The sequence below is a fragment of the Winogradskya consettensis genome (genome assembly GCF_018332715.1).
GTDB classification, from domain to species: domain Bacteria; phylum Actinomycetota; class Actinomycetes; order Mycobacteriales; family Micromonosporaceae; genus Actinoplanes; species Actinoplanes consettensis.
The window spans coordinates 1-54,077 of the sequence record NZ_BOQP01000060.1; the positions used below are offsets into that span (position 1 = coordinate 1).

Consider the following 54,077-nt stretch of genomic DNA (forward strand, 5'->3'; position numbering starts at 1 on the left):
ACCGCACCCCACCCAGACCGCCCGGCGATGACACCCGACGAGATCGGTTGGCGCCGTCATGGCAGCGAGTTCGGTGGCCAGTCGCCGGTCCGAGCCATCCGAAGACGTGAACCATCCGCACCCCCGCACCGCCCCCGACCGAGCCACCTTGCGACCAAGTCCAACCCCATCCGGCCGGCTATATCCCCCAGAGCCCCACAGCGCCAGGCCACCGCCCGCTCCAGGGCCAACGCCCGCCAGGGCCAACGCCCGTCCGAGCAACCGTCCCAGCCGCCACTCACCCCGCCAGCCCCTTCCCCGGGCACAGCAAAGCGGGGCAGAGCCTCACCGGCCCCACCCCGCCAAATCCTGCTGCGCTACCCGCCCCACCGCGCTCAGCGCGGTACGGGTGGACGTTACTTCTTGGCCGCCTTCGGGTCCGGGGAGTCCGAGGTCGACAGTGCGGCGATGAAGGCTTCCTGGGGGACCTCGACGCGGCCCACCATCTTCATGCGCTTCTTGCCTTCCTTCTGCTTCTCCAGGAGTTTGCGCTTGCGGCTGATGTCGCCGCCGTAGCACTTGGCGAGGACGTCCTTGCGGATGGCGCGGATTGTTTCGCGGGCGATGATGCGGCTGCCGATCGCGGCCTGGATGGGGACCTCGTACTGCTGGCGGGGGATCAGCTTTTGCAGCTTGCCGGCCATGGAGACGCCGTAGTTGTAGGCCTTGTCCTTGTGAACGATCGCGCTGAAGGCGTCGACCGGTTCGCCGTGGAGGAGGATGTCGACCTTGACGAGGTCGGCGGCCTGCTCGCCGGAGGGTTCGTAGTCGAGGGAGGCGTACCCCTTGGTTTTGCTCTTCAGCTGGTCGAAGAAGTCGTAGATGATCTCGCCGAGGGGGAGCGTGTAGCGCAGTTCGACCCGCTCGGAGGAGAGGTACTCCATGCCGAGCATGGTGCCGCGGCGGCTTTGGCACAGTTCCATGACGGCGCCCACGAATTCGTTGGGGACCAGCACGGTGGCTCGTACGGTGGGTTCCCGGATCTCGGCGATCTTGCCTTCGGGGAATTCGCTGGGGTTGGTGACCGTGGACTCTTTCATGTCCTCGGTGATCACCTGGTAGATCACGTTGGGCGCGGTGGAGATCAGGTCGAGGTTGAACTCGCGTTCGAGGCGCTCGGAGATGATCTCCAGGTGGAGCAGGCCGAGGAAGCCGCAGCGGAAGCCGAAGCCGAGCGCGGTGGAGGTCTCGGGCTCGTAGACCAGGGCGGCGTCGTTGAGCTTGAGCTTGTCGAGCGCGTCACGCAGCGCCGGGTAGTCCGAGCCGTCGATCGGGTAGAGGCCGGAGTAGACCATCGGCCGCGGGTCCTTGTAGCCGCCGAGGGCTTCCTTGGCCGGTCGGTTGTGACCGGTGACGGTGTCGCCGACCCGGGACTGGCGCACGTCCTTCACGCCGGTGATCATGTAGCCGACCTCGCCGACGCCCAGCGCGCCGGCTTTCTCCATCTCGGGCGAGACGACACCGATCTCGAGCAGCTCGTGCACGGCCCCGGTGGACATCATCTTGATCTTGTCGCGGGCCTCGATCCGGCCGTCGATCACCCGGACGTACGTGACGACGCCGCGATAGACGTCGTACACGGAGTCGAAGATCATCGCGCGGGCCGGGGCGTCGGCGTCGCCGACGGGCGCCACGAACTCCCGGACGATCTCGTCGAGCAGGTGCTCGACGCCCTCGCCGGTCTTGCCGGAGACCTTGAGAACGTCGCTCGGCTCGCACCCGATGAGCTTGGCGAGCTCCTCGGCGTACTTCTCGGGCTGCGCGGCCGGCAGGTCGATCTTGTTGAGGACCGGGATGATCCGCAGGTCGTTCTCCATGGCCAGGTACAGGTTGGCCAGGGTCTGCGCCTCGATGCCCTGCGCGGCGTCGACGAGCAGGACCGCGCCCTCACAGGCGGCGAGGCTGCGCGACACCTCGTAGGTGAAGTCGACGTGACCGGGGGTATCGATCATGTTGAGCACGGCGGTCTCGCCCTGCTTGTCGCCGTTACGGATCACCCAGGGCATCCGCACGGCCTGGCTCTTGATCGTGATCCCGCGCTCGCGCTCGATGTCCATACGGTCGAGGTACTGCGCGCGCATCTGCCGCGGATCGACCACGCCGGTGATCTGCAACATCCGGTCGGCCAGGGTCGACTTGCCGTGGTCGATGTGGGCAATGATGCAGAAGTTCCGGATGCGACGCGGATCGGTCGCTCCGATGATGTTCACGCCGGGGTCGAGCGGTCCAGGCACGTTCGTCCGTTCTGAAGCAGTGGTCAGGTCCGACATTCAAGGGGCCGGTCAAGGGAGACCGACCACTCCATGGTCCCACGTCGCGCCGCCCCGGCCCGATGAGACCCGATCAGCGACCCCGGCCCACCTCTCACACCTTCGTCAACGCCCGGTGCGGCCGGGCCGGAACCTCGGCGACAACGACATCTCCGGGCCTGATCTCCCCACCGCGGAGCACAACCGCCATGACACCCGCCTTCCGCACGACCCCACCCTGCTCATCGCGCCCGAGAACCTCCTTGAGCAGCCCTGGCCGGAACCGGTTGATCTGCGCACACGGATTCCGGAGCCCGGTGATGACCACCGCTGGCCGCGCGTCCCCGTCACTCCGCTCGAGCTCGGCAGTGATCGCCTCTCCCATCACCGCCACGGTGTCGGCAATCTCGTCATCCAGCACCGCACGCCGGGCCGCAGCAAGAACGTCCAGGGCACTGCCGGGCTCCACGGTCTGGCGCACGGGGGCATTCAAGCCGAACCGCAGCACCGTCCCGCACGGCAACCCGAGCAGGTCGAGCCCCACGGTCGTCACGTTCTCCCCGAGCCCGCCGTCCGGCACCTCATAACCCTTGGCGCCGACCTCCCCGAACAATTCGGACTGGATGAGGTGCACCTGCCGGAGATTGGGCTGCGAAGGATCGGCGGCGACCCGCGACCGGTGCCGGACGGTCACCCCCGCATGGATGTCACCCAGCACTCCCAGCCCCGGCACCAGCACGATCCGCTCCCGGTTCGGTTTGCTGAACGAATACACGTCGTTGCAGCTCACAGCCGCGACACCGCCCTGCAGCACAGCACTCATAGCCCGATCCTCCCGAGGCCCGGGCCCGCCGGCAACGGAGATACCAGCAACGGAGATCCCGGCCACCGAGATCCCGGCCACGGAGATGTCAGTCCGGCGGCTCCAGGAAGAGGGAGGAGAGCCTCGGCAACCGCTTCTGCATCTCCTCCTCATCGTCGAAGTCCCAGAGCATCGCGGCATCGGGCCGCCCCGGTGGCGCGTCGCTCGGCGGCATCTCCTGGTCGGTGGCCTGTCGATATGCCTCTCCCGCGATGCCGAGCACCTCTTCGGCCTCGAACACCGCGCCCGTCGTGGCGGCGGCACGGACCGACGGAAGATCGGCCAGGGAGTCGGGCTCGCGGACGGCACGGGCCAGAACCTCGCGGCCGTTGGCGACGAGCCAGCCGCGGAAGTGGTCGAATCCGTCTTCGGAACAGCCGCCGTTGATCAGGTAGGCGGCGGCCCAGAGGTCCTCCTTGCCGGAGGCGCCCATGACTTTGTCGAGATGGCGGCCCCAGGCCACGATCTCGTCGGGTTCGCGGGTGGCAAGCTCCGCGATGGCGCGGCTGGCCACCTCACCGGGCGAACCCGGCCGGTCGGCAGTCGCCCGGTCGATGACCGCCCAGAAGTCGTCCGTTCTCATGCGCACAGCCTGCCAGCCGGGTACGACAAAATCGGGGATCCCGAGAGCAGGATGGACGCATGCGTCCCGTGTCACTTCCCGAGATCGCGTACGGCGCTACGAGCGTACGGCCGCATTGGTCTGATCTGCCCTTGCCCCTTCGGGCCGCGATCGATGATCGGCTGGGGTCTCCCGTCGCTGCCGCAACCACCGCGGGCGGGGGTTTCACCAGGGCTTTCGCGAGCGTCGTCGAGACCGCGACGGGCGAGCGGGCCTTCCTGAAGGCAGCCCCACTTCACGATCCGAATTCCGACGCGTACGCCCGTGAGGCGACCATCACATCCGCACTGCCGATCGAGGTACGCGCCCCACGTCCCCGCTGGACGCTCGTGACCGAGGGCTACTTCGTTCTCTGCCTGGACGCGATCGACGGCCGGATCCCCGCCCTGCCCTGGAAACCCGAGGACCTCCGAGCAACCCTCAACGCCTGGCACCGGTCCGCCACGGCACTGCAGAACCCACCGCGAGACCTGCGACTTCCCCCTCTGGATCATCTCGTACGCACGGAGCTCTCCCACTGGTCCGAGATCTTCGCGGGGCGGACACCACTCCCACCGTCACCGCCCTGGGTCCCGGCCCGGCTCGAAACCCTCGCAGCACTCGAACAACGCCTCCCCGACCTGGTCAAAGGCCCGGGAATGCTCCACGGCGACCTGCGAATAGACAACACCCTCATCGATGGGTACGGGCAGGCGTGGCTGTGCGACTGGACCTGGCCGGCCACGGGACAGCCGTGGTTCGACACGGTGACACTGCTCATCACGGCGTACGCCAGCGGCCTCGACACGGACCGCCTCCTGGAGCCGTGGAACGCCCCGCCGGAGGGGATCGACGGCGCCCTCGCCGCGATGGGCGGCTACTGGCTCACCCGCGCGGCAGGCGGCCCGAGCAGCGCCTCACCGCACAGCCGGCAGCACCAGAGATTCAGCGGCCGGCAGGCCCTGGCCTGGCTGGCCGATCGCCGAGGGTGGTCCTGAGCTGCCGTTTCGCGCGTGCTGCGGGCGCTCGATTTGGGCGGCGTGAGAGGAGCCTGATACATTGGTACGTCGCGTGTGGTGACGCGTTCATGCGTGCTGCCACTCGCCCAGTTACTCGGTTTGTCAGTTACACCGCAAGATCAGTTACTCGGTTTGTCAGTTACACGGCAAGATCAGCTACACAGCAAGATCAGTTACTTCGTAAGACCAGTTGTTCAGTAGTAGCCAGTACATGATTCTTCGAATCATCCGAACTAGTCAGGACAAGGCTGTCGCGTGGCGAACATCAAGTCCCAGATCAAGCGCAACCGCCAGAACGAGAAGGCCCGGCTGCGCAACAAGTCGGTCAAGTCGTCTCTGAAGACCGTGATCCGCAAGCTGCACGAGGCGGGCGACGCGGGCAACACCGAGTCGGCCACCGCGCTCCTGCGTGACGCCTCGCGCCAGCTCGACAAGGCCGTCAGCAAGGGTGTCATCCACAAGAACCAGGCGGCCAACCGCAAGTCGGCCATCGCCAAGAAGATCGCCGCCCTGTCGGCCTGATCATCGCAGGGCTCGCTCGCGGCGCCGACGCGCCCAAGCGTCCCGAGCCGCCGCGAGGAGCCGTCTGAGCAAGGCGGCCGCACTCGTGCGTCTCTGCGTGCTGATCACTCGGCAGCAGGATCAACGCACTCCAGGCATCGCCGGACCCAGGTCCAGCGATGCCTGAGTCGTTTCCACCCCGCAGTCCGGCATCAACCGGTCCCGGGACCAGGCGGACCATCACGAGTCGCTGACAGGCCACCCTGATGCCCCGCCCGGCACCAGCCGTCCGTGCCGCCGGCCTGTGGGCCATCCAGGCTCACACCCCCGCCCCACCGAAGAGCCGCTTGCCTTCCCGGCTATTTGAGCCCCCTTGGGCGCCCGATCCGCACTATGCGATGGGTTCCGTAGATCGAAGCCGGACGTTGCGGCGGGAGCGACACGCCCGAATTAGGCCGTCCATGCGATTCGACCCCGGACGATCGGTCGTGATGTGCGTCGGATCACTCCGGGTCCTCAATTCAGACATCCAGCCTGATCGAGCGGTTTTGCCACCGAGCCGACATACCAGTCGGCCGATATGTCTGGTTTCGCATTCCATGATCAGAGAGCTGCGCGTAGGAGTGAGCCTTCGGGAAGTGTCGGACCCACGTGCAAAGATTTTGACCGTGAACAGCGCCCCGCCCGCCCCGTTGGTCCTCGTCCAAGGTGACGAGGAATTGCTCGCCGCCCGGGCCGTCACCACGACGGTTGACGCCGCGCGTGCGGCCGACCCCGGGGCCGACGTGCGGGAGTATGAGGCCGGCCAGCTCTCCCCCGGCGAGGTCGCCGAGATGCTGAGCCCCTCGCTGTTCGGCGGTCAGCGGGTGCTCGTGATCCGCGCGGGGCAGGATGCGCGTAAGGATCTCGTCGCGGCGCTCCTGGCGTACGCGAAGAATCCCGATCCTGAAGTGACCTTGATCGTCACCCACCTGGGCGGGGCCAAGGGCAAGGCGTTCGCCGACGGCCTCAAGAGCGCCGGGGCGACCGTGGTGCCCGCCGCGAAGCTGAAGGGTGAGCGGGAGCGCATCGCGTTCGTCCGTGACGAGTTCCGGCGCAACGGCGGCAGATGCGACGAGGCCACGGCGTCCGCGCTGATCCAAGCCGTCGGCACCGATCTGCGCGAGATCGCCGCAGCCTGCTCCCAGCTGCTCGCCGACACCGACGGCAAGATGAGCGCCGAGGTGGTGGCTCGTTACTACAAGGGCCGCGCCGAGGTCAGCGGCTTCGCGGTGGCCGACGCGGCGATGATCGGTGACGTCCCCGCAGCCCTCGAGGCCCTGCGCTGGGCCCTGCACGTCGGTGTCGATCCGGTGCCGATCGCTGACGCACTCGCCGACGGCGTGCGCACGGTCGCCCGCGTCGCCTCCGCCGGCCGCGGCAACCCCTACCAGATGGCCAGCTCACTGGGCATGCCCGCGTGGAAGATCCAGAAGGCACAGGAACGCAGCCGAGGCTGGAGCCCCGAAGGCCTCGTCGACGCCATGCGCGCCGCAGCCGACTGCAACGCCGCGGTCAAGGGCGGCGCCGAGGACCGCGGCTACGCCCTGGAAGTCGCGGTCTTCGCCGTGGCCCGGGCCCGCCACGCGGGAGGATCCCGATGACCCGTTCCCGCCGCGCCGGCCTCTCCCGCGAAGAAGTCAGCCAGCAACCCCTCTACGCCCGCCTCCTCGGCCTGCAGTACCTGGCCCCCAGCGGCTTCCTCTGCTTCGTCTTCCTGGAAGGCGCGGTGGCCCTCGGCATCCTCCTGGCCCTCGCCGAGCTGGTCAGCTGGTGGGGCGTCGTGGTCCTACCCCTCACGGTCGCCGCCATGGTCAAGCTCAACGACATCGTCGCCGGCGCCCTCACCACCCGCCCCACCATCCCCACCCCTGCCACCGCCGCGCTGACCTCCTCCCCCCACCGCGCCCCCACCCCCGCAACGTCCCGCAACCCCCACGCCCGCGAGTCCCACTCCCGCGAGCCGAAAATCAGCACCCCGGAAATCAGCAAACCCGAAATCAGCACCCCCGAATTCAGCGCGCCCGGAGCCCGCAGCACCAACGCGGGCCCCGCCGGATTCCGCGACCCCGCCCCCCGCACCGCCACCGCCTACCCCTCTGCCGCCGTCACCTCGGTGATCGACCTGTCCGCAACCTCGGTAACCGACACCACACCAGCGGAAGAAACAGTCCGTCTATCCGCCACGGCGCTGTCCCGAATGGCCACCCCACCCACCCCGGAAGACGGCCCCACCGTCCGCCTCCACCCACGCTCGGACCAGCCCCCCGCAGCCATCGAGTCCACCACGAGCTACGGCTCAACCCCGAGCGGCGAGCCAACTCCCAGCTCCGGATCGAGCTCGGGCGTCGAGCTGGCTGTCGGCTACGGGTCGAGCTCAGGCACCGAACGCGCCGCGGGCTACGGGTCGAGCTCGGCCACCGAGCCTGCTGCGGGCTACGGGTCGAGCTCCGCCACCGAACGCGCCGCGGGCTACGGATCAAGCTCCGCCATCGAACGCGCCGCGGAACATCGCTCGGGGCCCGAGCGCGACCAGCGCAATCCAGGCGGGCCGACCAGCGACCCGGCATCGAAAACCGGTTCAGGCCCGATCACCGACTTCGGCGCGAACTACCGATCAGCGTCGGCCGGCACCACCGACACCGACGCCGACCAGGGACAATCCGAGGCGCCGACCGACGGCGAGACAACGCCTCCCCGAAGCTGGGGCTGGGGTTTACCCACCCGCGAAGCAAACCAGGACGCCCCCGCCCGAAGCTGGTCCAAGCAGGGCCGCTCAGCCCGCCGGGCGGCAAAACGAGGATCCTCCGCGACCAGATCCACCGAACCCACCCAACGCAAGGTCCCACCCCTCGGGCCCGAACCAACCCTGACCACCTTGCCCCGCCAACTGACAAGCGGCCGCACAACCCAGCCCGACGACAAAGAACAAGGGACACCCGGCCCCGCCTCCCCCTTCGGCCCCGGCTCCTCCCTAGACGCCGGCGGCCCCATCGCCACCGGTTGGCCCAGCGCCCCAAGCTCTTCCGACTCCCCCACCTCCGCCGAGTCGCCCGGCTCCTCCAAGTCCTCCAGCTCCCGGTCGTCCGGGTCCTCCAGCTCTTCTAGGTCATCCGGGTCATCCGGGTCATCCGGCGCGTCTGGGTCATCCGGCGGGAGCAACAGAGACGCGAACGCAGGATCGCAGGATCGCAAGCCGGGCGTAGATACCGATTCAAGCGGGCGTGGCGACTCCCCGGCCGAAGGCTCGGGCAAATCCAGCCCTGCCGCAGGTGGAGACCCAATCACCTGGAGCGCGGAAGCCGTAACCATCAACGGGACCACCCCAGCACGCCAATGGGCCGACCAGCTAGACGACCACCAGCGAGCTCGCCAGTCAGCAGCACGCCGCTACGAGTAAGCAACCCAGAACAGCTGATCACGCCGGCGCCAGCTCGCGAATATCCCCGCAGCGCAGCCGATCAGGTGCCGGCATACGTGCGCCTCCCTAAGCACAGCCGATCATGTTCCGGCACGCGAATTCCCCTGAGCGCAGCCGATCGTGTCGGCATACGAGCGCTTCCCTAACACAGCTGATCGCTTGCTGGCATGCGAGCGCTCCTCCAAGCACAGCTGATATGTCTGCCGGCATGGGAGCGCCCCTCTGAGCTCAGTTGATCCCGGATGTCCGCGATCCCGGCCCGCGTGCACCTCCGTTGCTCCGGGCTCGACGCCTTCGCGGCCCGCGGAAATGAGCTGGCTGGACATGGACCGGCTCAGTGCCTGGCTATCCTCATGACCCAGGTCACCCCCGGCGGTCCGTCACGTTCTTGGACGGCCGTTCGTCCCTCTCCCGTATCCATTGAGAGGAGCGGACGATGAAGATCGCGGTTGCGGGCGGCACGGGACTCACCGGGCGGCACGTAGTGCGGGCGCTGAGGGCGGCAGGGCATGAGCCGATCACGCTGGCTCGGGCGGAGGGCGTGGACCTGGTGACCGGGGCCGGGCTTGATGCGGCGCTGACCGGTGCCGACGCGGTGATCGACGTGAGCAATGTCAGCACGATGAAACGCGACGTGGCGGTTGCCTTCTTCGACAAGGCGGGTCGCAATCTGGCCGGCGCGGCCGACCGGGCCGGCATTCGGCACCTCGTCAGCCTGTCGATCGTGGGCGTCGAGGTGGTCAAGAACCCTTACTACGCCGGCAAGATCCGCCAAGAGGAGATCGTCCGCGAGGGCCGTGTCCCGTGGACCATCCTGCGCGCGACACAGTTCCACGAATTCGCGGGCCAGCTGCTCAGCGGCCTTCCCGGCCCGGTCGCCCTGGTGCCCACCATGAAAACCCAGCCCATCGCCGTACGCGAGGTGGCCCGAGCCCTCGTCGACCTGGCCGCCGAGCAGACGCCCCAGGGCATGGCCCCGGAACTGGCAGGCCCCCAGGTCGAATCCATGGTGACCATGACCCGCCGCCTCATCGCCGCGGGGGGCGCCCGCCGCCGCCCGGTCCTGCCCCTCTGGCTCCCCGGCCCCATGAGCACCGGAGGTCTACTACCCACCGCCCCGGGCCCCCGCGGCACAGCAACCTTCGACGAATGGCTGGCCGCCCCCTCCGACGCGACCAACTGACCCAACGCCACTCCCGCAGAACACGGCGCAACGCCTCAGACTCCCGCCATGCACCGCGCGACGCCTCAGACTCCCGTCACGAGCAACCAGCCCATCAAAGTCAGGCCTCCACCGAGCCGCGCAGGACTGGACACGACGGGACCAGCCCGAGCAGCGCGGGACAGAGTGAGACCGACCCGCACGAGACGGGACAGGACCGAGCCGTGCGGAACAAGACAGGATGAGGCCAGACAGCGCACGGCCGGAGCCCAGCTAGGCAGTCGAAGCCGAGCAAGTTCGAAGCCAACCCTGACAGGCGACCGACCCGAGCAGGCGAGCCGGACCGGGCCGGACCGGGCCGGGCCGGACCGGGCCCGGCAGGGCAGTGCAGCGCAAGCGGCCCGGGCCGGGCAAGCGGGCCGGGCCGGGCAAGCGGGCCGGGCCGGGCAAGCGGGCCGGGCAAGCGGGCCGGGCAAGCGGGCCGGGCGGGGCAAGCGGGCCGGGCGGGGCAAGCGGGCCGGGCCGGGCCGGGCAAGCGGGGAGGACAAGCGAGGAGGGCAAGCGAGGAGGGCAAGCGAGGAGGGCAGGCAATTAGGCGGAGCTGGGCCGAGTGTCTGTTCAGGGCCGCTCAGCTGACCTGGGTCAGGGTGGCGGTGGGTCGCCGCGGGTGACGACGGCGAGGCCGGTTGGGGTGCGGACCGCGGCCAGGTCGCCTTCCTTGTCCGTGCGCAGGACCCGCGCGCCCCCGCGACTGATCCGGTCGAGCAGAGCCCCGTTCGGATGCCCGTAATCGTTGTCCAGCCCGACCGACACCAGGGCGACAGCCGGGTCGACGGCATCGACGAAGGCGGGCAGTTGGTACGGCGAGCCGTGGTGGGAAACCTTGAGGACGTCCGCGTGGACGGCTTGGGGGCCGAGGTGGTTGAGGAGTTCCTGTTGTTCCTCGGTTTCAGCGTCGCCGGGTAGCAGAACGGTGTGCCCGCCGACCCGGGCGAGCAGGACGAGCGAGTTGTTGTTCGGGTCGGAGTTGGTGCCGTGCAGGGGTTCGAGGGGGCCGAGGACGGTGAGTTCGAGGTCGCCGATCGTGTATCGCCAGCCTGGGCCGACAGCTGCCATGGGGGCTCGTGACCTGGCGGCCTGGGCGGCGACGGAGGCGCGGCCCGCGGGTGGGTCCGGCCAGTCGGGGGTGGCCACTCCCGCGACGGTACGCCCGCGGAAAACCCCTTCGACCCCGCCGATGTGGTCGACGTGGAAGTGGCTGACAACGAAGAGCGCCACCTGTCGTACGCCAAGCCGCCGCAGGCAGTGGTCGACCAGCGTGGCGTCCGGTCCGGCGTCGACCACCACTGCCCGGCCCTCGCCGGCGGGCAGGACGATCGCGTCGCCCTGTCCCACGGCGCAGGTGACCACGAGCCAGTGCGGTGGCGGCCAGCCCGCGGCCATCAGGCGCACGGGCAGCGCGCCCAGCATCGCGCTCACCGCGACGACGGCCACGAGGCGCCGCACCGCGGGCCGTCTGGTGGCCACCAGCGAGGCGACGGTGAGCATCGCGAGCAGCAGCGCCCCGGGGATGCCACCGGGCCAGGGCAGTGCCCCTGCGGGCAGCCGGGCGCCGTGCGTGGCGACGAGGACGAGCCAGCGGGTGGGCCACTGACCGCACCACGCGGCGAACTCGGCGCCTGCGGGCCAGAGGGGTGACAGGACCGCGGCGCTGACGCCGAGCAGGGTGGCGGGTGCGATCGCGGGGACGACCAGCAGGTTTGCGGGCACGGCGACGAGGCTGATGCCGGCGGAGATCCCGGCGACGACCGGACCGCAGGCGACCTGGGCTGCGGCGGGGACGGCGAGTGCCTCGGCGGCCCACGCGGGCCAGCCCCGGCTGGTCAGGGCGTCCCGCCATTTGGGGGCGAGCAGCAGCAGACCGCCGGTGGCCAGGGCCGACAGCGCGAACCCGATGTCGCCGGCGAGTTCCGGGTCGATCACGATCAGCACGGCCACCCCGGCGGCGAGCGCGGGCACGGCGGCACGGGCGCGGCCCACGGCGAGACCGAGGAGCCCGATCGCTCCCATGGCCGCGGCACGCACGACGCTCGGTGACGGTCTTGCGAGGATGACGAACCCGATGAGTGCCACGGCGCAGACCAGCGCGATGACGACGGGGCCGGCCCGGGTCCACCGCACGAGGTAGAGCACGACGCCACAGATGATCGCGACGTTGGCCCCGCTGACCGCCGTCAGGTGAGTCATCCCGGTCGCGCGGAAGTCGTCGTCGAGTGCCTGGTCCATCCGGCTCGTGTCGCCCACGACCAGGCCGGGGAGCAGACCACCGACGTCGTCGGGCAGCGGCGCGCAGGCACGCTGCAGACCCGTTCTCAGCACTCCGGCCGCACGCTGCGACCACGACGACCGGCCGTGCAGCAGGGGCGGGTCCTTCACGGACAGCACGGCCGCGGTGAGATCGCCGCCGCGCGGGGCCTGCAGCCGCCCGGTCGCCGTCACCCGCTGGCCCGGCAGCAGTGGCCGCCATCCGGGGTCGGAGCCCAGCACCAGGCCTCGCGCGGCGAGGCGGAACGAGGGGCCGTCCGGCGGATGAACCGCCGTCAGGTCGACGGGGATCAGGTAGGTGGGCGGCAGCCCCGGTGAGCCGTCCAGTGCCCGGGGATCGTCGCGGACCGTGAGCTCGACCCGGACGGCGGCACCCGCGTTGACGAGGCCGGCCAGCGGCGCGGCCTCGCGTGCGTGAACCCGCGCGGCGGTCGCGACGGCCCCGCATGCCGCGCCGAGCAGCAGCGACAGGACGATCCAGCGAGAGACGCCGAGACGTGCGACGCGCGTGGACAGCCCGGCGACCACGAGGAAGGTGACTCCGAGGATCAGCCCGGTCCGCGCGGACAGATAGAGGCCGGCCAGGGCGGTGAGCCAGAGGGAGACGGCGAAACCGGCGAGACGGAGGTCGGGCGTCACACCGTCACCAGGTCTTTCAGCTGCTCGTAGCGGGCCGTGCCGATGCCGTCCACCTTCTGCAGATCGCTCACCGCCTTGAAACCGCCCTGCGCGTCGCGGGCGGCGAGGATCCGCTGAGCCAGCACCTGCCCCACGCCGGGGAGCGTGTCGAGATCCGCCAGGGTCGCGGTGTTGAGATTCACCAGGCCACCGGCGGGGGCGGGAGCACCGGCGGGGCCGGGGGCGGGAACACCCGGGGGCAGGCTGGCGCCGACCATGATGAGCTCGCCGTCGATCACCTTGCGGGCCAGGTTGAGCGGAGCCACGTCGACTCCGGGCTGGGCGCCGCCTGCCGCCTGGAGGGCGTCGGCCACCCGGGCTCCGGGGGCGAGGTTCACCACACCCGGCTTACGAACCTTGCCCGCCACCGCGACCACGACCACCGGCGCCGATGCCGCAGCCACCGACGTAACGACGAGGGACCCGGGGAGCGCGAGCGGTGGCGGCACGGGGTCGACCTGGGGACGGGAATGCCAGGCGAGGACCGCCGCGATGAGGACCACTGAGACAGCGACGGCGGCGAGGGCCCGCACGCCACGGCTCCCGGGATCGAAGAGGTTCAGCCGGGAAGGGGCAGGCGACGGCGGCGACTCGTCACGCAGTGGGGTGTCCGCGGCGGTCCACGCCGGACGATGGGCGAGGTCTTCCGCGAGCGGTGGCAGGTCGGCGGCCGACGGCGGGTCGGGCAGGGTGACGTCGTCCGGCCAGCCGTGGGCATCATGCGGCCATCCGGGAATCGCCTCCGACCACCCGGGCACCACATCAGCCCAGTTGAGCGGCCCCCCACCACCCACCGAGGGAGAAGCCGCCACCGGCAGCGGCGCCGGCAGCGGCAGCGGCGCCGGCAAAGACGGCAGCGGCGCCGGCACAACGGGGAGAACAGCGGCCGGAGCGCCGGGAGGAGAGGCCCAGGGGGAGGCAGGAGGGGGTTTGGCCGGGCGGGACAGGATCGAGTCGAGCCGGCTCTGGACGAGTTCTTCGGGGGTGTTCGCCTCACTCACGCCGCCGACCGTAGGGTTCTCGGACCGGCACCCGCTCGGGTGCCTGTGGATGGACGCGCGTTGTGGATAACCGGGGGCGACATGGAATCCGTGCTGGAGCAGGTAGTCCTGAGGCTCAGATCGGCCGGCTGCGTCTTCGCGGAGGAAGAGGCCGCGATGCTGACCGGGGCCGCACCCACCCCCGAGAAGCTGGAAGAACTGGTCGAACGGAGGGCCCAGGGCGAACCCCTCGAACAGGTGGTCGGATATGCCATCTTCTGCGGCGAGAAGATCCACCTCCGCCCCGGCGTATTCGTCCCCCGCGTACGCAGCGAGCTCCTGGTCCGGATAGCAGCCGAGAACGCCACGAACAACACTGTGGTCGTCGACCTCTGCTGCGGCTCCGGAGCGCTGGGCAAGGCGGTACACCGGCGCGTACCCGGAATGGCGCTCTATGCCGCGGACAGCGACCCCACCGCTGTGGCCTGCGCCAAGGACAACATCGGCCCGGAGAACGTCTTCCAGGGTGACCTTTTCGCAGCCCTGCCCGCCCACCTGAAAGGCGGTGTCAACGTGCTGATCGCCAACGTCCCCTACGTCGCGACCAGGCACATCCCGTTCCTGCCCGCCGAGGCCCGCGACCATGAACCCCGCGAGGCGCTGGACGGCGGCGACGACGGGCTCGACGTGTTCCGTGCAGTTCTGAAAGAGGCCAAAACGTGGCTGGCCCCGGGGGGAATCCTGCTCTCCGAGATCACCGAGGCTCAGATCAGCACCGCGACTGATGTGGTACGCGCAACAGCCCTGCACCCCGCGATCCACATCGACGAAGATCTCGAAGCCACGGTCGTGACAGCCACCGCGCTGAACCGATAAAGTCAGCGGCTCGAAACAGAGGAGACCGATGGGCCTGTTCCGCAGAGCCGCTCGGGCGCGCCTGGCCAGTCAGGTCATCAAGCGCCTGCGCCGCGCCGGCATGCGGGACGCCCGATATCACTCCGCCTCTTTCACGGTCCGTTTCACGCGCCCCGGCGACGACCAGCCGAACGTCCTGCGCCTGGAGGAGGTCCGGAAGGGCCACGTGGACCGTTTTGTCACCGGCCTGGTCCGCGCCAAGGGTCTCCCGGCGACCTGGGCCGAGGCCCGCCCCCTGTTGCGCCCGGTCCTGCGCGGCGCTACCACCACGGCCGATGTCCTGGCGCCCCTCTGCCGTCCCGCGTTCCCGTTCCTGGCCGAGTTCGTGGTGGTCGACCAGCCCGACACGATGACCTACGTGAACGCGACGCACGGCTGGGGCGTGACCGACGACGAGATCTTCGCCGCCGCCCGTGGCAATCTCTCGGGCGCCAAGCTGGTCGGCGTCGCCGAGGAACCGGTCGTCGTGCAGTTCGTGGACGACGGCGACTCCTACTGGACCTCGCACCTGCTGCTGGACGGCTGGCTGGCAGCGCTGGCCGGTCAGGTCGGCGGCAACCCGGTCGCATTCGCTCCCGAGCGTGGGTTGCTGCTGGTCACCGCCGAGGACAGCGATCACCTGCCCGAGCTCTTCGCCCGCGCCGAGATGATCTACCTGGCCTCACCCCGCGCCATCAGCCCCGCACCTTACATATCGGGCAAAGACCGGAAGACGCAGCCGTATCATCAGGAAAATTGCAAAGCCAGGATAAAGCGCGCGGAAGCCGTCCTAGCTGCCAAAGAGTACGCCCGTCAAGCCCAGCAAATCGACAACGCCGCCGAGCTCCTGATCACCGACGACGGCCGCACCAGAGCCGTCTGGCCCAGGAACGAACCCACCCTGCTCCCCAGGGCCGACGAGATCCAGTACGGCGAGACGATCACCGCCTGGGAGGACCTCGAACCCCACCTCACCCCGCAGGGCCTCAACCCCGAACGCTGGCGAGCGGAAACCTGGCCCCAGAACTAGGTCCGCCGGTGAACAACCACCCCGGCCGCCCCAGGACCGACGTGAGCGGCCACCACAGCCCCGATCTCGGTGATGTAGCAGTCCCGCAGCCGGTCCCCCAGCCGCATCGCCACGGCGTCGGCCAGCGCCCCCGCCCGATCGGCGGCCTCGAGATGATGGACGGCGATGTCGACCTCCCCGCTCCCGGAGGCCTCGACCGTCAGATCCACCAGCCGCGCGAGCGCCCGCCCCGCCGTCCGCACCTTGTCGCGCACGACGATCGCCCCGTCCACCATGTGCAGGATCGGTTTGACGGCCAGCGCGGTCCCGAGCAGCGCGGACGCGGCACCGATCCGTCCCCCGCGACGCAGGAATTCGAGGGTGTCCACGTAGAAGAGCGTCGACACCCGGCTCGCATGATCAGCCGCCTGATCGCGTACACCGGACAGATCTGAACCTTGACCCGCCGCCGTGGCCGCAGCCAGCGCCGCAAAGCCCAGCCCCATGCCCGTGGTTTTGCTGTCCACGACCTGGACCTGCGCGCCGACCTCGGTCGCCGCCAGCTGCGCGGCCTCATACGTGCCGGACAGCTTGGCGGACAGGTGCACCGACACGATGCCGTCAGCGCCGGAGGAGAGCAGCTTCCGGTACGCCGTGACGAACTGCTCCGGCGCCGGCCGTGACGTGCTGACGGCGGCACGCCGTGCACCCAGCGCACGCGCCACCTCGGCCGGGGAGATCTCGTCCCCCTCGAGCCCTTCGTCACCGTTGATGACGACGGTCAGCGGGACGACGGTGAGATCGTACGTCCCGTGCAGCTCCGGTGGCAGGTACGCGGTGGAGTCGGTGACAACCGCGACGGGCATGCGGGCACCGTAACCGATGCGGGGCTAACTTACCTGGATCGAGGTGACGAGGAACGGCGTTCCCTGCATGCAGGTCGTCATCATGCCCTTCACGGTGTGCCCGGTCACCGTGACCGTTGCCCCCGCCGTGGCGATCGACTTCTGCGCGTCGTCCTTGATGATCAGCAGATGCTTGTCGAGCAGGATGCAGCCGGGCTCGACCCCGGCATCAATGGTCCCGGAGATCGTGATGTCACCGGCGGAAGGAACCGAGGAGGCGGAAGGAGCCGAGGAATCGGAAGGAGCGGGCACGCTGGACACCTCGATAGCGCTGGGAGCAGCGGGGGCCGGAGAGCCGCTTTGCCCGCCGTTGGCACACCCGGCAAGGCAAGTGAGCGCAACGGCGGCAGTCAAGGCAAGTCGTCGCAAGGTCATGGTCCCTCAGACGCTACCGGCCATGGATCCGGTTCCCATGGACAGGATTAAACCGGCGGTGGAACGGGACGTTCGGAGAACGGCCCGACGTTGTACGCCGCCAGCTGCCACCCCCGCGACCCGTCGTGGCTCAGCTCGACCCAGTGGCAATTCTGCAGCGCCCGCAGGCTCCGCAACTGCTCGCGCGGCCAGCCCAGCAGGTGCCCGACACCCGAGCGGGCCGCGGCGCCATGGGTGGCCACGACGACCGTGCCCCCGGCCGGCACCAGATCGGCAGCTGCCTGGAGCCCGTCGGCGACGCGCTCGCCCAGGTCATCGAGCGTCTCGACGTCACCGCCGATGACGTCGGCACCGGCGGTCCAGCGGGCGTGCTCGTCAGGGCGCTGCTCGGCGACCTCGGCCATGGTGAGGCCCTGCCACTGCCCGAAGTACCGCTCCCGCAGCCGTTTGTCGTAGCTCGGCGACAGACCAGTCAGCGCGGCGAGCGCTGCGGCCGTGTCGGAGGCGCGGACCAGGTCGCTGGAGACGAGCACGTCGGGGCGCAGCCGCACGAGCAGCTCCGCCGCGTCGACGGCCTGCTGACGGCCGAGATCGTTGAGCGGCACGTCGGTCTGGCCCTGGACGCGGTGTCCCGCGTTCCAGTCCGTGTTGCCGTGCCGCCAGACGATCAGGCGCGTCGTGGTCATGCGGTTTCGGCGTCGACCATGTCGCGGTCGACGAACTCCACCGTGGGGCAGTCCTTCCACAGCCGGTCGAGCGCGTAGAACTCGCGCTCCTCGGTGTGCTGGACGTGCACCACGATGTCGATGAAGTCGAGCAGCACCCAGCGGCCCTGCCGTTCGCCCTCGCGGCGGACCGGCTTGACCTTCTCGGGGAGGTTGAGCAGGGCCTCCTCGATCGCGTCGACGATCGCGATCACCTGGCGCTCGTTGGAGGCCGAGGCGATGACGAAGGCGTCGGTGATGTAGAGCTGCTCGCCGACATCGATGATGACGATGTCCTGCGCCTTCTTGTCCGCGGCTGCCTGCGCCGCAGTCAGCGCGAGCTCGCGGGCGCGTTCGGTGACGGGCACCGGTCTCCCCTCGTTCGGTTTACAGAGGTACAAGCCTCTCACACGGGGCCGACAATCCCTCAGGCGTGATTCACCACAAAGGGCACATTACTCACGATAAAGTTCGCGCTTCGCGATGTACTGCACCACACCATCGGGCACGAGGTACCAGACGGGCTCCCCCTGGACCACCCTTGCCCGGCACGCACTGGACGAGATCGCCATGGCGGGGACCTCCACCAGCGTGGCGGTGTGGTCCGGCAGATGCTCGTCGGAGAGCTCGAAACCCGGCCGGGTCACGCCGACGAAGTGCGCCAGCGAGAGCATCTCCAGCGCGTCCTTCCACGACAGGATCTTGGCGAGCGCGTCGGCGCCGGTGATGAAGTACAGCTCGACCTCGGGCCCGTAGAGCGCGTTGAAGTCACGCAGGGTGTCGATCGTGTACGTCGGTCCGTCCCGGTCGATGTCGGCACGGCTCACGTGGAACCGCGGGTTCGACGCCGTCGCGATGACCGTCATGAGATACCGGTCCTCGGGCGGGCTGACCGCGCCGCCCTTCTGATAGGGCTGCCCGGTCGGGACGAAGACGACCTCGTCCAGGTCGAAGCGGCTCTGCACCTCGCTGGCCGCCACCAGGTGACCGTGGTGGATCGGGTCGAACGTGCCGCCCATGATCCCGATCCGTCGCCGCTCACGCATCGACGAATACTAGATCAACCGTCGAGCCGCTTGCGGACGGCGCTGAGCAGGCCCTCGGCGGTGAACGGCTTCTCCAGCAGCGCCACGCCGGGGTCGAGCGTTCCCTGTGAGGCAAGCACCGGCTGGGCGTACCCGGACATGTAGAGCACGCGGGTGTCCGGGCGGGCGTCGACCAGCCGCTCGGCCAGCTCGTTGCCGAGCATCCCCGGCATCACCACATCACTGAGCAGCAGGTCGATGGCGCCTTCGTGCAGTGCCGCGAGCTCCAGAGCCATCGGGCCGTCGTCCGCGGCGAGCACCCGGTAACCGGCGCCGGAAAGGATCCGCCCGGCCACGTCCCGCAGCGCCGCCTCGTCCTCGACCACCAGCAGGGTCTCCCCCCGGCCGTCGACGTCGGCAGGAGAAGCGGACGGTGAAGCGACGGGCGACGAGCAGGCGGGCAACAGTACGGTGACCGTGGTGCCCACCCCCGGTGAGGAGACGAGGCTGACGCTGCCACCCGCCTGGCTGACGATCCCGTAGACGGTGGCCAGCCCCAGCCCGGTCGCCTCGTGATTGGGCTTGGTGGTGAAGAACGGCTCGAACGCCCGCTCGATCACGTCCGGCGTCATCCCCCGGCCGGAGTCGCACACCCGCAGCCGGACGTATTCGCCGGGAGCCAGCTCAGGGTGCTCGCCCACGCCCAGGTGCACAGCTGCCGTGTCGATGACCAGGTTGCCGCCCGAAGGCATCGCGATTCGCGCGTTGTCGGCCAGGCTGATCAGCACCTGCTCGATCTGCCCCGGGTCGATGGTGATCGACGGCAGCGGCGACGCGGGCCGGACGGTCAGCTCGATCTCATCACCCAGCGTCAACTGGCCGACAGCGCCGGTCACGGCCCCGTTGAGATCGACGACCTCGGGGCGTACGACCTCCCGGCGCGCGAATTTGAGCAGCTGATGGGTGAGGGTGGTGCCCCGCTCCCCCGCCTTCAGCACCTGCCGGGCGTCCGACGCCACCGCGGCCAGGTCCGGCGTCGGCGACTCCGCCTCCTCGATCACGAAGTTGGCATAGTTGACGATCACCCCGAGCAGGTTGTTGAAGTCGTGGGCCACCCCGCCGGCGAGCTGACCCAGCGCCTCCAGCCGGCGATGCCGCTGACTGGCTGCCTCGGCCCGCAGGTCATGGCGCTCGGTGACGTCCCGGATTACCAGGATCGTCCGCGAGTCGACCACGGACAGTGACACCTCGGCGGGGAACTCGCTGCCGTCGCGGCGCCTGCCCAGCGCGATCGCGCCCGCCCGGAAGCCGTCGATGAACAGCAGGTCCGCCGCCAGTCCCAGGAGTTCGATCCGGCCGCGGCCGAAGGTCTCCTGCGCCTGATCGTTGACCAGCACGATCCGCCCCGCGTCCAGGACCAGCACCGCATCCTGGACGGCGGACAGCAGACCCTTGGACAGTCCCTCGGACCATTCCACCGCTCACCCCCGTATCACGAGGCTAAGGCCTGCGCGGGGGCGGAAAGGAGGATTCCGGTTATCCCCGGGCGAGCAGGGCACGCCGGACGTCGTCATCGCCGTCCGTCACCACCCGATGCATGATCGACGAGATGTCCCGCGAGGCCATCAGCTCCGCGGCGAGGCGCCGGGTCTCCGCCGCCACCACCACCGACGGGTACGCCATGACAGCCACCCGCTCCCCACTCATCCCGCCCCGCCGTGCCAGCATCTGCGGCACATCGGTGAAGTACCGCTCGGCGTACGGGCTGACGACAGCAAGCTGTTCCGGCTGCCAGAAGCCCTGCGCCGTCGCCTCCAGCAACCGGTTCGAGGCATCCGGATCGTTGATCAGGTAATCCCAGGCCCGAGCCTTGGCATCAGCGTCGGGCAGCGCCGCACGGCACCGGGCGGCCCACTGCTCACCGAAGGCGCTCCGGTCGGCTTCGTACTGAGCTTCAACGGCGTCGGCGTCGGCGCCGGCCGCACCGAGCACCACGAGGCGGTAGAGGATCAGCCAGCGCAGATCGTCGTCGACGGCCACGCCCTGCGGGACGGCGTCGCCGTCGAGCCAGCCACGCAGCCGCGCGGTGTCGGTCGTCGCGCCGACCAGGCCGCGCACCCCCGCGAGCTGGCGTGAGCTGCCCGCCTCGGCGGCGGCCACCAGCCGGTCACAGGCCTGCGCGAGCAGTTCGAGGGCGGCGGGCCGGGTCTCCGGCGCCGGGTAGCGGTCGACCAGGTCGCGGGTCGTCCGCAGCACGTCCTCGATCACCACGACCTCGCGCTCCACGGGCAGCGCGGCCAGCACCAGCGTCACCAGCTCGGCGACCGGGCGCTCGCCGTCGGTCACGGAATCGAGCGTCGAGCTCCACAGCACGGCCCGGGCCAGGGAGTCGTCGAGCAGCGGCAGGATCCTCGGCACGGCATCCGCGGAGGCCTCGTCCAGCCGGATCTTGGCGTAGGACAGGTCACCGTCGTTGACCAGCAGCAGGTCCGCCACGGGTTCACCGGCGAGCTCGGGCAGGACCGTACGCCCGCCGTCACGCTCCGGGTCCAGCTCGGCCTCGACGCGCTTGCGCAGTGTCACGACCCCGTCGGCGCCGTGGTCGTACAGTCCGGCGAAGAGCTTGTGCGGGCGCAGCGTCGGGTAGTCGTCCGGCGCGGTCTGCACGAGCGTGACCTGCGCATAGGTGCCGTCCTCGGCCCGCTCGACCTCCGCGCGCACGGTGTTGACCTGGGCGCTGCGCAGCCAGAGGCCGGCCCAGGCCGACAGATCGCGCCCGCTGGACCGGGAGATCGCCTCGAGCAGATCGGCGAGCGTGGCATTGGCGTACGCGTGCGCGGCGAAATGCTCGTTCAACCCCGCCAGGAACGCCTTGTCCCCCACGTACGCGACGAGCTGCCGCAGCACCGCCGCACCCTTCGCGTACGAGATGCCGTCGAAGTTGAGCAGCGCGAGCGCGGTGTCCGAGACATCGTCGGGTGCCACCGGGTGGGTCGACGGGCGCTGGTCCGCGCGGATGCCCCAGGCCTTGCGCTGCATCGCGAACGTCGTCCACGCGTCGGTGAACTCGGTCGCCTCGGCGGTGATCCGGCTGCCCAGATATTCGGCGAACGACTCGTTGAGCCAGAGGTCGTCCCACCACGCCATGGTCACCAGGTCACCGAACCACTGGTGGGCCATCTCGTGCGCGATCACCATCGCGCGCTGCTCACGCTCACCGTCGGTGACCGCGGACCGGAAGATGTACTCGTCGCGAAACACCACGATGCCCGGGTTCTCCATCGCGCCGAAGTTGAACTCCGGGACGAAGGCCTGACCGTAGTGGCCGAACGCGTACCGCACGTCGAAGATCTCGTGGTAGCGGTCGAGGCACTGCTTGGTGATCGTGAAGATCTCCGCGGACTGCTCGTCGAGCTGCTCCGCGAGGGCCTGCCGGGCGTAGATCGCCAGCGGGATGCCGTCGTGCTCGTCGGTGCACGCGTGGTACGGCCCGGCGATCAGCGAGGCGAAGTACGTCGACAACGGCTTGGTGGTGCGGAACCGCCACACCCCGTCCACCGGTTCGCCGTCCAGCTCGCCGTTCGCGGCCACGATCCAGTCGGCCGGCGCCGTGACGGTGAGCGTGAAGGGCGCCTTGAGGTCCGGCTGGTCGAAGCACGGAAAGATCCGGCGGGCACCGTCGAGGAACATCTGCGCGTAGAGGTAGACCCGGCCGTCGGCGGGGTCGACGAAACGGTGCAGGCCCTCGCCGCTGCGCGAGTAGCGCATCACGCCCTCGACCACGAGCTCGTTGCCGGCCGCCAGGCCTTCGAGCGTGAGCCGCTCGCCGGCGAGGGCGGAGGCGTCGACGGCCGCGCCGTTCAGGGTCGCTGACAGCAGCTCGACCGGCTCCAGCTCGAGGAACGTCGAAGCGCCCGGCTCGGCGTCGAAACTGACCACCGTGCGGGAACGGAATGTGTCTCCGGCGCCCGTCAGGTCGAGATCGATGCGGTACCCGGTGACGGTGACGGTGGCGGCCCGGGCGGTAGCCTCGGCGCGGGTCAAGCTCGGCATGCCGCTCATCATGCCCGCCGCCTGCGGTCCTGGCTCGCCGCGACGCCGGTGGTGACGAAAAACTCGTGATCATGGCTCATCCCGTGCCCTCGGGTGCCGACAGATGAGGTCATGCGAGTCAGGCGCTCCCGCGACGACGGGTTCACGATGATGGAGGTCGTCGTCGCGCTCGCCCTGATCAGCGCGATGATGGCGGCGCTGGGGACGTATTTCGCCGCGTCCGTGCGTACCAGCCGCTATCAATCACAGATCCAGACCGCGACGCGCCTTGCCCAGGCCGGGATGGAATCAGCCCGCGGCTTCGGCGGCCCCACCCTGCTGGTCGGGCGGGCGCAGTGCGGCAGCTGCCTCAATCTGAGTGTCTTTGACACGTACGGCTACCTGTCGAACACCACCCGCTGGGACGCCCCCGTCTCCGGGGTGAGCCCGACCGTGCCGATCCCCGACACGCAGGACCTCGCCCTGACCGCCAACAAGGTCAAGTACTACCGGTACTTCCTGGTCGGCCGCTGCTGGCAGCCCCGCGCCGGGGGCACGTGCGGCACCGACCCGGCGCAGCCCGTGCAGATGGTCCGCCTGGTCGTGGCGATCACCTGGACGTCGTCCGACTGCAAGTACGCCACGTGCATCCGCGCGGCGACGTCGCTGTTCAGCGCGGAGCCCGCCGACCCGGTCTTCAGCCAGTGAACCGCCGGAGCGACGACCGCGGCTCGCTGCCCGCCGCCATGCTGTTGATCATCATCGGGCTCGGGCTCAGCGGCCTGCTCGCCGCGACGGTCGGCTCCCAGATCACCGGCACCCGGTCGACGATCCACAGCTCCGAGGCGATCGACGCCGCACAGACCGGCATCGACGTCGCACTCGGTCACATCCGGATCGCGACCAACAGCGACGGCACCGGCAACCCGGCCGCGCTGCCCTGCGGCCCGTTCACGGGCTCGGTCAACGCGGCGACCGACCAGACGTACACCGTGAGCATCTACTACCTGCGGACCCAGCCACCGGCCGGCGACGTGGCCTGGGCCGCGGCCAACAGGATGGCGTGCACCAGCGCCTATCTGACCGGCAGCGAGACACCGGTCTACGTGCTGCTCTCCTCGACCGGCAAGGCGCTGAGCAGCGATGTCTCTCCACGCACGGTCACGGCCACCTACACGCTGCACAGTAGGACCCGGGAAAACATCGCCGGCGGGCTGATCCACATCCTCGGCAACCACACGCCTGACCTGTGCTTCTCCGCGCCCAGCACCACACCGGCCGCCGGGGCGGCGCTGACGCTGCAGGTGTGTGACAGCAACGACGACAAGCAGAAGTTCGCGTACGTCTCGAACCTGAATCTGGTCCTGACCGCCTCCCGCGCGACCGGTGGAACCGGCATGTGCCTCGACGCCGCGCCCACCCAGAACGAGCAGGTCGTCTTCCGGGCGTGCGCGGCCACCACCGCCGAGCGCCAGCAGTGGAGCCTCAACGACCGGGCGAACTTCGAGGGCACGAAGAACGGCGACAAGGACCGGCAGTGCTTCCACGTCGTGAACCCGGGCCAGGCGGGCAGCACCATCGCGTTGCACGCCGTCGCCAGTGACCCGTCGAACGTCTCGCAGTACGACGCGGCGTGCGACGGCGACTACACGATCACCCGCAGTTTCCAGCCGGACGCCGCGGTCGGCACCGGTGGCGCGGGCGAGAAGACGAACCAGCTGGTCAACTTCGAGCAGTTCGGCCGCTGCCTCGACGTATCCGCCGACAACACGAGCGCGGCGTACATGGTCATCTGGCCGTGCAAGCAGAGCCCGACCGGCACCGTGCAGTGGAACCAGGTCTGGCATCTGCCGGCCGTCGCGACCGGTCAGACCAGCGGCACCGGGGTCATCTGGCTCGCCAACAAGTACGGCGTGAAGTACTGCCTCACCAGCCCCGGCCGAACCAGCTACCCGACGCTGGTGACCTGCAACCCGGCCGCGACGCCCACTGCGGCGCTCACGTGGACCCGGCGGGCCAACACGGGGGTCTTCGGCAACGCGTACCGGATCGAGACGACCTACAACGCGCCTGCCGGAACGATCTGGTGCTTGGCTCCCACGGACGCCACGGTTGACGCCTGGACCACCGGCACGGCCATCAGCAAGGGCACGCTCGCGGTCTGCGACGGCTCCCGGGGCCAGAAGTGGAACGCCGACCCGATGGTGCTCAGCTCAGCGATAACCGACGTGAGCGAGAAGTGACTTCTCGAACCAGATCCGTTCACCGTACGTAGCCGTCTGCGAGTAACCCGCCGACCGGTACAGCGCGATCATGGCCGGATGGTGAACGCAGCCCTCCATCCGCAGCAGCGGACGATCCACGGCCAGCGCCTCTTCCTCCAGCGCGACGACCAGCTGCCCGGCGATGCCCCTGCCCCGGAACGCCGGCCGCACGAAGATCCGCCTGAGCACGGCCGCACCCGGCTCCATCGCCTGCCAGCCGCCGCACGCGACGACCCGGCCCCGCACCACGACGACCAGGTAGGCGATGTCGTCCCGGTTGTTCTCCACCTGCCCGAGCTCCTGCTGCTGGCTCAGCAGCAGGGCGGCGAGCTCGGGATCCGGGAACGCACGGGACTCGATCAGCATGGGCGTAACGCTATGTGTCGTCCATTTCCACCGGGTTGCCGGAATCTGGACGGCAGCGGATTACTCCCCGTCGTCCTCGTCCTCGTCGTCCTCGACCAGCACCGGCTTCTTCGACATGGAGATCGTCGACACCGTGCCGTCCTCGGACATGTGCAGCAGTTCGTCGTCCGAACGGACCCGGCGGGCCTTGCGGGCCGCGAGCCGCTGGGCGGCGCTGGCGCGGTTGATGTCTTCCTCGAGCCGGCTGTCCGAGCCGCGCGGGCCGCTGATGTACTCGCCGGCGTTGGGCTGCCAGTCGAAGTCGAAGTCGGCGATGCGGACCGGGTCGCCGGCCTGCGCGCCCTTCTTGCCCAGCGCAGCCTCCACGCCGAGCCGCTCGAGACGGTCGGCGAGGTAACCGACGGCCTCGTCGTTGTCGAACATCGTCTGGCGGATCCAGCGCTCGACCTGGATGCCGCGAACGATCCAGACGCCCTCGCCGTTCTTGTCGATCGTGAAGCCCTTCTCGTCCACGGCGCGCGGCCGGACGATGGCACGGCTCGGCTCGATGGGCGGAGCGGCCAGGCGGTTGTTCTCCACGGCCTCGGCCAGCGCGTAGACGAGATCCTTGAGACCCTCACGGGTGACGGCGCTGACCTCGAACACCTGGTAGCCGCGGGCCTCCAGGTCGGGGCGCACCATCTCGGCCAGGTCGCGGCCGTCCGGGATGTCGATCTTGTTCAGAACGACCATGCGCGGCCGGTCCTCGAGCCCGCCGTAAGCCACCAGCTCCGCCTCGATGGCGTCCAGGTCGGCGATCGGGTCGCGCTCGATCTCCAGCGCCGCCGAGTCGAGCACGTGCAGCAGCACCGAGGTGCGCTCGATGTGACGCAGGAACTCCAGGCCCAGCCCCTTGCCGGTGGCCGCACCCGGGATCAGGCCCGGCACGTCGGCGACGGTGAAGGTCTTCTCGCCGGCCTGCACCACGCCGAGGTTCGGCACCAGGGTGGTGAACGGGTAGTCGGCGATCTTCGGCTTGGCCGCGGAGATCACCGAGATCAACGACGACTTGCCCGCCGACGGGAACCCGACCAGGCCGACGTCGGCGACGCTCTTGAGCTCGAGCACGACGTCGAGCCCCGCGCCGGGCTCACCGAGCTCGGCGAAGCCGGGAACCTTGCGGCGGGTGTTGGCCAGCGACGCGTTGCCGCGCCCGCCCCGGCCACCGCGGGCCACCTCGAACGTCGAGCCCTCGCCGATCAGGTCGGCGATGACCTCACCCTCGGGGCTCAGCACGACAGTGCCGTCCGGAACCTTCAGCTCCAGGTCGCCACCGTTGCCGCCGTCGCGGTTGGCGCCGGCGCCACCGGCACCGTTCTGCGCCTTGATGTGCGGGCGGAAGTGGAAGTCGAGCAGCGTGTGCTGCTGAGAGTCGACGACGAGCGTGATGCCGCCGCCGTGGCCGCCGTTGCCGCCGTCGGGCCCGCCCAGCGGCTTGAACTTCTCGCGCCGAACGGAGACACAACCGTGCCCGCCGTCTCCTGCCTGCAGGTGCAGTACGACCCGGTCGACGAACGTAGCCACTTCAGATCTCCCACTTCGACGCAATGTCTCCGCAAGGAGAACGCTCGCGAGTCACAACCTATGCCCGGAAATACGGCAGCGGGCCGAGGACCTCAGAAGGTCCACGGCCCGCTGTGATGCTGTGGTGCTGTGGTGCTGTGCGGCGCTACTTACTCTGCCGCAGCAGCGGCCGCGACCGGCACGATGCTGATGGTCTTGCGGCCACGGGTGTGACCGAAGAGCACGTTGCCGGGAGCGAGCGCGAACAGCGTGTCGTCGCCACCGCGGCCGACCAGGTCGCCCGGGTGGAACTTCGTGCCACGCTGGCGAAGAATGATCTCGCCGGCCTTGACGAGCTCGCCACCGAACCGCTTCACTCCGAGCCGCTGGGCGGCGGAGTCACGGCCGTTACGAGAGCTGGAGGCACCCTTTTTGTGAGCCATGGCGGTTCGTCCCTACTTCTTGTTGGAGATGCCGGTCACCTTGACGAGCGTCAGCGGCTGGCGGTGCCCCTGGCGCTTGTGGTAGCCGGTCTTGTTCTTGAACTTGTGGATCCGGATCTTCGGACCCTTGGTGTGATCGGCGATCTCGCCGGACACCGTCACGTTGGCAAGCTTGGCAGCGTCGGTCACCAGGTTGTCACCGTCGACGAGGAGAACCGCGGCGAGCTTCAGCGAGTCGCCGGGCTTACCCGCGAGCTTCTCAACCTCGATCACGTCGCCCTCGGCAACCTTGTACTGCTTGCCGCCGGTCTTGACGATCGCGTACATCGACGCGGACTCCCTGAGACTTGCGCAGCGAGAAAAATCCACTGCTTGGCGGATGTAACTGGCTCCCGGCGCCAAACGTCGCGCACGGAAACTCGAACTACATGAAAAATCAGCGCCGAAAAAGCGCCGTTAGATAGCGTACTTCATCAGCGGCTCGATGCTCAAACCGGGGAGAAGCTCAGGAGTTGCCGCAGGCCTTCGAGAGGGTTTCCTGCAGCCCCGCGAGCTTCTCTGCGTCCAGTTTACGCACGTCGCCCTTCAGAGTCGAAACCTGCTTCCCCATCGCGGTCAGCGCCCTCTTCAGCGCGGGGTCGCTGGTGAGCTTCGCCATATCCGCCAGGGCGTACGAATAGTTCTCGACGTCCCGGGTCGTCTTCTCCTTCGCCTTGGTGACCGCGTCGGCGTCCTGGGCGGACTGGGCGTCGATCAGCAGCTTGACGTCGGCGGCGAAGTTGCGTGCCGCCTCACCGCCGGTCTTGGCCGCCTGCGTGCAGATGGCTGCGGTGTCGCCCTTCAAGGCAGCGTCGCCACCGGACGAGGAAGCCGCCGCGGACGTAGCTGAGGTGGCCTCAGGCGCGCTGGAGACCACGCCCGCGGAGGGGGAGGCATCGGCCTGCGCGGGGGCCGCGGCCGAGTCGGAGGAGGAAGAGGAACAGGCACCGAGCAGAAGGGCACCGCTGAGAGCGGTGACACAGAGAAGGCGTCGCATGGGGATTCCGGGCTCCTGGGGAAAGGGGGATGAGCGAGGAGGCCCCGAGGGTAGCCGACATAGATCGCCGGATATGAGGTCGGGCGGCCCCAGCAGGAAGAACCTGCCCGGACCGCCCGATCTCAGCGTGCTTTCAGCTCAGTGCCCCCGGATCAGGGACGGGTACGCCGCCGCGAGCCACCGCGACGCGACCGGCGGCGACCGCCTGCTCCCGCGCCCACCGGCTCGTCGTCGTCCTCTTCCTCGTCACCCGCGGCGTCCGGGTCGTCGTTGCTGGTCAACTGCAACGGCTCCGCAGGCTCCGAGGGGTACGCGGACCCGTAACGCGACAGGTCGTACCCGCTGATGTCGTATTCGTCGTCGGCGTCGTTGCCGTTCACCGCCGGAGCCGGGGGCTGGATGACCCCTGAACCGACCGGACGCACGACACCGGACTCCCGCGGCGGAATCCCCGCGGTCTCGGCCACCGGGTCCTCCAGGGTCAGGTCCGAAGGCGCCTCGACCTCGACCTCGAACTCCTCCACGACGACGGCCTCGACCGGCGCCGGCTCGACCGGCGCGGAGTCGATGTTGCCACCGCGGCGACGGCGGGACTTGGTGGCGGGCTGCGCCACCGGCTGGACCGCGGGTGCCTCGACCCGGGGTGCCGCGGCGGCGACCGCCTTGACCTGGCTGCTGGCCGCGCCCACGGGACGCTTCTCGGTCACGGGCTCGGTGTGGATGACCACACCGCGGCCCTTGCAGTGGTCGCAGGTCTCGCTGAACGCCTCGAGCAGGCCCGCGCCGATGCGCTTACGGGTCATCTGGACCAGGCCCAGCGAGGTGATCTCGGTGACCTGATGCTTGGTCCGGTCCCGGCCCAGGCACTCGGTGAGCCGCCGCAGCACCAGCTCGCGGTTGCTCTCCAGCACCATGTCGATGAAGTCGATGACCACGATGCCGCCGATGTCGCGCAGCCGGAGCTGCCGCACGATCTCCTCGGCCGCCTCGAGGTTGTTGCGGGTGACCGTCTCCTCGAGGTTGCCCCCGGCACCGGTGTACTTGCCGGTGTTGACGTCGACGACCGTCATCGCCTCGGTGCGGTCGAACACGAGGTGACCACCCGAGGGCAGGAACACCTTGCGGTCCAGGCCCTTGAGGATCTGCTCGTCGATCCGCTTGTCGGCGAAGACGTCGCCGGTGCCGGTGTAGCGGTGCATCCGCTCCACGAGGTCGGGTGACACCGAGTCGAGGTAGTTCTCGAGCTCGCCGTACGCCTGGTCACCCTGCACGATCAGCTCGCGGAAGTCCTCGTTGAAGAGGTCCCGGACGACCCGGATCACCAGGTCGGGCTCCTCGGAGAGAGCGGCGGGCGCGTGCCCCTCGGCGGCCTTGGCCTGGATGTCCTCCCACTGCGCCTGCAGCCGCTTGACGTCGCGGGCGAGCTCGTCCTCGCTGGCACCCTCGGCGGCCGTGCGCACGATGACACCGGCGCCGTCGGGCACGAGCTTCTTGAGCACGTCACGCAGGCGCTTGCGCTCGTTGTCGGGCAGCTTGCGGCTGATGCCGGACGCGTTGCCGTTGGGCACGTAGACCAGGTGCCGGCCGGAGAGCGCGATGTGGCTGCTCAGCCGGGCGCCCTTGTGGCCCATCGGGTCCTTGGTGACCTGGACGAGCACGGAGTCGCCGGAACGCAGCGCCTGCTCGATCGAGCGTGCGCGCCCCTCGAGCCCGGTGGCGTCCCAGTTGACCTCGCCGGCGTACAGAACGGCGTTGCGGCCCCGGCCGACGTCAACGAACGCCGCCTCCATGCTGGGCAGCACGTTCTGGACCTTGCCGAGGTAGACGTTGCCGACCATGGTCCCGGAGGTGGTCCGCGACACGTAGTGCTCGACCAGGACGCCGTCCTCGAGCACGGCGATCTGGATCCGGTCGGGCTTCTGCCGCACGACCATGACCCGGTCGACCGCCTCGCGGCGGGCCAGGAACTCCGACTCGCTCAGGATCGGCGGCCGGGTCCGGCGCTGCTCCCGGCCGTCGCGCCGGCGCTGCCGCTTGGCCTCGAGCCGGGTGGACCCCGAAACACCCTGGACCTCATCGGTACGCCGGGGCTCGCGCACCCGCACGACGGTGTGCACGCCGTCCTCGACGCCACCGGTCTCCGTGTCGCCGGAGCCCTTGCGACGACGCCGGCGGCGACGCCGGGTGACCCCGTCGCCCTCGTCGTTCTCGTCGTCCTCGCTGTCGCCCTCGGCCTCGGCGTCGGACTCAGCGGTCTCCTCGCCGTCGGCAGCGGCGGATTCGCCCTCGTCGCCCTCGTCGGCGGGACCCTTGCCACGGCCACGGCCACGACGGCCACGACGGCGACGCCGGCGGCTGATGCCGTCCTCGTCCTCGTACTCCTCGGAGCCGTCCTCGACGTCGTCGGCGCTCTCGTCGGGGTCGTCGATCAGGGCCTCGGTGACCTCGGCCGAAGCGGCGGGCACCTCGACGGCGACCTCGTCGGCGTCGGCCGCGGCGGAACCCCGGCGACGGCGACGGCTCTTGCGGACACCCTCCACGGGCTCCTCGTCGGCGGAGACCGCGACGGGCTGGCTGGTACTGGTCTCGGGGGCCGTGCTCTCGGCCTCGTCCTCGATCGGGGCGGCCGGAGCCGCGGCGACGGGGGCGGCGGTGGAACCGCGGCGGGTCCGCCTGGTGGCGGGCTCGGCCTCGGCCTCCGGCGGCATGAACAGGACCGCCGGCGGCAGCGCGGCCTTGCGGCGGCGGCTGCGCGGGGCGGCGTCGTCCTCGATGAGCTCGCCGTCGAGCGGCAGCACGGCGATGACCGGCACGGGCTCGACGGGAGCTTCTTCTTCGGCCACGGGCTCGTCGGCCACGGGCTCGTCCTCGGCGGGAACCTCCGCAACCGGCGGCTCCTCTGCCTCGGCAGCGGGAACTGCCTCGGCAGCGGGAACGTCCAGGCCGGGGATCTCCTCAGGCGCGGCGGCAGCGGCCGGAACGGCCTTCTTCCGCGCACGGCTGCGGGTGGCCTTGACCGGCGCCGGAGCGGCAACCGGCTCGGCATCGCTGAGCAGGCTCTCCGCGACGGCAGCGGGGTCCTCGGCGACAGGCGTCTCCGCAGCGGCGGGGACGGCCTTCTTCCGCGCGCGACTACGGGTGGCCTTCACCGGGGCAACGGGAGCTGCCTCGGTCTCGCCGGTCTCGGCGTCAGGTGCCTCCGCCGGAGCGGCTGCCGCGGCGGCCTTCCTGCGGGGTGCACGCACACGGCGAGCGGGTGCGGTGGTCTCGGCGGCATCGACGGGAGGAGCAACTGCCTCGTCCCGTTCACCGCCCTGGGGCTCGTTTTCGAGCATGGGGCGCTCTCCAGTTCTGGCGGCCCCGGGCGCGGGTGAGCGCTGCCACGCAGGGTCGCCGCAAGTTTTTCGGTCCCGGCCCTCATCGGACGGGCTGCCGAAGTCTGCCAACGCGGGCGCCGACCGAACCGGCTAGCGCCCTCCGATGGTGGCGTCCTCGCGATCCGCGTCCAACGGATCGACGATCTCTCCCTGCGAGGTAAGCGAGCCTTGGGCCAGCCGGGTCACCCTGGGGGGCACCGGCGGCTCCAGGCCGGCCACCACACGCAGGCCAGACATGACGTCATCGGGTCGAACGGCGGGAGTGACCTGCCGCACGACAAGGTCGATTATCGCACACGGTGCCGCGTTGGCCTCGGAAGGTGCGCCAGACTCGTTGGTCACAGTGCAGAAAACAACCGGATTACGGGCGTCGAACACCCGCTTCCCCTGCTTCGTCATGCGCTCCACCAGCACTTCTTCGGCCGCGAGGAAGGCGGCGACCGCCTCGATAGCGACCTGCGTCTCAACCTGGGGAAGTTCGATTCGCCACTTGGACGCGTCGATGCGGTCGGCAAGGCTGCCGCCGCCCTCGGTCGCGACCACGGCGTCCAGCACGTCCAGGCCGGGCGAGAGTGCCGTATCCAGGGCCACCCGCAGCTGCGCCGCGTCGACCACGGTCTGCAGGCCGATCTCGAGGTATTCCGCCTCGCTGCCGACGCCGGTGGGCGCCGCACTCGCGTACGAGATCTTGGGGTGCGGGGTGAAGCCCTGCGAGAAGGCGATGGGTACGCCCGCCCGCTTCAACGCGCGCTCGAAAGCCCGCGCGAAGTCCCGGTGCGAGGTGAAACGCAGCGGTCCGCGCTTCGCGTAACGAAGGCGGATCCGCTGCACGACCGGGGCCTGACCGCCCACGGGCTGGTTCTTGGCGATGGTCCTAATCCTTAAATATCGATCTGGCCTGGGTTTTCCGCCGCGGGCAAACTCAGTGCGTATGCGCGGGCGTGGGGGTGCGCAGGCCGGCGACGGGGGTCAGGGGCAGCAGCTTCTTGCCGGTGGGGCCGATCTGGATCTCGGTGTCCATCGACGGGCAGACGCCGCAGTCGAAGCACGGGGTCCAGCGGCAGTCGTCCTGCTCGAACTCACTCTTGGAGTCCATCCAGTCCTGCCACAGCCAGTCCTTGTCGAGACCGGAGTCCAGGTGGTCCCAGGGCAGGACCTCGAGCTGCTCGCGCTCGCGGGTGGTGAACCAGTCGAGGTCGACGCCGAACTCCGGCAGAACCTCGGCGGCGGAATCGACCCAGCGGGCGTACGAGAAATGCTCGGACCAGCCGTCGAATCGTTGCCCTTTGTCCCAGGCTCGCCGGATTACCTTGCCGACCCGGCGGTCACCGCGCGACAGCAGGCCCTCGATCAGCGACGGCTCGCCGTCGTGATAGCGGTAACCGATCGCCCGGCCCAGCGACCGATCGCTGTTGATCTCCTGCTTGAGCATCCGGAGCCGGTTGTCGATGACCTCCGGGCGCTCCATGGCGGCCCACTGGAACGGGGTGTGCGGCTTGGGCACGAACGCGCCGATCGAGACCGTGCACTTGATGTCCTTGGTGCCGGTGGCGACCCGACCGGCCTTGATCACCTCGTGTGCCATCCGGCCGATCTGCAGCACGTCGTCGTCGGTCTCGGTGGGCAGCCCGCACATGAAGTACAACTTCACACTGCGCCAGCCGTTGGTGTACGCCGTGACGACCGTCCGGATCAGGTCCTCCTCGGTCACCATCTTGTTGATGACCTTGCGGATCCGCTCCGAGCCGCCCTCGGGCGCGAAGGTGAGCCCCGTCCGCCGCCCGTTACGGGACAGCTCCTGGGCCAGGTCGATGTTGAACGCGTCGACCCGGGTCGAGGGCAGCGACAGCGAGACGTTGGTGTCCGCGTACTGCTCGGCCAGGCCGGAGCACATGTCGCCGATCTCGGAGTGGTCCGCGCTGGAGAGCGAGAGCAAACCGACCTCGGAGTACCCGGAATACTCCAGGCCCTCCTTGATCATCTGGCCGACCGTGGTGATCGAACGCTCCCGCACCGGGCGGGTGATCATGCCGGCCTGGCAGAACCGGCAGCCCCGCGTGCAACCGCGGAAGATCTCCACGGCGTAGCGCTCGTGCACCGTCTCGGCGAGCGGGACCAGCGGCTTCTTCGGGTACGGCCAGGCGTCGAGATCCATGGTCGTGCGCTTGTTGACCCGGAACGGCACGTCGGGCCGGTTGGGCACCACCCGCTGGATCCGGCCGTCGGGCAGATAGTCCACGTCGTAGAAACGCGGGACATAGATGCTCTCGGTGCGCGCGAGCCGCAGCAGCAGCTCGTCACGGCCACCGGGGCGACCCTCGGCCTTCCACTCCCGGATGATCCCGGTGATCTCGAGGACGGCCTCCTCGCCGTCGCCGAGCACCGCGGCATCGATGAAGTCGGCGATCGGCTCCGGGTTGAACGAGGCATGCCCGCCGGCGAGCACGATGGGGTCGTCGATGCCCCGGTCGGCGCTGTCCATCGGGATGCCGGCCAGGTCGAGCGCGGAGAGCATGTTGGTGTAGCCGAGCTCGGTCGCGAACGACAGCCCGAGCACGTCGAAGGCCCTGACGGGCCGATGCGCGTCGACGGTGAACTGCGGGACGCCGTTCTCCTTCATCAGCGCTTCGAGGTCGGGCCAGATCGCGTAGGTCCGCTCGGCGAGCACGTCCTCCTGCTCGTTGAGCACCTCGTAGAGGATCTGGACGCCCTGGTTGGGCAGGCCCACCTCGTAGGCGTCGGGATACATCAACGCCCAGCGCACGGTGGTGGAGTCCCAGTCCTTGACGACGGCTCCGAGCTCGCCGCCCACATACTGGATCGGCTTGCTGACCCTGGGCAGCAGCTGTTCAAGCTGCGGAAAGACTGAGTTGACGCTCATGGGGCTCCAGGGTACGCGGTTTACCCGCCCAACTCGTCCGCGGCCCGCTCCAGATCGGTGGCCAGCAGGTCATCGCGGAAAGCGCACAGCTTCAGCGTCATCCGTGCCGCACCGGTCTCCCCGACCACGAGCCGGATCGGCGTGCCCGCCTGATCAAGATCACCGACGAGCGCATCGAGCAGCCGCACCCCGGCGCTGTCCAGGAAAGAGACCGCCGTCAGATCGATGAGCACGGCACCGCTGCGGCCGGTGTGCCGCACGATCTCCCGCCCGATCTCCGGGGCGTTGGCCAGGTCGATCTCGCCCGCGAGCCGGACCAGGTCGGCCGAGCCCATCTTGGCGAAGGTCACCCATTGCTGATCGGTCATCGCGCCTCCCGGCGGGTACGCCGCATCGTGACGGTCGTGCCGTCCCTGCGGTCGAAGTTCACCTGGTCCATCACCTGGCGGATGAGTCGCAGCCCACGACCGCGTGACACCTCACCGGTCGGGCCCTTCCAGTTGCCGCGGTCGGTCACCTCGACCTCGATCGCCGCGGCGGAGATCGTCGCGGTCACGTCCACGATGCCGAACGGGTCGTTGCGGTACCCGTGCTCGATCGCGTTCGCGACCGCCTCGGAGCAGGCCAGCAGCACCGCCTGGGTGCTGTCGTCGTCGACGTCGTGCGAGACCAGCCACCCCCGAAGATCTTTCCGGAGCAACGCGATCTGTACGGGGTCCGCGCCGATCGACCGCTCCAGCCGCTCCTCCGTGCCGAGCGAGAGACACAGCAGGCACACGTCATCGGGATGGTCCCCGCCGACGAGGGTCTGCGCCAGGCCCTTCGTCAGCCCGGGCAATGGCGAGTCACGCCGCCCCGCGTACGTTCGGGCGAGCACCTCGAAGCCCTTGTCGATGGGCCGGGTGCGGCGCTCGATGAGCCCGTCGGTGTAGAGCAGCAGGCGGCTGCCCGGCGACAGCGGCACCCGGTGCTCGATGCGCGCGGTGCTGCCGGCCCGGGAGCCGATCGCGCCCGACCGCGCGTCGAGCAGGTATCGCGGGGAGCCGCCCGGCTCGGTCAGCAGCGGCGGCAGGTGACCGGCACACGCGTACGTCATCTCGTTGGTCGTGAGGTCGACCTCCGCGTAGGCGACCGTGGCCATCCGCGCGGACTCGACCCGGTCGACGAAGCGGTCGAGCCGTTCGAGCAGCCGGGCCGGTCCCGCCTCCGCGGAGGCCAGCGCCCGGATCGCACTGCGCAGCTGACCCATGGTCGTGGCCGCGTCGATACCCCGCCCGACCACGTCACCGACCACCACCGCGAGCTTGTCCTGCGTGATCAGGAAGGCGTCGAACCAGTCGCCGCCGACCTCCAGATCCTGCGCCGCGGCCTGGTAGTGGGTCTCGACCGCGAAGCGCGGATCGCTGGGCAGGTCCCCGGCGAGCAGGCTGCGCTGCAGGGTCCGGGCGATGGCCCGTTCCTGCTCGTAGAGGCGGGCGTTCTCCAGTGCCAGTCCGGCACGGTCGGCCAGGTCGCTCAGGAAGGCGGCTTCGGCAGCAGCTGTACGCCGGCCGGGCGCCATCCGTAACGCCAGCGTCCCGAGCACCTTGCCACCCGCGGTCAGGGGCAGCACCGCACAGTCGGGATCCGCCCCGACATCGGTGAACTCGGCTTTGCCGTTGGCGACCACGATCGCGACGCGTTCGGCGAGCCGCACCTGGTCGGGCGCCGGCCCACCGGCGTCGGCGAGCAGACCGGCCGGGCCGATCTGCAGGCGCACGGCGGCCCACTCGGCGATCGCCGGCACCAGCCGCTCGACCAGGTTGCGGGCGCGCGGCATCAGCCGGTAGGGCTCCTCGAGGGCGCGTGTGGTCTCGGCGAGGAACATGGCGCGGGCCTCCCGGCGGCCCGCGTCGTCGTAGAGCCGGGCCCGGTCGAGCGCCTGCCCGGCCTGGTGACCGAGCAGCCGTACGACGCTGAGCTCCGGTTCGTCGAGCTCGCGTTCCTCGGTGAACCCGAAACTGAGCACGCCCAGCACCTCGGCGCCGATCGTCTCCCCGGCGAACCCGGTGGTCAGCGGCAGCAGCACGGCGGATCGGATGCCGGTGCGCCGCATGGTGTCGGCGAGCTCCGGGAAACGCTCCTCGGCCGCGGCGATCGTGGGCACGACGTGCAGGTCGCCGCGGCGGGCCACCTCCGCGATCGGACGTGAGGAGGAGCACGGGATGTCGTCGCGGGCCGGACCGTCCGGATCGGTGCTGGCGACCGCCGTCAGCTGGTCCCGGTCGGGGTCGACGAGCCACACGTTGCAGAACGCCGCGTCGAACGCGGCCGCGGGCGCGCGCACGACGGCACCGGCGACCTCCGCCGCACTCGGCGCAGCCGAGAGCTCCGCGACCACCTGCTGCAGCGCTCGCACCCGCAGCTCGGAAGCCTCGGCGGTGCGCCGCGCCTTCAACAGCTCCTTCTCGTAGCCACGACGCTCGGTGGCGTCGAAGACCATGGTCCGGATGGCCCGGGGATGCCCGGCGGGGTCCCGCCCGAGCACGGAGTTCACCAGCGTCGGCAGCCGGCGCCGGTCGGCACAGACCACGTCGAAGGCAACCTCGTGCACGTCACCCTGCATGGACAGCAGCGGCGCGTAATGCGTCTCGTGATAAATCTTGTCACCCGGACTGAGCAGGTCACGGAACCGTTTCCGGCCGACCAGCTCGGAACGTTCGTAACCGGTCCAGGCGAGAAACGTCTCATTGACCCTGACGATCGTTCCGTCGGGCAGCGTCGTCAGGTAACCGCAAGGGGCGTGCTCATACAGGTCACCCGGATCCTCTTCCCATGGCACGCGCAAATCCTGCGTCACTTCCGGCACATCACCGCCGCTTTCCGCCATAGCTCTCAGATGTAGCCCTTGATAGCGGCGACCGTCTCGGCGGGCGCGCTGAGGTTCGGGCAATGCCCGGTCGCGTTCATGGCCACCAGTGTGCTCCCTCTCAGATGCTCGTGAACATAGTCACCGACCACCGCGGGAGCGATCACGTCATCGGTGCACTGCAAGATCAAGGCAGGCGTACGCAGTTTAGGCAGGTCGTCGCGGTTGTCCGCCGTGAAGGTCACGAAGGCGAACTTCCTGGCGATCTCCGGATCGGTCGCACAGAAGCTGTTGGTGAGCTCCGCACCCAGCTCCGGCCGGTCCGGATTGCCCATGATGACCGGCGCGATCGCACTGGACCAGCCAAGATAGTTACTGTCGAGCGACGCGAGCATCTCCTCGACATCGGTCTTGGCGAAACCGCCCACGTAGTCCCCGTCGTCGATGTAACGCGGCGACGGTCCGATCAGGACAAGTTTGGCGAACCGCTGCGGCTCCCGGATCGCGGCGAGCACCCCGATCATCGCGCTGACCGAGTGCCCGACAAAAATCACATCCCGCAGGTCAAGGTCGTGAATGATCTCCAGCACATCGGACGCATAGCCCTCGAGATTCGAATACCGTTCCTCCTCGTACGCGCGGAGGTCCGATTTCCCGGCCCCCACATGATCGAAGAGCACCACGCGATGCGTACCCGCGAACTCAGGCGCCACATAACGCCACATGTTCTGATCGCAGCCGTACCCATGCGCGAAGATCATCGGCTGTCCATCAGCCGGCCCCTCCACACTGATGGCATGCCGCTGAGTCGTATTCATGTCCGGATCACCACCGGGTCACCATACGACTCCACACCGTCTCGCACATCGCCCCCGCTGTCCGTCTTTCCGCGACGTTTTTCTCCAAATTCCGCCTCCCCCCGATGTCACGCTGATCAATAGCCCCGATCACCAGCCCCCGAAGAACTGGCACACCCCCTCTAACCTGGGCAAGGACACCAGGCCGCGCCGAGGAAGGGAGACCGACACCGATGACCGCCCCCCACCCGGACCCCGACCCCACGGCCCGGACCCCGAACACCCATCCCCAGAACACCCACCCCCAGAACACCCCGCCGCCTGCCGGGCCCCCCGCCCCGGCGCCGGCCCCCGCAGCACCCGCCTCGGCCCCTGCCGCACCGGCCGATCCCACCCTTGCCGCACCCGCTGAACCCAACCAGGCCCCTGTCGCAGCGCCACACCCGACGGCAGTCACCGAGTCCGAGCCGACGACGACCAACCCCACGACTACCGCGCAAAGAGTCGAGCCGGACCCTTCCCCCAATCCCCCCGAACCCCCCACAACCCCCGCGTCCCCGGTCTCCCCGGCCCCGGCCACCAACCCGCCTTCCGCCACCGCTGCGGTGGACAGCAAGACGGCCGCGCAGAGCGAGACCCCGGCACACGGCGACCCCACCGCCCAGAGCGACACTCCAGCGCACAGCGAGCCCACCGCCCAGAGCCAGACTCCGGCGCACAGCGAGCCCACCGCCCAGAGCGACACTCCGGCGCACAGCGAAACCGCGGCGGCCGAAGACCTCGCGCCCTCCGCGGCTGAAAACCTCGCGCCCTCCGCGGCCGAAGACCTCGCGCCCTCCGCAGACAAGGCCGAGCCCGCGACGGCGCCGACCGAGGAAGCCCCGCAGCGCTGGAGCGGCTCCGCGGCGGTGCCCGCCCACGTACCGAAAAAATCCCGCTGGTCCCGCCGAATCCCCGAGGACCTGGCCCCCGCAGCCGACCCCTGGGCGGGCAACGACGACTGGCCGTCGATGCCGGCGGTCGACCCCTGGGCAGACCACGACACCCCGATCGACGTCCTGACCCCCTTCCCCGAAGCCATGCCCCCGACGCGCATCGACCCCCCAGCCGACCTCCCCCGAACCCGCCTGGACTCCCCCGCCGCCCTTCCCCCCACCCGCCAGGACCCCGCGGCAGCCCTCCCCCCGACGCGCCAGGACCCCGCAGCAGCCCTCCCCCCGACCTCCCAGGACCCCGCAGCCGCACTTCCCCCGACGCGCCAGGACCCCGCGGCAGCCCTTCCCCCCACCCGCATCGACCCACCCGCCCCGTCGGCCTGGGTCCCCCCACCAGCCCCGGCCGCCCCCACAGCCCAATCCCCCAACCCTCAGCCCCCGACCGCCCAGCGCCCGGTCGCGCAGCCCCAGACCAGCCAGCGTCAAGCCTCACAACCCCCGACGGCCCAGCGCCCCACCCCCGCACCCCCACCCGCAGCCTGGGCCCCGCCGCCCACCGCAGCACCCACACCCCAGGCCCAGCCCACACCCCAGACCCGGCCCCAACCCCCGGCGCCACCCACCACCCCGGCGCCGAAAGAGTCCGCCCGAAAGCGCAAACGCCGCGAAAAGGCGTCAGCCAACCGCGTCCCGGTCCAGCCCCGCACCCCACCGGTCCCGCCCCAGTACGTGCAGCGTGCCAAACCCCCACCCGCACGCCCTCCAGCCGCACGCCCCACAGCCCCGCCCCCGATGGCGAAGCCGCGGCGCAAGCGTCGCCGTGGCCGCCGGTTCCTCGCGTTCCTCCTGCTCAGCACGCTCTGCTGCTGCGGCGTGCCGTACTACCTCATGTCCCCGGTCTCCCAGCAGTTCCCCGTCACCGCCGAACTCCCGCAGACCGTCGGCGACCTCGATCTGCGCGGCGACACCGACGGGCAGAGCGCTGTTGACCGCCTGACAGATGACCTTCAGGGCACCGCGCTGGTCGACGCGAAGCCGTTCGCCGGCGTGTATTCGGACAATGACGGGAAGCGGGTCACGGTCTTCGGAACCACTGGCCTGAGGCTGCGCCCGGAGGCGGATGTGGAGGCCGAGCTCGCGCATCTGGCCGGGGATTACCAGATCAGCGACGTTCAGGCGTACGACATGGGTGTCAGTGGGGTGCACGAACGCTGCGGCGTCGGACGCTCCGACGGCAAGTCGGTGGTGGTGTGTGCCTGGGCCGATCTCGGCAGCCTGGCCACAGTGGTCTTCACCCGCCGTTCGGCCGACGACAGCGCCCAGCTGACCAGCGACCTGCGTACCGCCATCCTGAACCCGCGTTTCAGCACCGCGAACCTGGACGGCCTCGTCTGAGCTCCGACCAGCGCAAACCCTGATAGAACGGCATCATGACCAGGCGCTGGTTGTTCGCCGATCAACTCGGCCCGCACTTCCTCGACGAGCCGGGCCAGCCCGTGCTGCTGGTCGAGTCCAAGGCTGTCTTCCGCCGCCGCGCGTTCCACCGCCAGAAAGCCCACCTGGTGCTCTCGGCGCTGCGCCACCGCGCGGCCGAATTGAAGGACCAGGCTCATCTGGTACGCGCGGAGACGTACGCCGAAGCGGTCCGCGCGACGGACGACCCGCTGAGCGTGTGCCACCCGACGTCCCGCGGCGCCCGGGACCTCGTCCGCAGGCTCGGGGTGGAGGTGCTGGCGCCGCGCGGGTTCGCCACCTCCCCGCAGGACTTCACAGCTTGGGCAGCGAGCCGGCGTGGCCTGCGCATGGAGGACTTCTACCGGGACGCGCGCAGGCGGCACGGCATCCTCATGGAGGGCGCCGAGCCCGCCGGCGGCAGCTGGAACCTCGACGCGGACAACCGGGAGCCACCTCCGCGCGGCGCCCGGCACCTCGACGTCCCCGAGCCGCCCGGCATCACGGAGGACGAGATCGATCACGGCGTACGCGAGGACCTCGATCGGTGGCAGCGTGACGACGGCATCGAGTTCATCGGCAGGGACGGCCCCCGGATGTTCCCCGCCACCCGCCAGGAGGCACTCGCCCGGCTGCGGCACTTCGTCACGCACCGGCTGCCGATCTTCGGGCCCTACGAGGACGCGATGCTGGCCGGTGATCCGCTGATGGCGCACAGCCTGCTCAGCGCCCCGCTCAACCTGGGCCTGCTCGACCCCCTCGAGGTCGTGGAGCGGGCCGAGGCCGCCTACCGGTCCGGGGCAGCGCCGCTGAACAGCGTGGAGGGCTTCGTCCGGCAGATCATCGGCTGGCGTGACTTCGTCTGGCACCTGTACTGGCACTTCGAGCCCGGCTACCACCGCTCGAACAAGCTCGGGGCGACGACCCCGCTCCCGAAGTGGTTCACCGAACTGGACGCGGACGCGGTGGAGGCCCGGTGCCTCTCGGATGTGCTCGCCGGCGTACGCGATCGGGGCTGGGTGCATCACATCCCGCGCCTGATGGTCCTCGGCAACTACGCCATGCAGCGCGGATGGCGTCCCGGGGCGATGGCGGACTGGTTCCACCGGGCGTTCGTCGACGGCTACGAGTGGGTCATGACCGCGAACGTCGTCGGCATGAGTCAGTACGCGGACGGCGGCCGGATGAGCACCAAGCCGTATGCGGGCGGCGGCTCCTACGTGAACCGCATGAGCGACTACTGCGGCGGCTGCCGCTACGACCCCAAGGTGCGCGTCGGCGAGAAGGCGTGCCCGTTCACGGCGGGCTACTGGTCCTTCCTCGAACGTAACGAGGCAGCGCTGAGCGGCAACCACCGCATGGGTCAGCCGCTGCGGGGCCTCCACCGGCTGACCGACCTGGAGGCGCTGGTCGAGCAGGAAAAGGCCCGCGGCAGCCGGGCGCCCTAAGCTCCTTCGCGCTTGGGTGCGTAGCGCGGCACGTACTCCTGGCCGGTCAGCTTCTGGATCTCGCCCATCACCTCGTCGGTGAGGGCACGCTGCGAGCTGCGGTCGTCGGGGCGCCCGGCGGTGTCGATCGGCTTGCCGAAACGCACAGTGACCTTGCCCTTGCCGAGCTTGGGCAGCATCTGCCCGATCGGCTGGACCTTGTCGGTGCCGAGCATGCCGACCGGGATGATCGGTACGCCGGCCGCGATCGCGAGCCGCGCCACGCCCGTCCGCCCGCGGTAGAGCTTGCCGTCCGGTGAGCGCGTCCCCTCGGGGTAGACGACGACCAGGTCACCGGCCTTCAGCACCGGGATCGCGCCGTCGAACGCCGCCAGTGCCGCACGGCCACCCGCGCGCTCGACCCTGATCGCGCCGAGCCCGTTCATCAGGAACTTCGAGAACGGCCGCTCGAAGTACTCCTCCTTGGCCCAGAACGCCAGGTGGCGGGGTACGACGGAGCCGAGGAAGAGCTCATCGGCGACGGACAGATGGTTGCCGGCGAAGATCGCGCCGCCGGTCGCCGGGATGTTCTCCAGGCCTTCGACGTGCGGCCGCCAGCCGACCGTCATCGCGGTTCCGACTGTGAGTTTGCCGATCGAGTAGAGCAGCGGCAACGTGTTCCTCCGGCGGGGACTGCAGTGGTGGGGGCGGTAGGACATTATCCGACGCCGGAGCCGGACCTGCTGGCGAGCATGGGTGCCAGGCTCGGTATTTACGCAAATACCGAACCTGGCGGGCGCTCTACCGGTGCCCTCGGGGCGCCGTGAGCGTCGTGTTCCAGAGCGAAACCCCGTCCCGGTCCCGCAGATCGACCCGCAGTTCACCGGTACGCCCGTCGATGCGTACCTCTCCGAAATGCTGGAAGCCCTCCGCCGGGGAAGCGTTCGCGACCGGCGGGGTGTGGATGAACGCCGTGTTCGGTCCGAACGTCGCGTCGAGGGCGTTGGGCCCGAACGCCCCCGCGTGCGCCGGCCCGGAGACGAACTCCCAGAACGGCGTGAAGTCCTGCACCGCCGCCCGCGCCGGGTCGTAGTGGTGCGCCGCGCTGTAGTGCACGTCCGCGGTCAGGAACACGATCCCGGTCACGCCCGCCCGGTGCGCCGCCTGCAGAACCTGAGCGAACTCCAGCTCACGGCCCTTGGGCGCACCCGGGTCGCCCTGCGCCACACCCTCCTGGGCGGTCGCGCCGTCCGGCACCACGATGCCCAGCGGCAGGTCGTTGGCGATGACCTTCCAGGTGGCCTTCGAGCTCTTCAAGCCGTTGATCAGCCACTCCCGCTGCGCGGTGCCGAGGAGACCACGGTTCGGATCCGCGTACGTGTTGGCGTCGTTGACGTCCTTGAAGGTCCGCATGTCGAGAACAAAGACGTCCAGCAACGGCCCGTGCGAGATCTTGCGGTGGACCGGCCCGCTCTTCGACGGGATCGGAACCCATTCGTGGTACGCCTGGTGAGCGCGAGCGGCGAGCACATCCACCCGCTTCTCCGTGTAGCGAGCGTCGTCCAGGATCTCGCCCGGGTACCAGTTGTTCAACACTTCATGGTCGTCCCACTGGTTGATCTGCGGGACCTCCGCGGCGAACGCCTTGTAAGCATCGTCGAGCAGGTTGTACGCGTACTGACCGCGGTATTCCTTGAGGGTCTCGGCGACCTTGGACTTCTCCTCGGTCACCAGGTTCCGCCAGATCCGCCCGTCGGGCAGCGTCACCCGCTCGACCAGCGGCCCGTCCGCATACACGGTGTCCCCGCTGTGCAGCAGGAAGTCCGGCCGCCGCCGGCGCATCGACTCAAAGATCTTCAGGCCACCGTACGCGGGATCGATACCCCACCCCTGCCCCACCACATCACCCGTCCACACGAACGACACGTCCTGCTTCCGGGTCGGCGCGGTACTCAGCTCCCCCCGCACCGGAACACTGAACAGTCCGGGCCGGTCCAGGCTCTCCACGCGTACCGAATAGAACAGCCGTTCGCCCGCCGGAAGCCCACGCAAACGCACCTTGCCGGTCAAATCCGTCTCAGGAGTAAGAATCGGCCCCCGAACCCGCCGAGCCCCCTTCAGATCAGGCCGCCGACTCACCTCCACCCACATGCGCCCCGGCCGATCAGCTCGCGTCCACACGATCGCCGACTCCGCCGTCGCGTCCCCGCTCTGCACCCCGTGACTGATCACAGGCCGCGCCGCACCCAGAGTTAGGTTGCGGGCAATTAAATTGCGCACAACCTTTTCGTCGGGCAGGGATTCCGGCAGGGCCGAGGAAACAGCAAGGGCCGGCACGGCCGGAAGGGCGCTCAGCACCCCACCAGCCAGGCCGGCCCGCAGAAGATTACGTCTGTCGATCAAGGTCATGACGGAGGTCTATCCCTCCGACATGAATCCCGGGTTAGAGCTTGGGGAACCAGAGCGCAAGCTCGCGCTTCGCGCTGTCCGCGCCGTCGGAGGCGTGGACCAGGTTCTCCCGGTTGGACAGCGACAGGTCGCCACGGATCGTGCCGGCGGCGGCCTTGCGCCCGTCGGTGCTGCCGATCATCTCGCGGACCACGGCGATGACCTCGTCACCGGAGAGCACCAGCGCGGCCAGCGGGCCACTGGTCATGAACTCCTTGAGCGGCGGGTAGAACGCCTTGTCCACGTGCTCGGCGTAGTGCTGGTCGGCCAGCGCGGCGTCCATGGTGCGCAGCTCGAGCGCCTCGATCACGAGACCCTTGCGCTCGAACCGGCCGAGGATCTCCCCCAGCAGGCCGCGCCGCAGCGCATCGGGCTTGATGAGCACGAGCGAGCGCTCGACGGCAGGGGTGGTCACTGGCGATGCCTCCTGAACAGCTTGACACGCCGGGGTTCGGCGTTTGCCGAGCTTATCGGTACCGGAATTCGCCCCCGTGCCCTTCCCCCGGCTCGGCACTTTCCACCCGTGAGACCGCTACGTAACCTCATGGGTAATTCCCCAGGAGGTCCACAGTGGCGAACCCCAACGGCCGGCCGGTCGCTCCGGCCCGCAAACTCGTGGCCGCGGTCGTCGGCACCATCGCGGTCTTCGTGATGCTGTTCGGCCTCGGCATGACCAGCTGGGCCATCGTCGCGCTCGGCGTGGCGATGCTGGCCCTGGCCATCGGCGTAGGACTCGTCAACGTGGCCCGCCGCGGCGCCCGCGCCTGGGTCTCCGGAAACGCGCAGGTCAAGGCCATCTCCGACCGCCCGACCACGGCCATCTACGGTCGCGCCGAGCTCCGCATCCTGATCATGGCCCCCGGCCTGCCCAACGAGGAGGTCACCGTCCGCGACCCCCGCGTCCCGGTGGCGAAGTGGCCGCTGCCCGGCGACATCCTCCCGATCACCGTCGACGTCGACGACATGCGCCGCGTGAAGATCGACTGGGACGACGCCGAGACCCGCGCGGCCACGGTCACCAACGGCCCGCCACCGTTCTACGAGGAGGACCTCCCGGACGACGACCTCCTCGGCGGCGAACCAGAACCACCCCCGTGGGTGACCCGCGACCGCCAGTGGGGCCGCGGCCCCGACGAACCCCCGCCGCCGCCCCCGACCCCCCGGGAAGCCGGAGACGACGACATCCCCCTCCCGCCACCCCCACCCCAGGTGATAGTCCGCGACGCCCCCGGCGGCCCCATCCTCGAAGGCCAACTCGTCGGCACCGAGGACGAGTACGCCCACCAACTCCCCCAACGCGCCCGCACCGCCACCGCCACAGCCCCACCTCCCCCCACCGCCACCACCTCGGAGGCCCCACCCCGCCGTAACGCCCGGCCCAGCCCCCGCCCCCGCCCGGCGCCCTCCCCCACACCGGCAACCCCCGACCCGACCAACGCAGCAGCCTCCACCACCTACGACACCCCGACCTCACCAGCGCCACCCAGGCCGACATCCCCATCGCCGACCCGGTCCGCGCCCTCGTCGCCGTCCGCTCCAACGTCCCCGGCACCGTCCCGGTCTTCCGCACCGGACCGGCCCCGAACCCCCGAGCCGACCGTCCCGCACTCACCGGCAGCCGCGGCCGCAACCCGCACACCCGACCGGCCCCGCCACGCCCGCGAGGACGACGAAATCGACCTCCCCCTGGACGGCGACCCCGAACCACCCCCGGAATCCCAGCCCCGATCCCGGTCAGCCATGGCAGCAGGCATCATCGCGCCCCCGGCACAAGACCCCCCATCCCGCCACAAACCCCTGGACGACGACCTCCTCGGCGACCTGGAACCACCCCCCTGGCAAACCCGCACCCCCACCCCACCCCCCGCCACCACTCCGCCGCCATCTACACAAACCGCCGCAACCAGATCGGCGTCAACACCACCCGCTGCCCCCGAATCAGCATCAGCACCGGCCCCCACCGACCGACCGACATCTGCACAGCCCACTGCCACCCCATCGGCATCCGCTCAGCCCACTGCCACCCCATCGGCATCCACACCGCACGCTGCCGACCGGTCGGTCGCCGAAACTCCCGCCGGACCACCGCCCAGGCCGGAGCGCGATGAGCCCAGGCCGGTCGCCCCCCACACGGGCCTGGCAGCAGCGGTAGCCGCCGGAGTAGCCGCGGTAGCCGGTGCTTTCCGCTCCAAAAAGGAAGACCCCGCACCCACCACGACCCCCCGCGACTCAGCCGCGATCCCGGCCCGCGACTACACCCCGCCGGACGACACCCCCGCAGCGACAGCCGCGATTCCGGCCCAGGATCGCACCCCGGCTCCGGACGCCCCTCCCCGCTCACGCCCGGAACCCACCCCCACCTCATCCCCCCGAACCCCCACCCAGACCTCATCCCCGCCACCCAACCCCACCCCACTGACCAACCGCCCACCAACCACATCGCCCCAGTCGCCGAACGCCCCCACCACCACATCCGGTTCCGCCGCAGCCCCGCTCCAGGACTCGCGACCTGACGCAGCCGCCTCTCAAAACCCGGGGCTTCCGCTCCAAGACTCCGGCCCCGACGCAGCGGCCTCCCAAAACCCGGGGCTTCCGCTCCAAGACTCCGGCCCCGACGCAGCGGCCTCCCAAAACCCAGGGCTTCCCCTCCAGGACTCACGACCCGACGCAGCGGCCTCCCAGGACCCAGGCCCCGCCGCAGTCCCGCTCCACGAATCCCCCGGCACAGCATCCAGTTCCGCCGCAGCGCCGAACCTCAAGTCCCCAAGGCACGCCTCCGACCCGACGCCGACATCCCCGCCCGCCCCCTCACCCGGCCAACCAGAAGCGCCCAACTCCAAGCCCTCACCCGGCCCAGCAGCAGCCACGTCCGCCACGCCCCAGCCCAGCGGCCCTGCGGCGACACCCGCCCCACCATCCGCAACGGGTTCGGCCCAGGTCCCGCCCCAGGCGCCCAGGAAAGCATCGGGATCCGCGACCGTGCCGCCGCAGTCATCCCGGTCCAGTGCGGGCATCTTCGTGCCGCCGCCCGACAAGGGCATCAGGGTTCGCGGGGCGCAGTTCGGGGGGAGTCCGTGGTCGGATCTGGAGGGTGGCTTCGAGCCGGCGAGCAGGGTCGACGACCTGATCACCGCGTACCCGAGTGCACGCCCCGGGCCGTCAGGGGCGATTCACGGCGTGGGGATCACCGTGCTGGTGACGGATCTGGGGCGCTCGATCGGTTTCTACAAGGACATGCTCGGGTTCTACGAGATCGATGCGGGATCGGGCAGCGCGGTTCTGGCTTCGGGTGACACGCGACTTGTCCTGCGTACGGTGCATGATCTGTCCTCGGTCGGCCGGCTGATCTACCTGAACCTCGAGGTGGGTGACGTGGAGGCGGTCTACGAGGAGTTGAAGCGCAAGGGCGTGCCGTTCGTGCACGGCCCGCGCCCGGTGAATCGCGGCGACAAGCTCGAGCTGTGGGCGGCTTCGTTCCATGACCCGGACAACCACAACATCGCGATCACCCAGTGGCGTGCGATCCGCTGACAACAAAAAGCCGGCCGCCAGGAACGGCGGCCGGCTCAGGCTCACAACACTATTTGCGTACGGGTGGACGCCCGAGCGACCGCCGCACGTGCAACGCATACAACCAGGTAGCGCCGAAGATCAATCCGAGAGCGCCCAGGGACCAGTGGAAGAGCCCCGAGGCGAGGAGCAGCACCTGCAGCACCGTGCCGGCCGTCCACGCCCAGGCCGTCCCCATGCGCCCGGCCAGCACGATCGCCACGACCGCTTCCGCGATGACGGCTCCGACACCCCAGCCGCTCAGGTGCCCGCCGAGAATCCGGATCGGCTGGATACCCAGCAGCAGAATGATCGCCTCGAGGATCAGCGTGCCCGCCCCGAGCCCCCGCACAGCAGCCGCGGGATTCTTCAACCCGGACCGCTGAGCCACATCCGCGTCGGCAGCGGTCGACTCGCTCCCGACCTCAACCGACCCGGCCTCAGCAGCCGACCCGGCCTCCGCAGCCAGCCCGGCCTCAGCAGCCGACCCGGCCTCCGCAGCCAGCCCGGCCTCAGCAGCCGACCCGGCCTCCGCAGCCAGCCCGGCCTCAGCAGCCGACCCGGCCTCCGCAGCCAGCCCGGCCTCAGTAGCCGGCCCGGCATCCGCGGGGGCCGGAGGCGTTTCGGCGGGTTCGGGGTGGGGCGTGGTCATTTCTTCAGCAGCTTCCTGGCGTCCGCGACGGTGACGACCGAGCCCGTGATCAGGACCGCGACGCCGCTGTGCTCGCCGTTGGTGTCCTCCTCGGCCAGGACGACGGCTTCCTCGATGGCGTCCGGCATCGTTTCGGCGACGGTGACGCGGTCTTCGCCGAAGATGTCGATGGCCAGCTCGGACAGCTCGTTGAGGGGCATCGAGCGGGGCGAGCTGTTCTGGGTGACCACGAGGCGGGCGGTGACGGGCTCGAGGAGGGCGAGGATGCCCTCGACGTCCTTGTCGCCGAGGAACGCGGCCACCACGACGAGGTGGCGGAACGCGAACTCCTCCTCGAGGGCGGTGACCGTGGCCGCCATGCCGTGCGGGTTGTGGGCGCCGTCGAGCAGAATTGTCGGGGCGCTGCGGACCCGTTCGAGCCGGCCCGGCGAGTCCACGGTGGCGAAGCCCTCGCGGATGGTCTCCGGGTTGAGCTGCTTCTCGGGCCCGGCGCCGAGGAACGCCTCGACGGCCGCCAGGGCGAGCGCCGCGTTCTGAGCCTGGTGGGCGCCGAAGAGCGGGAGGAAGATCTCGTCGTAGACGCCGCCGAGGCCCTGAATGGCGAGCAGCTGGCCGCCGACCGCCTGGTCCCGGCGGACCACGCCGAACTCGCTGCCCTCGCGGGCGACGGTCGCGCCCATCTCGGCGCTGCGTTCCAGCAGGGGGCGCATGGCCTCCTCGGTCTGCAACGCGGAGATCACCGTGGCGCCCTTGTGGATGATGCCGGCCTTGGCCCAGGCGATGTCCTCGATCGTGTCGCCGAGCCACTCGGTGTGGTCGAGCCCGATCGGGGTGATGACGCAGACGCCGGCGTCGATGACGTTGGTGGCGTCCTCCTCGCCGCCCAGCCCCACTTCGATGACCGCGATGTCCACGGGCGCGTCGGCGAACGTCGCGAACGCCATCGCCGTGGTCATGTCGAAGTAGGTGAGCGGCTCCGCCGCCTGCTTGTCGATCAGATCGGCGAGCGGGGCGATCTCGTCGTACGTGGCGGCGAGCTGTTCCTCGGTGACCGGCTCACCGTCGAGGCTGATCCGTTCCCGGATGGTCTCCAGGTGCGGGCTCGTGTAGCGCCCGGTGTGCAGTCCGTGCGCGCGCAGCAGGCCGTCGATCATCCGGGCGGTCGAGGTCTTGCCGTTGGTCCCGGTCAGATGAATGGCCGGGTACGCCCGCTGAGGGCTGCCCAGCACATCCATCAGGTCCCGGATCTTCTGCATGTCGAAGTTCATGCGGGTGAAGCCGCGCCCGTCGAGCGCGGCGATCACCTCGTCGTAACTGCTCATAGCTGTACCCGCCCTTGCGGGAGTAGTGACGTGCTCATGCTGTGGGCAACGCTTCCAGGGCCGCCGCAATTCTCGTGAGGTCGGCCTCGGCCGTGGCCAGCCGATCCTTGATCTTCGCGACGACCTGCTCGGGCGCTTTGCTGACGAACGACTCGTTGCCGAGCTTGCCGCGGCACTGCGCCAGCTCCTTCTCGGCGGCGGCCTTGTCCTTGTCGAGCCGGGCCCGCTCGGCCGCGACGTCGATCGTGCCACGGGTGTCGAGGTCGACGGTGATCCCGCCGGTGACCGCGAGCGTGGCCGTGGCCGTGAACTCGGCGCCGGGAGCGTCGAGCCGGGCGAGCGAGCGGATCAGCGGCTCGTGCGTGTCGATGCCGACGTTGCCGAGACCCGTGAGCGCCGCACTCACCCGCTGGCCGGGGCGCAGTCCCTGGTCGGCGCGGAACCGCCGGACCTCGGTGACCACCTTCTGCAGGGCGGCCAGCTCCTCCTCGGCGGCGTCGTCGATCAGCGCCTTGTCCACCGTCGGCCACGAGGCCCGCACGATCGTCTCGGCACCGGTGAGCACGGTCCACAGCTCCTCGGTGACGAACGGGATCACCGGGTGCAGCAGGCGCAGCAGCTGGTCGAGGACGTGACCGAGAACCCGCCGGCTCTGCGCCGCCCCGGGACCGTCGCTCGACAGGACCGGCTTGCTGAGCTCGAGATACCAGTCGCAGACGTCATCCCACGCGAAGTGGTAGAGGGTGTCGCAGACCTTGGCGTACTCATAGGTCGCGAACAGCTCGTCGACCTCGCCGACCACGTGCTGCAGCCGCGACAGGATCCACTTGTCGACCGATGACAGCTCGCTCGGCGCGGGCAGGTCGCCCTCGACGGTGGCGCCGTTCATGAGGGCGAAGCGGGTGGCATTCCAGAGCTTGTTGCAGAAGTTGCGCGAGCCCTGGCACCACTCCTCGCTGATCGGCACGTCCGAACCCGGGTTGGCGCCGCGTGCGAGGGTGAAACGGGTGGCGTCGGCGCCGTATCGCTCGATCCAGTCGAGGGGGTCGACCACGTTGCCGAACGACTTCGACATCTTCTTGCCGAGCCCGTCGCGGACCATGCCGTGCAGGTTGACCACCTTGAACGGCGCCTCGCCGTCCATGGCGTACAGACCGAACATCATCATCCGGGCGACCCAGAAGAACAGGATGTCGTAACCGGTCACCAGCACGCTGGTCGGGTAGAACTTCGCGAGCTCCGCGGTCTGCTCGGGCCAGCCCATGGTCGAGAACGGCCACAGCCCGGACGAGAACCACGTGTCGAGCACGTCCTCGTCCTGGTGCCAGCCCTCACCGGTCGGCGGCTCCTCGTCGGGACCGACGCAGACGACCTCGCCGGCGGGGCCGTACCAGATGGGGATGCGGTGACCCCACCAGAGCTGGCGGGAGATGCACCAGTCGTGCATGTTGTCGACCCACGCGAAGTAGCGCTTCGACAACTCGGCGGGCTCGATCGTGACGCGCCCGTCGCGGACAGCGTCACCGGCCGCCTTGGCCAGCGGCCCGGTGCTGACGAACCACTGCAGCGAAAGCCGCGGCTCAACGGTGGTCTTGCACCGCGAGCAGTGCCCGACCGAGTGCACGTACGGACGCTTCTCGGCAACGATGCGGCCCTGCTCCCGCAGCGCGTCGACAACCGCGGGGCGCGCCTCGTAACGGTCGAGACCCTCGAACGGCCCCGGCACCGTCACGACGGCCCGCTCGTTCATGATCGTCAGGCTGGGCAGGTTGTGCCGCTGGCCGATCTCGAAGTCGTTCGGGTCGTGCGCCGGCGTGACCTTGACCGCGCCCGTGCCGAAGCTCGGGTCGACGTGCTCGTCGGCGACGATCGGGATGCGCCGCCCGGTCAGGGGAAGCTCGACCTCGGTGCCGATCAGGTGCTTGTAGCGCTCGTCATCCGGATGGACGGCCACCGCGGTGTCACCGAGCATCGTCTCGGCGCGGGTCGTGGCGACCACGATCGCGTTGTCCCCGTCGCCGTAACGGATCGAGACGAGCTCACCGTCGTCGTCGGAGTGCTCGACCTCGATGTCGCTGAGCGCGGTGAGGCACCGCGGGCACCAGTTGATGATCCGGTTGGCCCGGTAGATGAGGTCGTCCTCATACAGCCGCTTGAAGATCGTCTGGACGGCCCGCGACAGGCCCTCGTCCATGGTGAAACGCTCACGGCTCCAGTCGACGGAGTCACCGAGGCGCCGCATCTGCCCGAGGATCGCGCCGCCGGACTCGGCCTTCCACTCCCAGACCTTCTCCACGAATTTCTCGCGGCCCAGGTCGTGCCGGGAGAGCTGCTGCGCGGCGAGCTGCCGCTCGACGACGTTCTGCGTGGCGATGCCGGCGTGGTCCATGCCTGGCAGCCACAGCACCTCGAAACCCTGCATCCGCTTCAGCCTGCTCAGCGCATCCTGAACGGTGTGGTCGAGGGCGTGCCCGATGTGCAGGGAGCCGGTCACGTTGGGCGGAGGGATGACGATGGAGAAGGGAGGCTTGTCGCTCGCCGGGTCCGCCTTGAAGTAGCCGGACGATACCCAGTGCTCGTACCGCCGCTGCTCTACCTCGCCCGGCTGATACTGGGCGGAGAGGCCACCGGTGGGCCGGCTGTCGGGGGTGCGGGTATCGGAAGCTTCGGTCACCCGCCAAGTTTACGGAGCCCGCGCCGGTGCGTTGCGTCCGCCCGTCCTGCCTGTGGATAACTGTTGTTAGGCTCGCACGATGTCCGACCGCCCCGGCCCGTTGTCCGAGTCCCCGGCCCCCGCCGGCGAGGCTCCGGATGCTGCCACCACCCCGGCCGTCCAGGCCGAAGTCTCCCCAGCTCCCACCGCTGATTCCCCGGTCCTGGCACCCGCCGCGGCCGCCCAGCCGGTGGAGATCTCGGACGAGCCGTTCACCCTCACCGAACCCACCGACGAGGAGCCGGAAGAAACGACACCGCGGTCGCGGACCAAGACCATCGTGCTCGGCTCCCTGCTCGCCGTGACTCTCGCCGGCATGGCAGTCATCGGGTACGCAGGATGGCGCATCGCCTCCCAGAAGGACGCCACGCTCACCTCGCCCCCGACCGTCGGCAACCTCAAACTGGACACCACGGAGGAGGGACGGTCCACGGCCGACTATCTCCAGACGGCGCTGTCCGCGGAGGTCGACCTGGACCACACGACGGGCGGCGTCTACCTCGACGGCACCGCCACCGACGGCGTCCTGTTCTTCGGCGGCACCACGCTGATCTGGACACCGGGCGCCGACCTGGACACAGCCTTCGAGATCATCTCCGACGGCCAGGGCGCGGTCACCGGCCTCCACGACGTCGACGCCGGCAAACTCGGCGGAACGATGAAATGCGGCACCACCAAGACCGACAACGCCGACATGCCGGTCTGCGGCTGGGCCGACCACGGCAGCCTCGCCCTGGCAATGTTCCCCGGCCGCACCGCCAAAGACGCCGCCACCCTGATCCTGCAGATCCGCAACGCCACCCAGACCCGCAATTAAACAGACCCGCAATTAAACGCCCAGCAAAAAAAGGCCGGCTACGCATACGCGGAAACCGGCCTTTACTATTCGCCAAAAGCGCGACGATCAACCCCAGGAACGCAGAATGGCCTGCCCCGAAGGGCAGGCCATTCATCACGTTGAGTCCGGCGGCGTCCTACTCTCCCACACCCTCCCGAGTGCAGTACCATCGGCGCTGGAGGGCTTAGCTTCCGGGTTCGGAATGAGACCGGGCGTTTCCCCTCCGCTATAACCACCGAAACAGTTACCAGCGGTGAACCAGTCCCGAGTCGTTTCCGACTCCAGGGATGGTTGTTTGCTGTGAATCACACAGTGGACGCATAAACGCTTTTACAAGAGCTCACTGGGAGCGTCAAGTTTAGGGTGG

At 69.7% G+C, this 54,077-nt stretch carries 42 protein-coding genes and 1 rRNA gene; 13 read left to right on the plus strand and 30 right to left on the minus strand.

Features of this window, described 5'->3' with window-relative positions; translation table 11 throughout:
• Window positions 1-395: 395 nt before the first annotated feature.
• From lepA to Aco04nite_RS44825, 3 genes are all read right to left on the minus strand, one after another.
• A complete protein-coding gene (lepA, locus tag Aco04nite_RS44815; protein WP_244876758.1) occupies window positions 396-2,309 on the minus strand; it encodes a translation elongation factor 4 in 1,914 nt (637 codons plus the stop codon).
• Between the two features lie 94 nt (window positions 2,310-2,403).
• Window positions 2,404-3,111 (minus strand): MOSC domain-containing protein, encoded by a 708-nt coding sequence (locus tag Aco04nite_RS44820; protein ID WP_213003285.1) that lies wholly within the window; start codon window positions 3,109-3,111, stop codon window positions 2,404-2,406.
• An 88-nt stretch (window positions 3,112-3,199) separates the two neighbouring features.
• Window positions 3,200-3,733, minus strand: coding sequence for a DUF4240 domain-containing protein (locus tag Aco04nite_RS44825; protein ID WP_213003286.1), 534 nt, complete (start codon window positions 3,731-3,733; stop codon window positions 3,200-3,202).
• 131 nt (window positions 3,734-3,864) lie between these two features.
• Between Aco04nite_RS44825 and Aco04nite_RS44830 the strand changes: the two genes are divergently transcribed.
• The 5 genes from Aco04nite_RS44830 to Aco04nite_RS44850 all read left to right on the plus strand — a co-directional run bounded on the left by Aco04nite_RS44830 (window position 3,865) and on the right by Aco04nite_RS44850 (window position 9,914).
• Window positions 3,865-4,749 carry a phosphotransferase family protein gene (locus tag Aco04nite_RS44830; RefSeq protein WP_308161734.1) on the plus strand — a complete coding sequence of 295 codons (885 nt, stop codon included), beginning with the start codon at window positions 3,865-3,867 and terminating at the stop codon, window positions 4,747-4,749.
• Window positions 4,750-5,025: 276 nt separating this feature from the next.
• Window positions 5,026-5,292: a 30S ribosomal protein S20 gene (gene rpsT, locus Aco04nite_RS44835; protein ID WP_203841413.1), complete on the plus strand. Its 267-nt coding sequence runs from the start codon at window positions 5,026-5,028 to the stop codon at window positions 5,290-5,292.
• A gap of 647 nt (window positions 5,293-5,939) precedes the next feature.
• On the plus strand, window positions 5,940-6,914 hold the full coding sequence (gene holA / locus Aco04nite_RS44840; protein ID WP_244876759.1) for a DNA polymerase III subunit delta: 975 nt from the start codon (window positions 5,940-5,942) through the stop codon (window positions 6,912-6,914).
• Window positions 6,911-8,710 carry a hypothetical protein gene (locus Aco04nite_RS50335; RefSeq protein WP_438875001.1) on the plus strand — a complete coding sequence of 600 codons (1,800 nt, stop codon included), beginning with the start codon at window positions 6,911-6,913 and terminating at the stop codon, window positions 8,708-8,710. The genes holA and Aco04nite_RS50335 overlap by 4 nt, the downstream gene beginning before the upstream one ends.
• A 457-nt stretch (window positions 8,711-9,167) precedes the next feature.
• Window positions 9,168-9,914 carry an SDR family oxidoreductase gene (locus Aco04nite_RS44850; RefSeq protein WP_213003289.1) on the plus strand — a complete coding sequence of 249 codons (747 nt, stop codon included), beginning with the start codon at window positions 9,168-9,170 and terminating at the stop codon, window positions 9,912-9,914.
• A 621-nt stretch (window positions 9,915-10,535) separates the two neighbouring features.
• On the opposite strand, the gene Aco04nite_RS44855 is transcribed toward Aco04nite_RS44850, so the two are convergent.
• Window positions 10,536-12,857 (minus strand): ComEC/Rec2 family competence protein, encoded by a 2,322-nt coding sequence (locus Aco04nite_RS44855; RefSeq protein WP_213003290.1) that lies wholly within the window; start codon window positions 12,855-12,857, stop codon window positions 10,536-10,538.
• Window positions 12,854-13,897, minus strand: a complete 1,044-nt coding sequence (locus tag Aco04nite_RS44860) for a ComEA family DNA-binding protein (RefSeq protein WP_438875002.1) — start codon at window positions 13,895-13,897, stop codon at window positions 12,854-12,856. Before Aco04nite_RS44860 ends, Aco04nite_RS44855 begins: the two co-directional genes overlap by 4 nt.
• 81 nt (window positions 13,898-13,978) lie before the next feature.
• On the opposite strand from Aco04nite_RS44860, the gene Aco04nite_RS44865 reads away from it, so the two are divergent.
• The gene (locus tag Aco04nite_RS44865; protein ID WP_213003291.1) at window positions 13,979-14,752 is read left to right on the plus strand and encodes a putative protein N(5)-glutamine methyltransferase; all 774 of its coding nucleotides are present in this window, start codon (window positions 13,979-13,981) and stop codon (window positions 14,750-14,752) included.
• A gap of 28 nt (window positions 14,753-14,780) precedes the next feature.
• Window positions 14,781-15,800, plus strand: coding sequence for a hypothetical protein (locus Aco04nite_RS44870; protein WP_213003292.1), 1,020 nt, complete (start codon window positions 14,781-14,783; stop codon window positions 15,798-15,800).
• Here the strand turns inward: Aco04nite_RS44870 and Aco04nite_RS44875 are convergent.
• The 7 genes from Aco04nite_RS44875 to pepN all read right to left on the minus strand — a co-directional run bounded on the left by Aco04nite_RS44875 (window position 15,797) and on the right by pepN (window position 22,841).
• Window positions 15,797-16,645, minus strand: a complete 849-nt coding sequence (locus Aco04nite_RS44875; protein ID WP_213003293.1) for a DegV family protein — start codon at window positions 16,643-16,645, stop codon at window positions 15,797-15,799. The genes Aco04nite_RS44870 and Aco04nite_RS44875 overlap by 4 nt on opposite strands.
• 24 nt (window positions 16,646-16,669) lie before the next feature.
• On the minus strand, window positions 16,670-16,936 hold the full coding sequence (locus tag Aco04nite_RS44880) for a hypothetical protein (protein ID WP_213003294.1): 267 nt from the start codon (window positions 16,934-16,936) through the stop codon (window positions 16,670-16,672).
• A 170-nt stretch (window positions 16,937-17,106) separates the two neighbouring features.
• Window positions 17,107-17,745: a histidine phosphatase family protein gene (locus tag Aco04nite_RS44885; RefSeq protein ID WP_213003295.1), complete on the minus strand. Its 639-nt coding sequence runs from the start codon at window positions 17,743-17,745 to the stop codon at window positions 17,107-17,109.
• Window positions 17,742-18,131 (minus strand): ribosome silencing factor, encoded by a 390-nt coding sequence (gene rsfS, locus Aco04nite_RS44890; protein WP_203841423.1) that lies wholly within the window; start codon window positions 18,129-18,131, stop codon window positions 17,742-17,744. The genes Aco04nite_RS44885 and rsfS overlap by 4 nt, the downstream gene beginning before the upstream one ends.
• Before the next feature lie 87 nt (window positions 18,132-18,218).
• Window positions 18,219-18,809 (minus strand): nicotinate-nucleotide adenylyltransferase, encoded by a 591-nt coding sequence (gene nadD / locus Aco04nite_RS44895; RefSeq protein ID WP_213003296.1) that lies wholly within the window; start codon window positions 18,807-18,809, stop codon window positions 18,219-18,221.
• 14 nt (window positions 18,810-18,823) lie between these two features.
• Window positions 18,824-20,266, minus strand: a complete 1,443-nt coding sequence (locus tag Aco04nite_RS44900; RefSeq protein WP_213003297.1) for a PAS domain-containing hybrid sensor histidine kinase/response regulator — start codon at window positions 20,264-20,266, stop codon at window positions 18,824-18,826.
• A 58-nt stretch (window positions 20,267-20,324) separates the two neighbouring features.
• On the minus strand, window positions 20,325-22,841 hold the full coding sequence (pepN, locus tag Aco04nite_RS44905) for an aminopeptidase N (RefSeq protein ID WP_213003298.1): 2,517 nt from the start codon (window positions 22,839-22,841) through the stop codon (window positions 20,325-20,327).
• A gap of 111 nt (window positions 22,842-22,952) precedes the next feature.
• On the opposite strand from pepN, the gene Aco04nite_RS44910 reads away from it, so the two are divergent.
• Both Aco04nite_RS44910 and Aco04nite_RS44915 read left to right on the plus strand, forming a co-directional pair.
• Window positions 22,953-23,528, plus strand: a complete 576-nt coding sequence (locus Aco04nite_RS44910; protein ID WP_213003299.1) for a prepilin-type N-terminal cleavage/methylation domain-containing protein — start codon at window positions 22,953-22,955, stop codon at window positions 23,526-23,528.
• The gene (locus tag Aco04nite_RS44915; RefSeq protein WP_213003300.1) at window positions 23,525-25,063 is read left to right on the plus strand and encodes a ricin-type beta-trefoil lectin domain protein; all 1,539 of its coding nucleotides are present in this window, start codon (window positions 23,525-23,527) and stop codon (window positions 25,061-25,063) included. The genes Aco04nite_RS44910 and Aco04nite_RS44915 overlap by 4 nt, the downstream gene beginning before the upstream one ends.
• Here the strand turns inward: Aco04nite_RS44915 and Aco04nite_RS44920 are convergent.
• From Aco04nite_RS44920 to Aco04nite_RS44970, 11 genes are all read right to left on the minus strand, one after another.
• Window positions 25,034-25,450: a GNAT family N-acetyltransferase gene (locus Aco04nite_RS44920; protein ID WP_213003301.1), complete on the minus strand. Its 417-nt coding sequence runs from the start codon at window positions 25,448-25,450 to the stop codon at window positions 25,034-25,036. The genes Aco04nite_RS44915 and Aco04nite_RS44920 overlap by 30 nt on opposite strands.
• Before the next feature lie 60 nt (window positions 25,451-25,510).
• Window positions 25,511-27,013 carry a GTPase ObgE gene (gene obgE, locus Aco04nite_RS44925; RefSeq protein ID WP_213003302.1) on the minus strand — a complete coding sequence of 501 codons (1,503 nt, stop codon included), beginning with the start codon at window positions 27,011-27,013 and terminating at the stop codon, window positions 25,511-25,513.
• Between the two features lie 149 nt (window positions 27,014-27,162).
• Window positions 27,163-27,435, minus strand: coding sequence for a 50S ribosomal protein L27 (rpmA, locus tag Aco04nite_RS44930; RefSeq protein ID WP_203841431.1), 273 nt, complete (start codon window positions 27,433-27,435; stop codon window positions 27,163-27,165).
• Window positions 27,436-27,447: 12 nt separating this feature from the next.
• Complete coding sequence (rplU, locus tag Aco04nite_RS44935) at window positions 27,448-27,762, minus strand: 50S ribosomal protein L21 (protein ID WP_203841432.1); 315 nt, start codon at window positions 27,760-27,762, stop codon at window positions 27,448-27,450.
• Window positions 27,763-27,940: 178 nt separating this feature from the next.
• Window positions 27,941-28,471, minus strand: a complete 531-nt coding sequence (locus Aco04nite_RS44940; RefSeq protein ID WP_213003303.1) for a hypothetical protein — start codon at window positions 28,469-28,471, stop codon at window positions 27,941-27,943.
• A gap of 152 nt (window positions 28,472-28,623) precedes the next feature.
• Window positions 28,624-31,806, minus strand: a complete 3,183-nt coding sequence (locus Aco04nite_RS44945) for an Rne/Rng family ribonuclease (protein ID WP_213003304.1) — start codon at window positions 31,804-31,806, stop codon at window positions 28,624-28,626.
• 132 nt (window positions 31,807-31,938) lie between these two features.
• On the minus strand, window positions 31,939-32,679 hold the full coding sequence (locus Aco04nite_RS44950) for a TIGR03936 family radical SAM-associated protein (protein ID WP_213003318.1): 741 nt from the start codon (window positions 32,677-32,679) through the stop codon (window positions 31,939-31,941).
• Between the two features lie 91 nt (window positions 32,680-32,770).
• Window positions 32,771-34,729, minus strand: a complete 1,959-nt coding sequence (locus tag Aco04nite_RS44955; RefSeq protein WP_213003305.1) for a TIGR03960 family B12-binding radical SAM protein — start codon at window positions 34,727-34,729, stop codon at window positions 32,771-32,773.
• A 20-nt stretch (window positions 34,730-34,749) separates the two neighbouring features.
• Complete coding sequence (locus Aco04nite_RS44960; protein WP_213003306.1) at window positions 34,750-35,097, minus strand: STAS domain-containing protein; 348 nt, start codon at window positions 35,095-35,097, stop codon at window positions 34,750-34,752.
• Window positions 35,094-37,550, minus strand: coding sequence for a SpoIIE family protein phosphatase (locus Aco04nite_RS44965; RefSeq protein ID WP_244876760.1), 2,457 nt, complete (start codon window positions 37,548-37,550; stop codon window positions 35,094-35,096). The genes Aco04nite_RS44960 and Aco04nite_RS44965 overlap by 4 nt, the downstream gene beginning before the upstream one ends.
• A 53-nt stretch (window positions 37,551-37,603) precedes the next feature.
• Window positions 37,604-38,338: an alpha/beta fold hydrolase gene (locus tag Aco04nite_RS44970; protein WP_308161735.1), complete on the minus strand. Its 735-nt coding sequence runs from the start codon at window positions 38,336-38,338 to the stop codon at window positions 37,604-37,606.
• A gap of 269 nt (window positions 38,339-38,607) precedes the next feature.
• On the opposite strand from Aco04nite_RS44970, the gene Aco04nite_RS44975 reads away from it, so the two are divergent.
• Together Aco04nite_RS44975 and Aco04nite_RS44980 are read left to right on the plus strand one after the other, a co-directional pair.
• Window positions 38,608-40,704, plus strand: coding sequence for a hypothetical protein (locus Aco04nite_RS44975; RefSeq protein ID WP_213003309.1), 2,097 nt, complete (start codon window positions 38,608-38,610; stop codon window positions 40,702-40,704).
• Between the two features lie 35 nt (window positions 40,705-40,739).
• Complete coding sequence (locus Aco04nite_RS44980) at window positions 40,740-42,209, plus strand: cryptochrome/photolyase family protein (RefSeq protein ID WP_213003310.1); 1,470 nt, start codon at window positions 40,740-40,742, stop codon at window positions 42,207-42,209.
• On the opposite strand, the gene Aco04nite_RS44985 is transcribed toward Aco04nite_RS44980, so the two are convergent.
• From Aco04nite_RS44985 to ndk, 3 genes are all read right to left on the minus strand, one after another.
• Window positions 42,206-42,862, minus strand: coding sequence for a lysophospholipid acyltransferase family protein (locus tag Aco04nite_RS44985; protein ID WP_213003319.1), 657 nt, complete (start codon window positions 42,860-42,862; stop codon window positions 42,206-42,208). The two genes, Aco04nite_RS44980 and Aco04nite_RS44985, sit on opposite strands and share 4 nt — an antisense overlap.
• A 127-nt stretch (window positions 42,863-42,989) precedes the next feature.
• Window positions 42,990-44,597, minus strand: a complete 1,608-nt coding sequence (locus tag Aco04nite_RS44990; RefSeq protein WP_213003311.1) for an alkaline phosphatase D family protein — start codon at window positions 44,595-44,597, stop codon at window positions 42,990-42,992.
• 34 nt (window positions 44,598-44,631) lie between these two features.
• A complete protein-coding gene (ndk, locus tag Aco04nite_RS44995; RefSeq protein WP_213003312.1) occupies window positions 44,632-45,051 on the minus strand; it encodes a nucleoside-diphosphate kinase in 420 nt (139 codons plus the stop codon).
• A gap of 155 nt (window positions 45,052-45,206) precedes the next feature.
• Between ndk and Aco04nite_RS50340 the strand changes: the two genes are divergently transcribed.
• Window positions 45,207-48,167 (plus strand): VOC family protein, encoded by a 2,961-nt coding sequence (locus tag Aco04nite_RS50340; protein WP_244876761.1) that lies wholly within the window; start codon window positions 45,207-45,209, stop codon window positions 48,165-48,167.
• 49 nt (window positions 48,168-48,216) lie between these two features.
• Here the strand turns inward: Aco04nite_RS50340 and Aco04nite_RS45005 are convergent, their stop codons facing one another.
• Genes Aco04nite_RS45005 through Aco04nite_RS45015 form a run of 3 tightly spaced genes read right to left on the minus strand, consistent with a single transcriptional unit; the run spans window position 48,217 to window position 52,833 of the window.
• Window positions 48,217-48,837, minus strand: a complete 621-nt coding sequence (locus Aco04nite_RS45005) for a DUF4233 domain-containing protein (RefSeq protein WP_213003313.1) — start codon at window positions 48,835-48,837, stop codon at window positions 48,217-48,219.
• Window positions 48,834-50,159 carry a bifunctional folylpolyglutamate synthase/dihydrofolate synthase gene (locus Aco04nite_RS45010; protein ID WP_213003314.1) on the minus strand — a complete coding sequence of 442 codons (1,326 nt, stop codon included), beginning with the start codon at window positions 50,157-50,159 and terminating at the stop codon, window positions 48,834-48,836. Before Aco04nite_RS45010 ends, Aco04nite_RS45005 begins: the two co-directional genes overlap by 4 nt.
• A gap of 34 nt (window positions 50,160-50,193) precedes the next feature.
• Entirely contained in the window at window positions 50,194-52,833 is a 2,640-nt protein-coding gene (locus Aco04nite_RS45015) for a valine--tRNA ligase (RefSeq protein WP_213003315.1), read from the minus strand.
• Window positions 52,834-52,912: 79 nt separating this feature from the next.
• Between Aco04nite_RS45015 and Aco04nite_RS45020 the strand changes: the two genes are divergently transcribed.
• A complete protein-coding gene (locus Aco04nite_RS45020; protein WP_213003316.1) occupies window positions 52,913-53,689 on the plus strand; it encodes an RAD23 family protein in 777 nt (258 codons plus the stop codon).
• 144 nt (window positions 53,690-53,833) lie between these two features.
• On the opposite strand, the gene rrf is transcribed toward Aco04nite_RS45020, so the two are convergent.
• Window positions 53,834-53,950, minus strand: a 5S ribosomal RNA gene (gene rrf, locus Aco04nite_RS45025).
• Window positions 53,951-54,077: the final 127 nt, after the last annotated feature.

What these genes read in the sequence shown, in the direction of transcription:
- Aco04nite_RS44875 (WP_213003293.1), bottom strand. Translation starts at nt 16,645, where the DNA reads ATGCCCGTCGCGGTTGTCACCGACTCCACCGCGTACCTGCCACCGGAG.
- Aco04nite_RS45005 (WP_213003313.1), bottom strand. Translation starts at nt 48,837, where the DNA reads ATGACCACGCCCCACCCCGAACCCGCCGAAACGCCTCCGGCCCCCGCG.
- Aco04nite_RS44955 (WP_213003305.1), bottom strand. Translation starts at nt 34,729, where the DNA reads ATGAGCGTCAACTCAGTCTTTCCGCAGCTTGAACAGCTGCTGCCCAGG.
- rplU (WP_203841432.1), bottom strand. Translation starts at nt 27,762, where the DNA reads ATGTACGCGATCGTCAAGACCGGCGGCAAGCAGTACAAGGTTGCCGAG.
- lepA (WP_244876758.1), bottom strand. Translation starts at nt 2,309, where the DNA reads ATGTCGGACCTGACCACTGCTTCAGAACGGACGAACGTGCCTGGACCG.
- Aco04nite_RS45010 (WP_213003314.1), bottom strand. Translation starts at nt 50,159, where the DNA reads ATGAGCAGTTACGACGAGGTGATCGCCGCGCTCGACGGGCGCGGCTTC.
- Aco04nite_RS45020 (WP_213003316.1), top strand. Translation starts at nt 52,913, where the DNA reads ATGTCCGACCGCCCCGGCCCGTTGTCCGAGTCCCCGGCCCCCGCCGGC.
- Aco04nite_RS44865 (WP_213003291.1), top strand. Translation starts at nt 13,979, where the DNA reads ATGGAATCCGTGCTGGAGCAGGTAGTCCTGAGGCTCAGATCGGCCGGC.
- Aco04nite_RS44910 (WP_213003299.1), top strand. Translation starts at nt 22,953, where the DNA reads ATGCGAGTCAGGCGCTCCCGCGACGACGGGTTCACGATGATGGAGGTC.
- nadD (WP_213003296.1), bottom strand. Translation starts at nt 18,809, where the DNA reads ATGCGTGAGCGGCGACGGATCGGGATCATGGGCGGCACGTTCGACCCG.
- Aco04nite_RS44940 (WP_213003303.1), bottom strand. Translation starts at nt 28,471, where the DNA reads ATGCGACGCCTTCTCTGTGTCACCGCTCTCAGCGGTGCCCTTCTGCTC.
- Aco04nite_RS44920 (WP_213003301.1), bottom strand. Translation starts at nt 25,450, where the DNA reads ATGCTGATCGAGTCCCGTGCGTTCCCGGATCCCGAGCTCGCCGCCCTG.
- Aco04nite_RS44825 (WP_213003286.1), bottom strand. Translation starts at nt 3,733, where the DNA reads ATGAGAACGGACGACTTCTGGGCGGTCATCGACCGGGCGACTGCCGAC.
- Aco04nite_RS44870 (WP_213003292.1), top strand. Translation starts at nt 14,781, where the DNA reads ATGGGCCTGTTCCGCAGAGCCGCTCGGGCGCGCCTGGCCAGTCAGGTC.
- Aco04nite_RS44990 (WP_213003311.1), bottom strand. Translation starts at nt 44,597, where the DNA reads ATGACCTTGATCGACAGACGTAATCTTCTGCGGGCCGGCCTGGCTGGT.
- pepN (WP_213003298.1), bottom strand. Translation starts at nt 22,841, where the DNA reads ATGCCGAGCTTGACCCGCGCCGAGGCTACCGCCCGGGCCGCCACCGTC.
- Aco04nite_RS44975 (WP_213003309.1), top strand. Translation starts at nt 38,608, where the DNA reads ATGACCGCCCCCCACCCGGACCCCGACCCCACGGCCCGGACCCCGAAC.
- rpmA (WP_203841431.1), bottom strand. Translation starts at nt 27,435, where the DNA reads ATGGCTCACAAAAAGGGTGCCTCCAGCTCTCGTAACGGCCGTGACTCC.
- Aco04nite_RS44960 (WP_213003306.1), bottom strand. Translation starts at nt 35,097, where the DNA reads ATGACCGATCAGCAATGGGTGACCTTCGCCAAGATGGGCTCGGCCGAC.
- Aco04nite_RS44820 (WP_213003285.1), bottom strand. Translation starts at nt 3,111, where the DNA reads ATGAGTGCTGTGCTGCAGGGCGGTGTCGCGGCTGTGAGCTGCAACGAC.
- Aco04nite_RS44850 (WP_213003289.1), top strand. Translation starts at nt 9,168, where the DNA reads ATGAAGATCGCGGTTGCGGGCGGCACGGGACTCACCGGGCGGCACGTA.
- Aco04nite_RS44970 (WP_308161735.1), bottom strand. Translation starts at nt 38,338, where the DNA reads ATGATCTTCGCGCATGGGTACGGCTGCGATCAGAACATGTGGCGTTAT.
- Aco04nite_RS44980 (WP_213003310.1), top strand. Translation starts at nt 40,740, where the DNA reads ATGACCAGGCGCTGGTTGTTCGCCGATCAACTCGGCCCGCACTTCCTC.
- Aco04nite_RS50335 (WP_438875001.1), top strand. Translation starts at nt 6,911, where the DNA reads ATGACCCGTTCCCGCCGCGCCGGCCTCTCCCGCGAAGAAGTCAGCCAG.
- Aco04nite_RS44945 (WP_213003304.1), bottom strand. Translation starts at nt 31,806, where the DNA reads ATGCTCGAAAACGAGCCCCAGGGCGGTGAACGGGACGAGGCAGTTGCT.
- Aco04nite_RS44885 (WP_213003295.1), bottom strand. Translation starts at nt 17,745, where the DNA reads ATGACCACGACGCGCCTGATCGTCTGGCGGCACGGCAACACGGACTGG.